This is a genomic window from Pseudomonas farsensis (genome assembly GCF_014268805.2).
GTDB lineage: Bacteria > Pseudomonadota > Gammaproteobacteria > Pseudomonadales > Pseudomonadaceae > Aquipseudomonas > Aquipseudomonas farsensis.
This window is the reverse complement of sequence record NZ_JABWRF020000005.1, coordinates 1-54226: the sequence shown is the minus strand read 5'-3', so window position 1 is coordinate 54226 and position 54226 is coordinate 1. Positions and strand designations below refer to the sequence as shown.

63 protein-coding genes and 1 pseudogene (1 of these 64 cut by a window edge) are annotated in these 54226 nt (G+C 61.0%); 45 read left to right on the top strand and 19 right to left on the bottom strand.

Annotated elements, in window-relative coordinates; genetic code table 11:
• Positions 1–400 carry the 3' end of a site-specific integrase gene (locus HU719_RS22525; protein ID WP_186535034.1) on the top strand. Its footprint begins 764 nt before the window's first position, so 400 of the gene's 1164 nt are visible here — the last part of the coding sequence; its start codon lies off the left edge, out of view; the stop codon is at positions 398–400.
• A 307-nt stretch (positions 401–707) separates the two neighbouring features.
• A complete protein-coding gene (locus HU719_RS22520) occupies positions 708–2162 on the top strand; it encodes a TrkH family potassium uptake protein (protein WP_186517184.1) in 1455 nt (484 codons plus the stop codon).
• Positions 2163–2334: 172 nt separating this feature from the next.
• On the opposite strand, the gene HU719_RS22515 is transcribed toward HU719_RS22520, so the two are convergent.
• The 10 genes from HU719_RS22515 to HU719_RS23785 form a co-directional block, all read right to left on the bottom strand.
• A complete protein-coding gene (locus tag HU719_RS22515) occupies positions 2335–2613 on the bottom strand; it encodes a pyocin activator PrtN family protein (RefSeq protein WP_186517177.1) in 279 nt (92 codons plus the stop codon).
• A complete protein-coding gene (locus tag HU719_RS22510) occupies positions 2610–3095 on the bottom strand; it encodes a hypothetical protein (RefSeq protein ID WP_186517176.1) in 486 nt (161 codons plus the stop codon). The genes HU719_RS22515 and HU719_RS22510 overlap by 4 nt, the downstream gene beginning before the upstream one ends.
• Positions 3096–3273: 178 nt before the next feature.
• Positions 3274–3474, bottom strand: a complete 201-nt coding sequence (locus tag HU719_RS22505; RefSeq protein ID WP_186517175.1) for a hypothetical protein — start codon at positions 3472–3474, stop codon at positions 3274–3276.
• Positions 3467–3763 (bottom strand): hypothetical protein, encoded by a 297-nt coding sequence (locus HU719_RS23660; protein ID WP_189659794.1) that lies wholly within the window; start codon positions 3761–3763, stop codon positions 3467–3469. Before HU719_RS23660 ends, HU719_RS22505 begins: the two co-directional genes overlap by 8 nt.
• Positions 3760–5589, bottom strand: coding sequence for a DNA cytosine methyltransferase (locus HU719_RS22495; RefSeq protein ID WP_186535033.1), 1830 nt, complete (start codon positions 5587–5589; stop codon positions 3760–3762). The genes HU719_RS23660 and HU719_RS22495 overlap by 4 nt, the downstream gene beginning before the upstream one ends.
• Complete coding sequence (locus HU719_RS22490; protein WP_186535032.1) at positions 5586–6107, bottom strand: hypothetical protein; 522 nt, start codon at positions 6105–6107, stop codon at positions 5586–5588. Before HU719_RS22490 ends, HU719_RS22495 begins: the two co-directional genes overlap by 4 nt.
• 88 nt (positions 6108–6195) lie before the next feature.
• Positions 6196–6435: a pyocin activator PrtN family protein gene (locus tag HU719_RS22485; protein ID WP_186535031.1), complete on the bottom strand. Its 240-nt coding sequence runs from the start codon at positions 6433–6435 to the stop codon at positions 6196–6198.
• Positions 6432–6941, bottom strand: a complete 510-nt coding sequence (locus tag HU719_RS22480) for a hypothetical protein (RefSeq protein WP_186535030.1) — start codon at positions 6939–6941, stop codon at positions 6432–6434. Before HU719_RS22480 ends, HU719_RS22485 begins: the two co-directional genes overlap by 4 nt.
• The gene (locus HU719_RS22475; RefSeq protein ID WP_186535029.1) at positions 6938–7099 is read right to left on the bottom strand and encodes a hypothetical protein; all 162 of its coding nucleotides are present in this window, start codon (positions 7097–7099) and stop codon (positions 6938–6940) included. Before HU719_RS22475 ends, HU719_RS22480 begins: the two co-directional genes overlap by 4 nt.
• A gap of 99 nt (positions 7100–7198) precedes the next feature.
• On the bottom strand, positions 7199–7858 hold the full coding sequence (locus HU719_RS23785) for a LexA family protein (protein WP_186535028.1): 660 nt from the start codon (positions 7856–7858) through the stop codon (positions 7199–7201).
• 97 nt (positions 7859–7955) lie between these two features.
• On the opposite strand from HU719_RS23785, the gene HU719_RS22465 reads away from it, so the two are divergent.
• The 33 genes from HU719_RS22465 (at position 7956) to HU719_RS22300 (ending at position 35735) form a co-directional block, all read left to right on the top strand.
• Positions 7956–8150 carry a helix-turn-helix domain-containing protein gene (locus HU719_RS22465; protein WP_186535027.1) on the top strand — a complete coding sequence of 65 codons (195 nt, stop codon included), beginning with the start codon at positions 7956–7958 and terminating at the stop codon, positions 8148–8150.
• Between the two features lie 210 nt (positions 8151–8360).
• On the top strand, positions 8361–8849 hold the full coding sequence (locus tag HU719_RS22460; protein ID WP_186535026.1) for a phage regulatory CII family protein: 489 nt from the start codon (positions 8361–8363) through the stop codon (positions 8847–8849).
• Positions 8842–9045, top strand: a complete 204-nt coding sequence (locus tag HU719_RS22455; protein ID WP_186535025.1) for a TraR/DksA C4-type zinc finger protein — start codon at positions 8842–8844, stop codon at positions 9043–9045. The genes HU719_RS22460 and HU719_RS22455 overlap by 8 nt, the downstream gene beginning before the upstream one ends.
• Positions 9042–11777 carry a bifunctional DNA primase/polymerase gene (locus tag HU719_RS22450; protein WP_186535024.1) on the top strand — a complete coding sequence of 912 codons (2736 nt, stop codon included), beginning with the start codon at positions 9042–9044 and terminating at the stop codon, positions 11775–11777. Before HU719_RS22455 ends, HU719_RS22450 begins: the two co-directional genes overlap by 4 nt.
• Before the next feature lie 993 nt (positions 11778–12770).
• Positions 12771–13118 (top strand): phage holin family protein, encoded by a 348-nt coding sequence (locus HU719_RS22445; RefSeq protein ID WP_186535023.1) that lies wholly within the window; start codon positions 12771–12773, stop codon positions 13116–13118.
• Positions 13119–13265: 147 nt separating this feature from the next.
• The gene (locus HU719_RS22440; RefSeq protein WP_186535022.1) at positions 13266–13817 is read left to right on the top strand and encodes a hypothetical protein; all 552 of its coding nucleotides are present in this window, start codon (positions 13266–13268) and stop codon (positions 13815–13817) included.
• Between the two features lie 4 nt (positions 13818–13821).
• Complete coding sequence (locus tag HU719_RS22435; RefSeq protein WP_186535021.1) at positions 13822–15855, top strand: phage terminase large subunit family protein; 2034 nt, start codon at positions 13822–13824, stop codon at positions 15853–15855.
• A gap of 1 nt (position 15856) precedes the next feature.
• Positions 15857–16063 (top strand): phage head-tail joining protein, encoded by a 207-nt coding sequence (locus tag HU719_RS22430; RefSeq protein WP_186517154.1) that lies wholly within the window; start codon positions 15857–15859, stop codon positions 16061–16063.
• Positions 16060–17538 (top strand): phage portal protein, encoded by a 1479-nt coding sequence (locus tag HU719_RS22425; protein WP_186517153.1) that lies wholly within the window; start codon positions 16060–16062, stop codon positions 17536–17538. The genes HU719_RS22430 and HU719_RS22425 overlap by 4 nt, the downstream gene beginning before the upstream one ends.
• Complete coding sequence (locus HU719_RS22420; RefSeq protein WP_186535020.1) at positions 17535–18686, top strand: head maturation protease, ClpP-related; 1152 nt, start codon at positions 17535–17537, stop codon at positions 18684–18686. The genes HU719_RS22425 and HU719_RS22420 overlap by 4 nt, the downstream gene beginning before the upstream one ends.
• On the top strand, positions 18683–19030 hold the full coding sequence (locus HU719_RS22415) for a head decoration protein (RefSeq protein WP_186535019.1): 348 nt from the start codon (positions 18683–18685) through the stop codon (positions 19028–19030). Before HU719_RS22420 ends, HU719_RS22415 begins: the two co-directional genes overlap by 4 nt.
• 61 nt (positions 19031–19091) lie before the next feature.
• The gene (locus HU719_RS22410; protein ID WP_186535018.1) at positions 19092–20087 is read left to right on the top strand and encodes a major capsid protein; all 996 of its coding nucleotides are present in this window, start codon (positions 19092–19094) and stop codon (positions 20085–20087) included.
• A gap of 2 nt (positions 20088–20089) precedes the next feature.
• Positions 20090–20404, top strand: coding sequence for a head-tail joining protein (locus tag HU719_RS22405; protein WP_186517145.1), 315 nt, complete (start codon positions 20090–20092; stop codon positions 20402–20404).
• A complete protein-coding gene (locus HU719_RS22400; RefSeq protein ID WP_186535017.1) occupies positions 20401–21069 on the top strand; it encodes a hypothetical protein in 669 nt (222 codons plus the stop codon). Before HU719_RS22405 ends, HU719_RS22400 begins: the two co-directional genes overlap by 4 nt.
• Positions 21056–21523 carry a hypothetical protein gene (locus HU719_RS22395; RefSeq protein ID WP_186535016.1) on the top strand — a complete coding sequence of 156 codons (468 nt, stop codon included), beginning with the start codon at positions 21056–21058 and terminating at the stop codon, positions 21521–21523. Before HU719_RS22400 ends, HU719_RS22395 begins: the two co-directional genes overlap by 14 nt.
• Entirely contained in the window at positions 21520–22143 is a 624-nt protein-coding gene (locus tag HU719_RS22390; protein WP_186535015.1) for a phage baseplate assembly protein V, read from the top strand. Before HU719_RS22395 ends, HU719_RS22390 begins: the two co-directional genes overlap by 4 nt.
• 41 nt (positions 22144–22184) lie before the next feature.
• Entirely contained in the window at positions 22185–22406 is a 222-nt protein-coding gene (locus HU719_RS22385; RefSeq protein WP_186535014.1) for a hypothetical protein, read from the top strand.
• 2 nt (positions 22407–22408) lie between these two features.
• Positions 22409–22735 carry a GPW/gp25 family protein gene (locus HU719_RS22380; protein WP_186517135.1) on the top strand — a complete coding sequence of 109 codons (327 nt, stop codon included), beginning with the start codon at positions 22409–22411 and terminating at the stop codon, positions 22733–22735.
• Entirely contained in the window at positions 22732–23613 is an 882-nt protein-coding gene (locus HU719_RS22375) for a baseplate assembly protein (protein ID WP_186535013.1), read from the top strand. Before HU719_RS22380 ends, HU719_RS22375 begins: the two co-directional genes overlap by 4 nt.
• A gap of 1 nt (position 23614) precedes the next feature.
• On the top strand, positions 23615–24226 hold the full coding sequence (locus tag HU719_RS22370) for a phage tail protein I (RefSeq protein ID WP_186535012.1): 612 nt from the start codon (positions 23615–23617) through the stop codon (positions 24224–24226).
• Positions 24219–25316, top strand: coding sequence for a phage tail protein (locus HU719_RS23655; RefSeq protein WP_225917401.1), 1098 nt, complete (start codon positions 24219–24221; stop codon positions 25314–25316). The genes HU719_RS22370 and HU719_RS23655 overlap by 8 nt, the downstream gene beginning before the upstream one ends.
• Positions 25316–26086: a hypothetical protein gene (locus tag HU719_RS22355; RefSeq protein WP_186535011.1), complete on the top strand. Its 771-nt coding sequence runs from the start codon at positions 25316–25318 to the stop codon at positions 26084–26086. The genes HU719_RS23655 and HU719_RS22355 overlap by 1 nt, the downstream gene beginning before the upstream one ends.
• Positions 26087–26124: 38 nt before the next feature.
• A complete protein-coding gene (locus HU719_RS22350; protein WP_186535010.1) occupies positions 26125–26532 on the top strand; it encodes a tail fiber assembly protein in 408 nt (135 codons plus the stop codon).
• Between the two features lie 81 nt (positions 26533–26613).
• On the top strand, positions 26614–27780 hold the full coding sequence (locus tag HU719_RS22345) for a phage tail sheath subtilisin-like domain-containing protein (protein WP_186535009.1): 1167 nt from the start codon (positions 26614–26616) through the stop codon (positions 27778–27780).
• Between the two features lie 12 nt (positions 27781–27792).
• The gene (locus HU719_RS22340) at positions 27793–28302 is read left to right on the top strand and encodes a phage major tail tube protein (RefSeq protein ID WP_186517129.1); all 510 of its coding nucleotides are present in this window, start codon (positions 27793–27795) and stop codon (positions 28300–28302) included.
• A gap of 30 nt (positions 28303–28332) precedes the next feature.
• On the top strand, positions 28333–28629 hold the full coding sequence (locus tag HU719_RS22335) for a phage tail assembly protein (protein WP_186517128.1): 297 nt from the start codon (positions 28333–28335) through the stop codon (positions 28627–28629).
• 131 nt (positions 28630–28760) lie between these two features.
• Entirely contained in the window at positions 28761–31535 is a 2775-nt protein-coding gene (locus HU719_RS22330; protein WP_186535008.1) for a phage tail tape measure protein, read from the top strand.
• Positions 31536–31544: 9 nt separating this feature from the next.
• On the top strand, positions 31545–32384 hold the full coding sequence (locus HU719_RS22325; protein WP_186535007.1) for a phage tail protein: 840 nt from the start codon (positions 31545–31547) through the stop codon (positions 32382–32384).
• Entirely contained in the window at positions 32359–32565 is a 207-nt protein-coding gene (locus tag HU719_RS22320; protein WP_186517122.1) for a tail protein X, read from the top strand. The genes HU719_RS22325 and HU719_RS22320 overlap by 26 nt, the downstream gene beginning before the upstream one ends.
• A gap of 54 nt (positions 32566–32619) precedes the next feature.
• Positions 32620–33672 (top strand): phage late control D family protein, encoded by a 1053-nt coding sequence (locus HU719_RS22315; RefSeq protein ID WP_186535006.1) that lies wholly within the window; start codon positions 32620–32622, stop codon positions 33670–33672.
• Positions 33673–33695: 23 nt separating this feature from the next.
• Positions 33696–34247 (top strand): glycoside hydrolase family 19 protein, encoded by a 552-nt coding sequence (locus HU719_RS22310; RefSeq protein ID WP_186535005.1) that lies wholly within the window; start codon positions 33696–33698, stop codon positions 34245–34247.
• Complete coding sequence (locus HU719_RS22305; protein ID WP_186535055.1) at positions 34247–34792, top strand: lysis system i-spanin subunit Rz; 546 nt, start codon at positions 34247–34249, stop codon at positions 34790–34792. Before HU719_RS22310 ends, HU719_RS22305 begins: the two co-directional genes overlap by 1 nt.
• 148 nt (positions 34793–34940) lie before the next feature.
• Entirely contained in the window at positions 34941–35735 is a 795-nt protein-coding gene (locus HU719_RS22300; RefSeq protein WP_186535004.1) for a DNA adenine methylase, read from the top strand.
• A gap of 767 nt (positions 35736–36502) precedes the next feature.
• Here the strand turns inward: HU719_RS22300 and HU719_RS22295 are convergent.
• Positions 36503–37189 (bottom strand): SOS response-associated peptidase family protein, encoded by a 687-nt coding sequence (locus HU719_RS22295; RefSeq protein ID WP_186535003.1) that lies wholly within the window; start codon positions 37187–37189, stop codon positions 36503–36505.
• Positions 37190–37294: 105 nt separating this feature from the next.
• On the opposite strand from HU719_RS22295, the gene HU719_RS22290 reads away from it, so the two are divergent.
• Together HU719_RS22290 and umuC are read left to right on the top strand one after the other, a co-directional pair.
• Positions 37295–37723 carry a LexA family protein gene (locus tag HU719_RS22290; RefSeq protein WP_186535002.1) on the top strand — a complete coding sequence of 143 codons (429 nt, stop codon included), beginning with the start codon at positions 37295–37297 and terminating at the stop codon, positions 37721–37723.
• On the top strand, positions 37713–38990 hold the full coding sequence (gene umuC / locus HU719_RS22285; RefSeq protein ID WP_186535001.1) for a translesion error-prone DNA polymerase V subunit UmuC: 1278 nt from the start codon (positions 37713–37715) through the stop codon (positions 38988–38990). The genes HU719_RS22290 and umuC overlap by 11 nt, the downstream gene beginning before the upstream one ends.
• A 182-nt stretch (positions 38991–39172) precedes the next feature.
• Here the strand turns inward: umuC and HU719_RS22280 are convergent, their stop codons facing one another.
• The 5 genes from HU719_RS22280 to HU719_RS22260 form a co-directional block, all read right to left on the bottom strand.
• Entirely contained in the window at positions 39173–39526 is a 354-nt protein-coding gene (locus tag HU719_RS22280; protein ID WP_186535000.1) for a hypothetical protein, read from the bottom strand.
• A gap of 32 nt (positions 39527–39558) precedes the next feature.
• Positions 39559–40185: a hypothetical protein gene (locus tag HU719_RS22275; RefSeq protein WP_186534999.1), complete on the bottom strand. Its 627-nt coding sequence runs from the start codon at positions 40183–40185 to the stop codon at positions 39559–39561.
• Positions 40172–41113 carry a DNA-processing protein DprA gene (locus HU719_RS22270; RefSeq protein WP_202883359.1) on the bottom strand — a complete coding sequence of 314 codons (942 nt, stop codon included), beginning with the start codon at positions 41111–41113 and terminating at the stop codon, positions 40172–40174. Before HU719_RS22270 ends, HU719_RS22275 begins: the two co-directional genes overlap by 14 nt.
• 869 nt (positions 41114–41982) lie before the next feature.
• Entirely contained in the window at positions 41983–42474 is a 492-nt protein-coding gene (locus tag HU719_RS22265; RefSeq protein WP_186534998.1) for a DinB family protein, read from the bottom strand.
• 83 nt (positions 42475–42557) lie between these two features.
• Positions 42558–43007: a GNAT family N-acetyltransferase gene (locus HU719_RS22260; protein WP_186534997.1), complete on the bottom strand. Its 450-nt coding sequence runs from the start codon at positions 43005–43007 to the stop codon at positions 42558–42560.
• Positions 43008–43219: 212 nt separating this feature from the next.
• On the opposite strand from HU719_RS22260, the gene HU719_RS22255 reads away from it, so the two are divergent.
• The gene (locus HU719_RS22255) at positions 43220–43564 is read left to right on the top strand and encodes a DUF2314 domain-containing protein (protein WP_186534996.1); all 345 of its coding nucleotides are present in this window, start codon (positions 43220–43222) and stop codon (positions 43562–43564) included.
• A gap of 325 nt (positions 43565–43889) precedes the next feature.
• On the opposite strand, the gene HU719_RS22250 is transcribed toward HU719_RS22255, so the two are convergent.
• Both HU719_RS22250 and HU719_RS22245 read right to left on the bottom strand, forming a co-directional pair.
• Positions 43890–44597: a hypothetical protein gene (locus HU719_RS22250; RefSeq protein ID WP_186521022.1), complete on the bottom strand. Its 708-nt coding sequence runs from the start codon at positions 44595–44597 to the stop codon at positions 43890–43892.
• Between the two features lie 64 nt (positions 44598–44661).
• A pseudogene (locus tag HU719_RS22245) lies at positions 44662–44888 on the bottom strand (DUF3077 domain-containing protein); the annotation flags it as partial.
• Between the two features lie 214 nt (positions 44889–45102).
• Here HU719_RS22245 and HU719_RS22240 point away from each other — a divergent pair.
• Entirely contained in the window at positions 45103–45381 is a 279-nt protein-coding gene (locus tag HU719_RS22240) for a type II toxin-antitoxin system Phd/YefM family antitoxin (RefSeq protein WP_186521021.1), read from the top strand.
• Positions 45353–45655, top strand: a complete 303-nt coding sequence (locus tag HU719_RS22235) for a Txe/YoeB family addiction module toxin (protein WP_186521020.1) — start codon at positions 45353–45355, stop codon at positions 45653–45655. The genes HU719_RS22240 and HU719_RS22235 overlap by 29 nt, the downstream gene beginning before the upstream one ends.
• Before the next feature lie 302 nt (positions 45656–45957).
• On the opposite strand, the gene HU719_RS22230 is transcribed toward HU719_RS22235, so the two are convergent.
• Entirely contained in the window at positions 45958–46566 is a 609-nt protein-coding gene (locus HU719_RS22230; RefSeq protein WP_186521019.1) for a hypothetical protein, read from the bottom strand.
• A gap of 304 nt (positions 46567–46870) precedes the next feature.
• On the opposite strand from HU719_RS22230, the gene HU719_RS22225 reads away from it, so the two are divergent.
• From HU719_RS22225 to HU719_RS22205, 5 genes are all read left to right on the top strand, one after another.
• Complete coding sequence (locus tag HU719_RS22225; RefSeq protein WP_186521018.1) at positions 46871–47356, top strand: formate dehydrogenase subunit gamma; 486 nt, start codon at positions 46871–46873, stop codon at positions 47354–47356.
• Positions 47350–48903 (top strand): formate dehydrogenase beta subunit, encoded by a 1554-nt coding sequence (locus HU719_RS22220; protein ID WP_186534995.1) that lies wholly within the window; start codon positions 47350–47352, stop codon positions 48901–48903. The genes HU719_RS22225 and HU719_RS22220 overlap by 7 nt, the downstream gene beginning before the upstream one ends.
• Positions 48900–51785 carry a formate dehydrogenase subunit alpha gene (gene fdhF / locus HU719_RS22215; RefSeq protein WP_186534994.1) on the top strand — a complete coding sequence of 962 codons (2886 nt, stop codon included), beginning with the start codon at positions 48900–48902 and terminating at the stop codon, positions 51783–51785. Before HU719_RS22220 ends, fdhF begins: the two co-directional genes overlap by 4 nt.
• Complete coding sequence (locus HU719_RS22210; protein ID WP_186521015.1) at positions 51782–51985, top strand: formate dehydrogenase subunit delta; 204 nt, start codon at positions 51782–51784, stop codon at positions 51983–51985. Before fdhF ends, HU719_RS22210 begins: the two co-directional genes overlap by 4 nt.
• Before the next feature lie 337 nt (positions 51986–52322).
• Positions 52323–54116, top strand: coding sequence for an ABC transporter ATP-binding protein/permease (locus tag HU719_RS22205; RefSeq protein WP_186534993.1), 1794 nt, complete (start codon positions 52323–52325; stop codon positions 54114–54116).
• The last annotated feature ends 110 nt before the right edge of the window (positions 54117–54226 follow it).

The following is a 54226-nucleotide window of genomic DNA, read 5'->3' as shown; positions in this document are numbered from 1 at the left end:
CAATGACGTTTGGTGCCATTTGCCAGATGAGGCCTGGCAGATCGTGCACAGCATGCCGCGCGAGTGCCCGGAGATCTTCCCCTACAACACCGACTCAGTTGGTACCGCCTGGGCGAAGGCGTGCAGGTTGAAGGGTATTGAGGATCTGCACTTCCACGATCTACGCCACGAGGGCGTGAGCCGGTTGTTCGAAATGGACTGGGATATCCCGAGGGTATCAAGTGTTTCAGGTCATCGTGACTGGAATTCGTTGCGGCGATACACACATTTGAGAGGGCGTGGAGATCGATATGCGGAGTGGAGTTGGTTGGAGCGGATCATCCAAGCTCCCGTCACGCTGGGCGCTCGGGCTGGGCAACCGGCTGGGAAAGCGCAAAGTCACTTTCGACAATCGCCATGATCTGCTCTGCCCTAAACGTCTAATTGGATCTAAGCATGTTGGGCAGCAGAGGCCGCTTTCGACCCCATAGCTGCCCTACTTTCAAGGCAGCAATCGGCCAGAAGCGGACATTTGATGCGCCCAATAATGAGAGCGCGAGTTAGATAACAGTCTTTGGCGGGCCGTAGGCGGCCATTCAACTCCCGGGCTGAAGATCTGACCCATGCTCCTGCGAAGCGGGCATTTATGCCTGCTTTTACGCAAAATTTACGGAAGACCGAGGTTGAGCATAGGATACTGCACGGCTCTCATTTCGTAGGCTAACCGTATGTCTCTCGCAGCAATGCGGCTTGTCGGCTTCATCTTGGGCGTTTTCCTGATCACTCTGGCAGTAACCATGGTTATTCCCATGGTTACGTTGGTAGTGTATGAGCGAGTCGATGAGCTCGGCGCCTTTCTGTGGTCGAGCCTGATTACGTTGGTCTGTGGGCTGGCGCTTATTGGGCGCAGGCATCCAGAAACATCCCAGCTGCGCCCAAGGGATATGTATTTCTTGACAACGGCGAGCTGGGTTGTGGTTTGCGCCTTTGCAGCTCTACCGATGGTGTTCATCCACCACATCAGTTACACCGACGCGTTTTTTGAAACGATGTCAGGGATCACAACGACAGGCTCGACCGTCCTCACTGGCTTGGATACCGCATCTCCCGGCCTTCTGATATGGCGCTCCATGCTTCACTGGTTGGGAGGCATAGGCTTCATCGGCATGGCTGTCGCTATCCTTCCGATGTTGCGAGTCGGTGGCATGCGCCTGTTCCAGACAGAGTCTTCTGACTGGTCGGAGAAAGTTACGCCGCGATCCCATGTGGCAGCCAAATACATCCTTGCACTCTACCTGGGACTCACGGGTGCTGGAGCACTAGCACTCTGGTTCGCTGGAATGACACCGTTCGAAGCGATCAACCACGCAATGTCGTTGATTTCTACGGGTGGATTCTCAACGTCGGATACCTCACTCGGGCATTGGACGCAGCCTGCGATTCATTGGGTTGCAGTGGTCGTCATGATCTTGGGTAGCCTGCCCTTCACCTTATACGTCGCGACATTGCGCGGTAATCGGCGTGCGTTACTGATGGATCACCAAGTACGCGGGTTTCTCGGGTTCTTGACTGTCACTTCGCTGGCTGTGGGTACGTGGTTATGCTTTCACAGCGAATACGACTGGTGGGACGCCGTTCGGATCGTGGCGGTCAACGTGACTTCCGTCGTGACGACCACCGGAATTGCGGTCGGTGACTACACACTGTGGGGGAGTTTTGCCGTTCTGTTGTTCTTCTACCTAACCTTTGTCGGAGGGTGTTCAGGCTCGACGGCTGGCGGTCTTAAAATCTTCCGCTTCCAAGTGGCTGCCGTCCTGCTCGTCAGTAACTTGAAGCAACTGATTCATCCACGCGCGGTCATTCAGAAAAAATACAATGGACACCCCATTGACGAGGAGATCGTGCGTTCGCTTTTGACTTTCTCGTTTTTCTTCACCATCACCATTGCCCTGATTGCGCTAGGACTGGCGCTGATCGGGCTGGACTGGACGACTGCTCTGAGTGGTGCCGCCACTGCTGTGTGCAACGTTGGGCCAGGCGTGGGCACAATTATCGGACCTGCCGGCAACTTCTCATCATTACCTGATGCAGCAAAGTGGCTGCTGACCGTTGGTATGCTCCTGGGACGGCTGGAAATCCTGACGGTGCTAGTGATGGTAACCCCGGTGTTCTGGAGGTATTAGCTGCCCACTGCAAAGGGCAGCTATGGGTCGATAGCGGTCATTCGCAAGCGACCGCTATCGACCCATAGCTGCCTTTCGCGAAGGTCAGATATCGGCCATAAGGCCACGCGCAAGTGGCTAGGTCGTTTGTCGGCATCAGCCCAAATACTTATGCCGCTGTAGCGTAGATGCTTCAAGGGGCTGCCCGAAGCGTCTTGTTCAACTGTGCGCACTCTTTACGCGCAGCATCCCGTTGCTGATCCAAGTAAAGAGCAAGATCGGCAATGTGGATGCCTCGCGCGCTTTTCTGGCTTGATTCCAGTCGGGTGATGGGGAGGTTGATCTGGCCGGCCAGGACCTTCCGCTGAAACATATCCGGCGTTAGGTGGGTGAAGTAGTCAGTGCATACACGATCAATCGAGATGATTGCCACGCCGTTGTACTGTGCCATCAGCATAAATGCCGTGTTCATGCCAGGCCCTCCTGCCGTTGCAGCTGCGGTTCACCACTCACAAATTCTTGATGAAGGGCTGCGGTGGCCTGGTGTTGTTCCCCTAGCCACTCGTTTTGGACTCGGTTTCGGCCCAAGGCATAGGCTTGGTCCTGCAGCAAGGATGTGTCATCTGGCCCGCCAGAGTCGGTTAGTTGCAATAAGTCGCAATGCCATTTCGTGATCGCCGCCATGTCATCGGGGTGGATCTTGGAATTGAGGTCGGGCTTGTCGAGGCTGCGGCGAGGCGCTGCACCGCCGCAGGGGACGCCGGAGAGCAGGATGTTGCTGTCGGGCTTACAGCCCTCGGCGTTGACCTGGCGGTGGCGCTCGGTCTCGGTTATCAAGCCCAGCACCGTCGCGGGCGGTACTGCCATGCCGTAGTCATTCAGGGCCACGGCATCGTATTGGTTGGCGGCAGCCGCGGTGGCGAGGGCTTTCAGTTTGATGAGGTCCATGTTCATGCCGTAGTCCTCCGGCTGAAGATGAAGCCAGCTGCCTGGCGGATCTTCGAGCACTGGTCGTGGTTGCCCTTCACGCGGGCCTTGTTGCAGACATCGCAAATGGATGACATCGCAGGGCGTGTCATGGGTTGCACGCCTTGGCGCGTCCGTGTGGTCGGGGTGTAGGTCTGTGCACTAGTCACAGCGAATACCTCTCGTGGGCGCGGCGTGCATTTGGGCTCAGGGCCAGGTGCTGGTAGCCGGTGTAGTTGTTAACACTCGGTAACGTGCCTCTCGCGGCGTTAACGGGTGTTGGCAGGTGCAGCTGGATCAGGGCGGCGACGAGCGCGCAGGCCAAGATAAGGCAGACCATCTGCCAGGTGCGGGTGGGGTTATGCACGTTTGCGCTCCCTCTTGATCTGCATGGCGACCTGCTTACTCGCCAGCTCGAACAGTTCGGCGAAGGACACTGGCGCGATCGACTGCTCGCCGTTGCGCACGGCGTCCAGGCGATTGCGATACAGCCCGGCCGGGCCGAGCCAGGCGACGGCGTTGTGCTCGGCGTTCGACACAGGGCAGTCGTGAGCTTCTGGGACGGGGCCTTCGTGGTGTCGCCTGCACTTCCTGCAGTGATATTGACCGCCGTCGTCGGCCTCGCTCATGCACCAATCATGGCGATGCGTGCTCATGCGGCCTCCTGCAGGTACAGATCGATCAGGTCCTTGGCGTTGGCGGCGATCAGGTCCTCTGCCTCGTCGGGGCAGACGCTGTTGCCGATCAGCCGGATCTGGTCGGTGTTCGAGATGGGGTGCCACTCCAGTTGGCCGGTTTCCTTGTTCTCGAACAGGCCGCGATCAAGGATGTAGTCGGGACTGAAGCCTTGAGCGAGTTTCAGCTCCGGGGCCTTAAGCATGCGCAGGGTAAAGTCGATCAGTGCGTGCTCGCCGAGGAGCACCAGGTCGACCGGTTCGGGAAAGTGTTCCGGCAGGTACTTGTGCAGGAAGTGAGCGCACCTGCGGGCCTTCACCAGCAGCTCGGGCGGCAGGATCGCGGCGGGCACTTGGACGATGGTGACCAAAGCCATGCGTTCCTTGGTTGGCAGGGTGTGCATTGGTTCGCCCATGCCTTGCCACTGCCCGCCGGTGCCGTAGTACTTCACCAGGTACGCGCTGGCCAGGCGCTGGTTGGTGCCGCGCCCGAGAATCGTGCTCAGTGGCACCTTGGCTGCTCGCCCGTCGCCCTTGTAGAAACCACCGTTCGCCTGCTCAAAGTGGCATGCAGCGACCGCATGGTGACCGCTGCCGGTGGTCAGTGCGTTGACGGGCTGGCCCATACCGCTGCCGGTAGAACCCTTGCGCAGGGTGATCATCGAAGCGGTGACCAGCGCTTGTTCACCTCGGCAAGCTCCGGTGATCGTCCGGGTTGACTCGGAAACGGGGTAGCCCGATCGGTCTCCATGATGCGTTAGGTGGGTCAGATGGGCTGCCGCCAGGGCGAAATGACCGCCTTTGATCTGGGCCACCTGGGGGCGTAGCGGCTCGCCCGCGCTGAAAGTGCGCTGCGTGCTCGCGTTGGCGAACTCGGTCAGGCTTGCGGCGGCCAGCTGCTGCTCGTCCAGTTGCAGCACGAAGGGCTGCTCGGCCATGACGGTATGACGCCAGAACCCCTTCGCGACGCGCCGGCAGGTGTTGTCCACCAGTGGACGCTTGCGGTCGAAAAGGCTCTTGCCCAGGTCAGAGAAGTCGATGCACTCGGCGGCGGTGCGCCACGGCAGTTGCCCCGACTTGGGCTTTTCATGCCGTTTCGGCTTCGTCCAGACGATTGGGCGGCCGTCCGTGCGGCCGATGAGGAACAGGCGCTTGCGGATGGTAGGGGCGCCGGCGTTCGAGGCGCGGCGTTCTCGCCACTCGACATCGCAGCCCAAGCCGCGCACCAAGGCCTCCATCGGCACCCACTGGCCGATGCTGTCCATGATCTCGCCTATGTCCGGGTGATCTGCAGCCAGGCCGGTAGTGAGGCAGGCGATGAATGCCTTGAAGGTGCGACCCATTTCCGACTTGATCGGCTTGCCGTCGTCGTCCAGTGGCCCCCAGGCCTGGAACTCTTCGACGTTCTCCATGAGCAGCAGGCGTGGGCGGGTCACGAAGACCCAGCGCACTACCACCCAAGGCAGCGACCGAACAGCCTTGCTGCGCGGGGCGCCGCCTTTGGCTTTGGAGAAATGACGGCAGTCTGGCGAGGCCCACAGGATGCCCACGGGCTGGCCGCCGGTGGCCTGCAGCGGGTCGACCTCGTAGATGTCGCTGATGTAGTGACGGGTGTTGCGGTGGTTCGCGCGGTGTACGGCGATTGCGATGGGGTTGTGGTTGATGGCGATGTCAGGATCGCGGTACACGCGGGCACCGCCGCTGCTGGCCCCGCCCGCACCGGCGAACAAGTCGACGTACAGTTCGCGCTGGAAGGGCAGGGCGTGCTGTTGCGCGGCATGGATGTTGATCTGCTGGGCGGCGGTCATGCTGCCTCCCCGGCGGTTGCCGTTGTAGCGGGTGTGGAGCGCAGCTGATGGTGCACGCGTACGGCAAGGGCGTGGATGTCTTGGCGTTGCTGCAGCGCGCGGTTGCGCCATGGCTCAGTGCCCTTCGCGACCTTCCACGTTTTCTCGGCCAAGGCCAGTGTCTCGGCAGCGTTGATCATCAAGTCGTAGTCAGCTCTGGTCACCGGCATCGCGGTGTACGACATGATTCTGGCTTCCAGATCGGCGATGTGGGCCTTCAACGCGGTGATGCTAGCTGTGCGGGCGTCTAACTGCTGGGCGCAATTTCTCTGGGCGTCTTCGAGCTCTGCGCGCAGTGATTCCCGTACTCGTTTCGCTTCCTGCAGCTGCAGTTTCAGCGTTTCTTGGTGGGCCAGCTTGCCGTCAGCGAAGCCCTCCTTGTAGGCGCGAATGCGTGCCTTCGCGAACAGGTACGGCAGGACAATGAGCGTAACCAGCCAGAGGGTGCCGGCGGCGAGTGCGTACTGGTGCGGGTGCATGTGCTGTGCTCCTGGTTCTCGGCACCAAGCCTGAAAGTGGTGGTGGCTTGACGGCGAAGTGGTGCCCCTGATGGCCGGGGCCGCCTGGTTAAGCGGTCTGTTGGTGTTGCTGGTCGAGGTAGTCGGCCAGGTCGTGCAGGTAGATCACGTACTGAGCTCGGGTCGAGCTGTGCAGCTTCTTGAGCGTCAGGTTGATCTCGCCTTTCTGGATCAGCTCCCTGAACCGGCGGTCCGTCTTGATGTGCGGGAAGTAGTGCGCACGCACAGCTGACAGAGTTGGGCAGGGCGTTGTCCATTGGTTGCGTAGCTGGTCCAGCGTTTTGCTCATGGGTGCTCCCCGTGCCCCTCGTTATGAGGCCTGAGCTGGGCGCGTACGGCTTCTGCGAGGTGGTGCTTGCAAGTGCCGGTGACTGCCGCGTGGACTGTTCCAAGGCCGTCAGTGACGACGGCACCGAATGGGCGGGCGGGGGTGACTGTTTGTATGACGTAGGCGATCTGGTGGGCTTCGATCACGCTGTTCACGCAGTCTTGGGCTTCCATCAGGGCGATAGCCTGTTGCGACAGTCGCCCGGAGTCAGCCCGGCCGTTGGCCAGTTCTTCAAGGAAGTCGCGTAAAGCCATGTACTTCGAGGAATCGCCGCGCTGCAGGGTGAGCGATCCGGTCAGGGGGCCGAAAATCACCCTGATGTGGTGCGTGCTGGTGTCGTTCTCCACCTCGATCAGTGCGTCACTGGTGGTCTCGGGGCGGCGCAGGGGGCACGTGGTGGTGCCTCCGTTCTCCAGCGCTTTCTGGAGCAACATGACCCGTTTCAGGGGGACGGTGTATTCGCTCACGCCGTACCCCCTGCAGGTACGGCGCGGACCAGGCCGGCGGGGGAAACGATCAGGCGCAGGCCGGTACGACGCTGGAATGCGTCGACGACTGCGGGGCGGGTGCAGGTGGTGGGGTGCAAGTAGACCTTGCCCCCTTGGGGGTGCTGTTGGGTTGGCATATCTGGACCTCAGTGGTGAGAGGGGTAGCGGTCCAGACAATACTTAAACGAATTTTTCCGGTCAATACCTAAACGAGATGATCTCTATCCGTTTACGGTTCAGAAGATCTCAACCTTGGATACGACCACCCCACAGATGGCTGCATCGTTGGGCAGCTCGATTATTGGGTCCGGCCACGAGGGGTTGAGCGGCTTCAAGAATTGGCGTTCGCCTTCTAGAACAAGCTGTTTAAAGGTTGCCTCTTTGCTGCTTGCCAGCTTGACGATGACCAAGGAGCCATTTTCATAGTCTTTTGCAGGGTCGACGAAAATGATGTCGCCATCCCTGAATGATCTGCGTTCATGAGGGTTAAACATCGAGAGCCCGCGAACACGAAGGGCAAACGTTGCACTGCTGTGCGAGACCGCGCAGGGCAACCATGCCTCGGCGTCTTCCAGTTCCAGCGGTTCTTGCATCTCGCACCAGGCTCCAGCCTGTACCCATGAAATCAGCGGTACGAAACCACGGACTTTTGGTCCTGGCTCCACATTGGCCAGCGGGCCAGCTGCTGGCGGAATGCTCCCTTCGCCCTTCCATAACCAGTCAGTAGTCACTCCGAGGACTTTTGCGATTCTCTCGACGTTCTCCTGCCGGGGGCTAACCGATGTGCCTGACAGAATTCTGTGAATGGTTGGCTGGGGTACGCCGGAACGTCTGGCAAGCTCGCCGCCTGACATCCCAAGCTCATGCATGCGTTTTGCTACGCGATTTCCTATCACTGCTGATGGCTCTGATTAGTTTGCGTATCGCTAGTGTATTGCTCTGCCCGATTCGTTTGGGTAAGATCTGCTTATTCGCTAACGAATAGGTTGCATCATGTCCATACAAGAGATGCTTGGAGCGCTAATCGAAAGAGGTTTTTCACAGCGTGCGATTGCAGAACGGGTCGGCGTAACGCAGCCGACAATCTATCGCGCGACGAAGGGGGCGGCAGTCCGCTACGAGGTGGGCAAGGCTATCGAGGTTTTCTACGAGGAAGAGATCAGGAGCGTAAGGCAGCTCCAAAAGTAAGGATCACCTGGCCGGGTGCTCTCACCACAAGAGCGACCCAGCCTGGTGTTGGACCCCCGCCATCCGGCGGCCTCTCACCACAAGAATGGCCGGATGACTAGAACCGCATGTAATGCCCGCACAGCACGCAAGGCACCACACAACGGTCGTGGTCGTAGGATAGGGCTTGCCTGATCCCATGGCTACACCGTTAACCGAGGATTAACGGTTATGAGTCGCATCGATACTCTGCCGGACTATGGTCCGGCTCTCTCCCTCCGCCACGCGCTCTACCGCGCAGGGCGCGAATACAAAGGCGGTCTCACAACGCTGGCCTTTGACATGGGCATGGACTTTGATGCCCTGCAGAAGAAATTGAAGCACGACGAAGAGCGCCGCTGGCTCAACCCTGACGAGCTTGAAGAGGTATTGCAGTTCACCTCCGACAAGCGCGTGCTTGATGCCCTGGGGCGTGCCGCAGGTGTTGTCTGGTACCGACCACAGCCCGTTCCGGCGACCAATGAGCAGTTGAAGGCTGTCGGTCTGTTGCTGGAAGAGGCCGCCCAGTTCGTCAGCAGCATGCATGAAGGTGCTGCTGACAACGTATGGGAGCTGCACGAAGTCCAGAAGCTTGAGGCCTGTGGAATCGACGTTATCCGCCAGGTGCTCGCGATTATCGCGGGTGCTCGTCAAGCAGTGGAGGACCGTGCCGATGGCTGATGATGTCGATTTCGCCAACGATAGCGCCGAGTACTTTCTGAAATTGTCGCTGCTGCGTGTTGCGCGCCTCCCTGTTGGGCCGAGCGCGCTCATCTGCGTGGATTGCGACGAACCAATCCCTGAGGCCCGCCAGCAATCGGTGGCGGGGTGCGAAACCTGCGTGGATTGCCAGAGCCTTCGGGAGCGGCGCAGATGAGCGGGCGCTCAACTCCTACCACAGCGGATTGGGCGCGGCGTTACATTGAAACCTTCGGTCTTGCCCTGGTGCCCATCGAGCCTGGCGAAAAGGGCCCGAAGGGGCACGGCTGGAACAAGCCCGGCGGCTACTTCACTGCCGCATCTGATGCTGAAACCTTCTGGACGAAGTGCCCGAGCCATAACCTCGGTGTGGTGCTCGGGCCTAGCCGTGTCTGCTCGCTGGACGTTGATGACGTCGAGCTGACCCGCCAGGTCTTGCAGCAAACGCGTGGGCTCGACGTCGACGCGCTTGCCGACGCATATCCGACTTCGGTGGGTAACCCCGAGCGCTTCCGGGTGATGTTTCGTGTCCCCGAGGGCGTGGAACTGAGCCGCCATGCCTTGGTTTGGCCCAATAAGAACGACCCCGATGGCACCATCTATAAAGGGCTCATGACGCAGGTGAAAGCAGCCGTTGACGCGGAGGATGCTGGCCGCGAGGCGGCTTTCCGCATGGCAGCTGAGCCCTTCAAGAAAGTGACCGTCTTCGAACTGCGCGGCGGCCTCGTCCAGGACGTGCTGCCGCCTTCGATTCACCCTGGTACGGGTAAACCCTACACATGGCGCACCCCGCCAGATGCCGGCGGATTGCCGGAGTTGCCGACCGAGCTGCTGGCAATCTGGCAGGGTTGGGACGAGTTCAAGCCCAAGGGGGAGGCTGTTTGCCCGTGGAGGCCGAAGCCGTCTGCACCTACCGCTCGCCCTTTGCCCAAGCCATCACCGGGTCCTGCCCGATCCGGTGATCGGCTTCCCGAGGTCATCCCCGAATTTAACCGCATCCATGATATCGCCACGATGATAGAGGCGCATGGATACAAGCGTGCGGACGGTAAGTGGCTGAGCCCGCACAGCAGCTCAGGGATTCCGGGGGTAACGATCACCGACGGCAAGCTCTACTCCCATCACACTTCGGACCCACTGGCGAACGGGCACAAGAATGATGCGTTCGACGTGTTTTGCATTCTGATGCACGACGGCGATCAGAGGGCAGCTACCAGAGCAGCTGCGCAGATCCTAGGTCTCGACGCCAAGTCTCGCCCGCCAATGCCGCCGCCACTCGGTGAGCTTCCCCGCACCCCATCGGTCACCGAGCACGCCGGCCGGGACGAGGTTGGTGCTGACGGCAGCCAGAGCGAGCCAAGCCCGGCCGCCTCCTCGGCCACCGGGGGGGAGGGGGAAGACGGTCTTGTCTTGAGAAGCGCAAAGCGCCGCTTCGCCCTGGTCGAAGGCACCACGAACGTGTGGGACATGGACAAAGGGCAGTCGATGAAACGGTCGGGGTTCGAGGCCCTAGTCGGTAAACCTCTGGCCAAGCAATGGCTGGAGAGCACCGACAAAAAGTTGGTCTCGTCCGAGCAAGTCAAGGAACTCGAGCAGGCCCGTAAGATGTCGAGCAAGAAGGGCGGTGCGTTGAACCTCGCCCCGCTTGATCGCTATATCTACATCGATGGCACCAAAGAAGCTTGGGACCGAGAGAAGAAACGGCGCCTGCCAGAGGGCAGCGTCAAGATGGCCCTGGGTGATGCCTACCAGTTGTGGCTGAACAGCCCAAACCGGCGGGTGGTAGACGTCGACCATATCGTGTTCGATCCGACGATGACCAAGGACCCGGCGATCTACATCAACACCTTCGAGGGCCTGCCGCTGGAGCCGGTGCGGGATGACACTGCTTGCGAGAATCTGCGGTGGCTGATCTCGTTCCTGTGTAACCACGACGCGGTGGCGCTCGATTGGCTGGTCAAATGGATGGCCTACCCGCTGCAGCACATGGGCGCGAAGATGGACACAGCAGTGCTGTTCCATTCCACGATGGAGGGTTCCGGCAAGAGCCTGCTGTTCGCGGACATCATGGGCGAACTTTATGGACGATATGGCGCAACGGTTGGTCAGACCCAGCTCGAAGGCAACTTTAATGCCTGGCAGAGCGGCAAGCTGTGGGCGGTGTTCGAAGAGGTCGTCAGCCGTGACCAGCGCTACAACCAAGTCGGCAAGATCAAGCACATGATCACCGGCAAGACGGTGCGCATGGAGTCGAAGTTCATCAACGGCTGGGAAGAGGCCAACCACATGAATTCGGTCTTCCTGAGCAACGAAATCATGCCCTGGCCGATCAGCGAGAGCGACCGCCGCATGTTGGTGATGTGGCCGCTGGAGACCTTGCCGGCAGAGCGGCAGAAAGCTATCGCGCACGAGCTGGCCAGCGGTGGGGTCGCTGCCTTGTACGGCTGGCTGCTCGATGTCGAACTGGGCGATTTCAACCAGCGTACCCGCCCGCCAGAGACTGACGCCCGTCAGCGCTTGGTGGAACTGAGTCGTACTGCTTGGCAGACATTCTTCTATCTGTGGCGAGCCGGCGAGCTGGGGCACGGCCTGTGGGGATGCTGCCTCACTTCTGACGTTTACGCGATGTTCCTGGAGTGGTGCTCGCACAACAAGGAAAACTCCATGAGTCACACTAAGTTCTCGTTGATGTTGAGCGCGAAGGTGGAGAAGACGAGAGCCATCCCCTGGACGGATGGCAACAACCGTCGCTTTGCGGCGTTCTTCTTCCCCTGTGATGGTGATCCTTCCCTGCCCCCATCCGTTGTAGCGGCCGAGCTGGGCAAGAACGTCGTCGAGTGGCGTGCTCGGGCGAAGCTGGCGGGCTGGAGCGTGGACAGCTGGGACCACATCAAGAGGCTCGCAGCATGAATACGTCTGAAAGTGTGTTGGGTGTGTTGGGTTGGTGTTGGGTTGGTTGGTGCAAGTCAACACAGGTTCAGGCCCCGAATTCCGTGACATGGCGGGAACGTGTGTTGGGTGTGTTGGGTTTGCGTACGCGCGCGCGCAGGCGCGCTTTTTTTAGCAGGGAAACTGACGGGGTAAAAATTCTCCATGCGAGAGCTTTTAAACCCAACACACCCAACACACTCGACACATTTATGCCTAATCCATTGAATCTACTGAGTTTTAAGTGTGTTGGGTTTGTGTTGGGTTGCCTCATTTATGTGTCGGGTAGTTCTTCGGGGAGGTTCTGGCGATGAAAAAGGATGTTGATGTCCTCATGCGCCACTGGGCCGAGCAGCGCGCCCGATACGGTTTGGAATCTGGCCTGGGAAGTCAGATGGGTTCCATCATGGAGTGGAAGGGCGCAGCCCCTCGTGGTGGTGCCGCAGGCTCACGCATACCGGTCAAAGGCGTTGGCATGGATCGCGCGGCCGCTGAGGTGGACGCTGCTCTGGCCGAGCTGGAGCGGCGAGACGAGCGGGGCAGACTCCTGGCTCGCCTCGCTACGTTCAGGTATCTCCACGAAGCCACCATCCGCGAGCAAATGAGGGCCGTAGGGCTCGCTGAGGACGCAGAGCGCACTTACTGGTACTGGCTTGAGGCCCTGCATCTGCAGGTGGTGAGGATCATAATTGCGCGCGCGGGGCCATGCAGGACCAATACCGTTCGTCGGGTGGGAATGCGCCGTGCGTGCGCCGTCGATGCGCCGAAGTAGCGCCAAAGCGGAGTACCGAAAACAGCCTCTTTTCGGTTTTGCAGTTAGCCGGTAAAAAGGCCCCACGATATCAAAAGTGCGCTTAGGCGCTTCCCCCACAAGCACTGTGCTGTGCACCCGCTCCGACCTGTCGGTGCACCGAGAACCCTGCCTTTTGGCGGGGTTTTCTATTTCCGGCGCCGTGCTTTGCCAATGAGGCTTACATGAATAGCGAGCAACAAGCATTAGCCGAGCTGCCGATCTGGATGGTCATCGTCCTGTCCCTGGTCGGCGGTGTGTCGGGAGAGATGTGGCGGGCGGACAAAGCGGGCATGAGCGGCTGGGGATTGATTCGCCGGTTGGCCTTGCGGTCGGGTGCCTGCGTCACCTGTGGGCTGTCGACCAACATGCTGCTGTACGCCCTCGGGGTTTCGGTATGGGCGGCAGCGGCGGTGGGTTGCCTGACCGCGATGGCCGGCGCCGATGTGGCGATCAACCTGTATGAGCGCTGGGCAGCAAAGCGCCTGGGCCTCGGGCAGGTGGCACCGCAGGCAGGCGAGCCGGGTCAGTGACCCGCCCGGAATCCTGGGAGGGGGGGGACCCTGGCGATATGGCCGGGGTACGGGACCGGGAACCCGCGGCTTTTTGTTAGCGGCAGGTTTTCCCACGTTGGTTGACATTGGTTGACAGGTTTACACCCCGAGGTGACAGAGGTTTACATGACATTCCTCACTCGAACCGAGTACGCGAAAAGCAAGGGCTGGTCGCGGCAGTACGTCGGCAAGTTGGTCCTGCAGGGCCGCCTGATTCTCTCAGCCGACGGTTTGGTTGATGTCGATGCCAGCGAAGAATACCTAGCGATGACAAGCGAGCCGGGTAGACGCAACTCCAACGTGCAAGCTGCTCCCAGTGCCACAGTGTCACCCTCCCAGCGGCCGCCGGAAATTCAACATCCTGTTGTTCATCCAGGCTATCAGCAATCCAAAGCCCGGCTTGCTCTGGCACAGGCTGAGCTGACCGAAACCAACTTGCGCAAGGCCAATGGCGCGCTGGTTGAAGTGGACGTCGTGGATCAAGCAGCGTTTGCTGCTGGCAGGATGATTCGCGATCAAGTTCTGGCACTTCCGGCGCAGCTTGCGCCTGAAATTTCGTCCATCTCTGACCCCTGGCAAATCGAACGGATCCTTGCCAGCGCATTGCGTCGAGTTTTGGATGACGCTGCCTCCATGTCCGCTGCCGAATTCGAGCAGGCCATCCACTCACAGAGCTGAACCTATGCAGTTTCCATACGCAGACGGGGCGGCGGTCCACCATGCTGCGTATATGCGAGGCCTGAAGCCTGATCCTGAACTCTGGGTCGATGAGTGGGCCGACGGTTACATGCGAATCCCGCGTGATACCGGTGCCGCAGAACCTGGAAAATACCGCACGGCGCGCACGCCGTATGCCCGCGAACCCATGCGATGCCTATCCCCAGCCCACCCGTCTAAGCGGGTGGTCACGATGGTTGCGTCGCAGTTGATGAAAACGCAGATCGCCCTTAATTGGATCGGCGCGCTGATTCACATGGCACCGTCCAACATCTTGACGCTGCTGCCTAGCCTGGGGCTGGCGAAACGGGTGTCTTCCCGGATCGGCAAGACGCTCACCGCGATTCCAGAGCTGAAGTCGCGTGTTGCCGCCTCTCGTTCCAGAGATGCCCGCAATACGATGGATACCAAGGAATTCGAGGGTGGTACGTTGTACGCCACCACGGCAGGCTCGGCCGCCAACCTTGCCGAGCTCTCGGCAAGGTATGTCTATGGCGACGAAATTGATCGTTGGGATGTGGATGTCGACCAAGAGGGCGACCCCATCAAGCTGGCAGAGGCTCGGGGCAGTACCTTCGGCCGCAATGCCAAGTTCTATTTCTCCAGTTCACCCACGATCAAAGGCGCGTCGCGGATTGCCGACCTCTTCGAGATGAGTGATCAGCGGTACTACTACGTTCCGTGTCCGAACTGTGGGCATATGCAACGCTTGGAATGGGAGCGCCTGATGTACTCGACCGACTTCAGTACCGTGCACTACCAGTGTTCGGGGCCTGAATGCGACGTGCTGATCGAGGAGCACCAGAAGGGCGAGATGTTGGCCAATGGGGAGTGGCGTTCCCATTCTACTGGCGATGGCGAAACGGTGGGCTTTCACCTCAACGCGCTTTACGCGCCGCTGGGCTGGCATTCCTGGGCCATGCTGGCCCGTGAGTTTGAAGAAGCCAAGCGTGCCGCGGATCGCGGTGAGTTGGAGCCGATGCAGGTGTTCTACAACACCCGCCTGGCCGAGGTTTGGGATAGCGCGATCGAGCAGACCAAGGCTGAGGTGCTGCAGGCTCGCGCGCTGCAGGAAGACTACGTGCTCGGTACCTTGCCCGTTGGAGCGCTGGCGCTCACGGCTTCCGTCGACGTGCAGGCCAACCGCCTGGAGCTGATGGTCATGGCCTGGGGCGCTGGCATGGAGCGCTGGGTGATCGATCACCAGGTCATCCCCGGCGACCCGGCCGACGAGCGCACCTGGGCGCTGCTCGATGGCCGCCTCAAGATCCGCTACCCGCACCCTTGCGGCGTCAGCCTGGCGATCCTGGCCACCGGCATCGACTCCGGTGGCCACCACACCCACGAGGTTTACCAGTTCACCCGTGTGCGCCGTTGGCGCAACGTGTTTGCGCTTAAGGGCGCGAGCAAGCCGGGCAGGCCTGTGATCGCCCAGCGCCCCTCGCAGGTGGATGTCACATGGAAGGGGCAGACCGAACGCAACGGCGCCGAGCTGTGGATCGTCGGTACCGACACGGCGAAAGACTGGATCTACAACCGCTACAGCTTCGAGCAAGGTCCTGGTGCGCTGCACTTCGCCAAGGACCTGCCGGACGAGTTCTTCCAGCAGTGCGTGGCCGAACGCAAGGTCGCCCGCTACGTGAAGGGCTACAAGCGGATCGAGTGGGTCAAGAGCAAGGCTGAGCGCAACGAGGCGCTGGACCTCATGGTGTACAACCTGGCCATGGCCAACTTCCTTGGCCTGCACCGCTACGGCGAGCACGACTGGGACAAGCTGCGGCAAGCGCTCGCGCAGGCCAGCCTGTTCGACCAGAGCGAACCGCAGCCAGCCCGGCCCCAGGCCAGAGAGCGGGATGACGACCAGGCCGAAGAAGCGACGTCGCCAGCACCTTCGCTGGCGCCGGTCAGGCGCAGTGATCCGCCACCGCCGGCCCCAAGGGCCGCACCCCAACCCCCGCAACGCCGCAGCTCCACCAGCGGTTACCTGAAGAGACGCTGACATGGCTTACACAAAAGCAGACCTCGCCACCGTCGAGCGTGCGATCGCGCGTGGTGAAAAGATCGTTCGCTACTCGGACCGTACCGTCGAGTATCGAACGGTCGACGAACTGATCCAGGCGCGCAACTTGATCCAGTCCGAGCTGGTGAAGGCCGCCGGGCCGCGCTCGCGCGTGACTCGCCTCTATCACGGGGGCAAGGGACTGTGAGCGCACGTTATATGTCCCTTGGCCGTTCGGGCATCCTGGTGCCCGAGCGGATCAAGGCCAGCTACGAAGGCGCCGCCGAGGGGCGGCGCTCATCGGGGTGGGATGCGCCGGACACCGGCGTAAACAGCCTGATCATGCCGGCCTTGCGCAATCTACGTTCTCGCTCCCGCAGCGCGGTGCGCAATGACCCATACGCGGCCAACGTCATCGACAAGCGTGTGAGCAACCTGATCGGCACCGGCATCACGCCGCATCCGCAACTGGTCGACAAAGAGGTGCGCAAGGCCATGCAGGTGCTGTGGGAGGACTGGGTCGATGAAGCCGATGCCGATCAGCTCACCGACTTCTACGGTCTGCAGGCGCTAGTGGCGCGCACGGTGGAGCAGTCCGGCGAATGCTTCATCCGCCTGCGTCCACGCCGGCTGGAGGATGGCTATGCCGTTCCGCTGCAACTGCAGTGCCTGGCGCCGGAGTTCGTTCCCCATGACAAGTTCGAGGTGACCCGCTTCGGTAACGTCATTCGCGCCGGGATCGAGTTCAATGCCATGGGCCGGCGTGTGGCGTACTGGTGCTATCGGGTCCACCCCAGCGACAAGTCCTCGCTGAATGTCGGCTACAACCAGCTGGTACGGGTCCCCGCCGAGCAGATGCTGCACGTCTTCGAGCCGCTGGAGCCGGGGCAGCTGCGCGGTGTGCCACGCCTGGCACCTGTTTTGAAGCGCCTGCGCAGCCTGGACAACTTCGACGATGCTGTGCTGTTCCGGCAGGAAGTGGCCAACCTGTTCGCAGGCTTCGTTCGCAAGCCCGCGCCGGATGGCCCGCCGCAGTTGGATATCACCGGGTCACCCGTCAACCTCGACCGGGACGGTTTCACCCCCATGGTGGGGCTGGAGCCCGGCACGGTGCAGGAGCTCGGCGCAGGGGAGGAGATCGAATTCTCCGACCCGCCAGACGCCGGCAACAACTACCGCGATTTCATGCGGCAGCAGCTCATGGCCGCAGCAGCTGGCACCGGCTTGCCCTACGAGCTGATGACCGGTGACATGCAAGGCGTCAACGACCGCGCCATCCGCGTGGTGCTTACCGAGTTCCGGCGCAGGCTGGAGCAGCTCCAGTTCCAGGTCTACGTCCACCAGCTGTGCCGCCCGGTGCGGCAAGCCTGGTTGGACATGGCGGTGTTGGCCGGCGCGGTCGACCTGCCTGACTACTCGCTACGTCGCCGCGAATACCAGCGTACCCGTTGGGTGCCACAAGGCTGGGCTTATATCCACCCCGTTCAGGACGTCCAGTCCAGGCAGATGGAAATCGCTGCCGGCTTTACCACGCGCAGCGAGACCTGTTTGCGCAACGGCACTGACGCCGAGGTGGTGGACGAAGAAAACGCCGCAGATCTCGCCAGGGCGACGCACCTGGGAATCAAGTACAGCACGTTGTCGGCGGTCGACGACGACCCCGACGAGAAGGAGAAACCATGACCCCCTTGAAGCCAGTCCGCGTCTTCAACAAGGCGCCGACGCCACCGCAGGAAAATGAACAGCACTGGTACCGCATCAGTGCAGCGACCAAGGCTGAAGGCGCAACTGAAGCCGAGCCAAGCCCGATCGAGATCTACATCTATGGCGAGATCGGTGGCTGGGGCATTACTGCCAACCAGTTCCTCCGTGATTTGAAAGCGGTCGACGACGGTGTGTCGCCGGTGCAGGTGGCCTTCAACACCAACGGTGGCGACCTGTTCGAGGGCGTTGCCATCCATAACGCACTGAACCGGCTGGGCGAGCGCTGCACTGCCCGCATCGACGCCTTGGCGGCCAGCGCGGGCAGCGTTGCGGTGTGCGGCGCTCACCGGGTGGTGATGGCATCGAACGCAATCCTGATGATTCACAACCCCTATACCTGGATCGAGGGCGACGCCGATGAGCTGCGCCGGGTGGCCGATGTGCTCGATCAGGCGTTCGAGGTGATCATCGCGGCCTACAAGGCCAAGTCGCCTGATATTGACGAAGCCGAGCTGCGGCGGCTGGTCAACGATGAAAGCTGGCTCACCGCCGAGGAGGCGCTCGCGCTCGGGCTGGTGGATGAGATTGGCAGCGGCGTGCAGGTGCGGGCGTGTCTGGGTAATGGCGCGGCTATGGCCCGGTACCAGAAAACCCCGCAGCCGTTGCTCGACCAACTGGCCAGCAAGCCTCCGGCCGATGACCCGGTGAAGCCGCCGGCGCCGAACAAACCTGACGTCAGCGACTCCACGGCGTTGGCTCTGATGATCACTCAGGACTGCACCAAGGCCGGCATCGGCAACCTGGCCGAGACGCTGATTGCGTCGACCAAGTTGGTCGACAAAGCCACGGTGCAGGCTGCGCTGGCGACTGCCAAAGGCATTCACGATCTGTGTGTCGCGGCGCGGTTACCCGAGCTGACCAAAGAGTACGTGACGGCTGGCCTGGGCGCTGATGCCGTGCGGGCGCGTTTGTTCGAGAAGCTGGTCGGCTCCGGGAAAGGCTTCGAAATCAACAACAGCCTGCCCCCGGCCGATGACGACCAGGAGAAGGTCAAGGCGCAGTTGCCGAACCCATCCAGCATTTGGGCTGCCCGCCGGCAGGCCGCCAACAAAGGAGCACGACCATGAGCAGCATCCAACACGAACCGGTCCACGCCGGTGAGTTCTTGCTTTCCGAGGGGGCAGGGAAGATCTCCCGCGAAGCCATCAACATCGCTGCTGGCCCGGCCCTGGTTGCTGGGCAGGTGTTGGGGCGACTCACCGCGAGTGGCGAATTCACTGCCTACAGCCCCGTGGCGGAGGACGGTAGCGAAAACGCTGTATGCATCCTCTTCGCCCCCCTCGGCGAGTCGGATACCACCCGTCGCGGTCGCGCCGTGGTGCGTCTGGCAGAGGTCAGCGAAGCCCTGCTGACCGGCATCGATGCCGACGCGGAAAAAGCCTTGGCCGCGCACTTCATCATCCTGCGCTGACCTGACCTTCTGTTCCCCCCAACCCCGCCCTGTGCGGGGTTCTTACTTTCTGGAGTATCCCATGGCTGAGATTGCCATTTTTCAAGACGATGCCTTCAGCGTTGCAGCCCTCACTGCGGCCATCAACGAGCAGGAATATGTGCCGGGCCGCCTGGCGGCGCTCGGGCTGTTCCGTGAAGAGGGCGTTCCAACCCTGACCGTCCAGATCGAAAAGGATGGCGACATTCTCGCGCTGGTACCGTCGGGCGAGCGCGGCACCTCTGGCCTGGTGGTCGGTGGCAGCAAGCGTCAGCTGATTCCGTTCAACACCATTCACCTGCCGCAGCGCTTCGCGATCAAGGCCGATGAGATCCAGGGCATTCGAGCGTTCGGCGCTTTGACCGAGCTGCAGGCCGTTCAGGCCGTGGTGAACAAGCGACTGAGCAAGGCTCGCAGCCAGTTGGATGCCACCCACGAATTCCACCGTATGGGTGCGCTCAACGGCAAGGTGCTCGATGCCGATGGCGCCACGGTGCTGCTGGACATCTACAAGGTGTTCGGCGTGTCCCAACAGAAATTGGCGATGGGCCTCAACGACCAAGAGTCGAATGTTCAGGCGCAGTGCGTGGACGCCCTGGACATGCAAGAGGACGCCCTCGGCAACGTCACCACCACCGGCGCCCGTGCGTTCTGCGGCAAGACGTTCTGGAAGAAACTGATCGCCCACAAGTCGATTGTCGATACCTACAAGGGCAGCCAGCAGGCCGCATCCCTGCGGGGCGACGGTCGCGAGTCGTTCGACTTCGGCGGCATCAGCTGGGAGCGCTACCGCGGCAAGGTCGGCGGCAACGCCTATGTTGCCGACGATGAAGCACGTCTGGTGCCCGAGGGCGTTTCGGACCTGTTCCTCTCGATCTACGCACCGGCGGATTACATCGAGACGGTCAATACCGAGGGTCTGCCGTACTACAGCAAGATCGAAGAGATGCCATTCGGCAAAGGCATCGACGGTGAGGCACAGTCCAACCCGCTGCACATCTGCACCCGTCCCCGTGCCGTCATCCGCCTGACGCTCTGATCATGGCTTTCCGGGACCTGATCGACGAAGTGGACGACACGGTGTTCGATGTCCTGGGCGATCGCGCTCTGATCGAGGGGCGTGAGGTGCTGGGGATGTTCTCTGCGCCGTGGCTGCAGCCGAAGCTCGGCCGCATCACCACGGCCCTGCGCGAGCCGCACCTGGTTATCCGTGTGAAGGACAACGCCGGCGTTGAAACCCGCCAGCGGGTAGAAATCGACTTGGCGAAAGAAGACGGCGGAGGCACCTACACGATCGCCAGTGTTGAACCAGGCGGGGACGGTCTGGTGGCCTTGGTGCTGAGGAAAGCGGCATGAGCGTCGGGAGTTACAGCAAAGTCTCTGCCACCACCGGGATGATCACACTGCAGGCCATTCCGCAGCAGGTGGCTGGGTTCGAGGAGTTTGCTGCGCTCGCGCCCAAGGCAATCGCCAAGGCCCAGCGTCGTGCCATCAACAAGACGTTGCGCTGGCTGCGCACCCACGTCGGTCGCGCGGTCGCCCTGCAGGAGCGCATCGCTGTGGCTTCGGTGCGGCAGCGCCTGCGGGCCTACCCGGTAGGCAGCAATGGCCAGGGCAAGCTTTGGTTTGGTCTGGACCCGATCTCCGCCAGCCGTGCTGGTCGGGCACGGCAAACCCGCACCGGTGTCTCTGTTGCTGGCCGGCGTTACCAGGGGGCGTTTTTCAAGAATGTTTATGGCGGGCGGCCCGATATCTGGATCCGCACGGCCAGCAAGCATTTCAAGGAAAGCGACTACCCAGGCAGCGACGTGTCGGGTGGCGGTGGGCCTAGCTCGGGATGGATCGCCGAGAACGGCAGTCGCTTCCCGCTGGCTAAGGCCATGATTTCCCTGGACGACGTAAAGCCCCATTTCGAGTCGTGGACTGCAAAGGCCCACCAGCGCCTGCTGGTGGTCATGAAGCAAGAACTCAACTACGAGCTGCAGAAACTGCTGGGGAGGGTGGGTAGTGGACGAGGATGACGATCCAATACCGCTTGATGGTTTGTATGCGGCGATCGAGCGGCACATCGCCGAAACGATTCCCGCGCTGCGTTACGTCGGCACGATGCCTGATCGCTTAAATCGTGTCGACCCACCGGCCGTGGTGATTGAGCTGGCCGAATGGGAGCCTGGTCCCGATCAGGGCACAGGTGAAGTTGGCATCGATGTTCGCTTTGAGGCACGGGTGATTGTGGCGGGTGAGGAGCCGCATAGCCTGCGGATGGCGGCCTTCACTGCAGCGCAACTGACCGTTCTGCTGCGCATGCAAACCTGGGGAGTGCCCGCTGAACCGGCCAAATTCGTGCGGGCGGCACAGGACTGGACCCGCCCTGAACTGGATGGTTATGCCGTCTGGGTGGTGGAGTGGACACAGGTCATCTACATCGGGGTCGAGGAGTGGCCCTGGCCTGAACCACGGGAGGGCTCAGCATGAGCTATGTCTCTGCGCAACATGACCGCATGCTGGCCGACACGGTGCTGCCGTGTGTGGTTGTTGCAGTCGACCTGGGCGCTGCGCGTGTCCGGGTTTCGGACGGCGGCGACTGGACCAGCGCTTGGGTGCGCTGGCATGCGCAGGCCGCCGGCAAGGCTCGTCACTGGCGGATCCCCAGCATCGGCGAGCAGGGTGTGCTGATCAGCCCGAGCGGTAACCCCGCCCAGGGCACCTTTGTGCCGGGCTTGTACGGGGATGCAGGCGCACCGCCCGACAATCGCGACCACGTCGAGGTGTGGCGCTTCGATGATGGTGGGGAGCTGGTGTACGACTGGCAGGCCAAGAGCTACACCATCAAGCTCCCCACTGGCACCGTGACGATTGAGGTCGGCAGTAGCAAGGTGGTGATGACCGACGACGCGATCACCGCCGAGTCCAGCAGCATCACGGCCAAGGCGCAGAGCGTCACGGTGCAGGCCTCAACCCTGGTGGGCCAGGCCGACACTATTACCCTGACGGGGCAAGTCACCATCAACGGCCACCTAACGGTGACCGGCGATATCAATGGCGGTGGCCGAATCATCGACACCGCTGGTAACACGGCAAACCACAAACACTGACCAGCCCGCCTAGTGCGGGCTTTTTTACGGCTGGAGGGTTTATGGCCAAGGCAGAGAAAGACCCCGGCGAGGCCCTGGTGCCTGTGGAGCCGGTGGGGGAGACGATTACCTTCGTCGACCAAACCTATGATCGTCGCAAGCTGTTCCTGCCCAACTGGGCAGAACTTGAGGTCGTGCGCGGCGTCGTCGAGGTGCGCCGCGACAACACGCTAGCCGTCGACTACATGCGCAACCGTCCCGACTTCGTCGAACAAGGGGCCTGAACATGATCGGTATGGACCGCCGGACGGGTCAGCCAGTCAGCGGCGTGGCGCACTTGCGGCAGTCCATCGAGGACATCCTGGGTACTGCCGTTGGCAGTCGCCGGATGCGCCCGGAGTACGGCAGCAACTTGCGCCGCTACGTCGACTTGCCGGTCAACGAGGGGTGGAAGAGCGCCGTTCAGGCTGAAGTTGCCCGCGCCCTTGGACGCTGGGAACCACGGTTGAAGCTTGAGCGGGTGCGGGTGGTGGCAGTCCTCGGTGGCCAAGTCAGCCTGCAGTTGTCCGGTCAGTACCTGGGCGACGACGCCGTCGTGGAGGTGAGCGTATGAGCACAGTGGATCTTGCCCAGCTGCCGGTACCGCAGGTGCTGGAAAGCCTGGACTTTGAAGGGGTGTACGACGACGAACTGCAGCGCTTTCGCGAGTACATGGGTGACAACTGGGACGCGCTGCTTGAAAGCGACCCGATCACCAAGCTGCTGGAGCTGGGTGCATTTCGCAAGCTGCAGAACCGTGGCCGGGTGAATGATGCAGCCAAGTCGTTGCTGCTGGCATTCGCCCGCGGCGCCGATCTGGACCACCTCGCGGCCAACGTCAACCTGGAACGTCTGGTCGTGCAAGCCGAGGACCTGGATGCAGTGCCGACGGTGGCGGAAGTGCTGGAGGCCGACGATGCGCTGCGCGAGCGGGTGCAATTGGTGTACGAGGGCCTGACCACGGCGGGGCCGCGTAACAGCTACATCCTGCACGCGCGAAACGCATCAGGTCTGGTTGCCGACGCGACGGCCGAGAGCCCGGCCCCGGCCGAGGTGGTCGTGACGGTGCTGGCCTTGGACGGAAACGGGGAGGCCTCGCCCGAGCTGCTCGCCACTGTTGACAGGCGTCTGAGCGATGACGATGTGAGGCCGCTGGGTGATCGGCTGACGGTGCAGTCGGCCGAGATCCTGCCGTACCGCATCGAAGCTTTGGTCTACATGGTCGGTACCGGGCCTGAAAACGAGGCCATTCAGGCCGAGTGTCGGCGTCGCTTGAACGCTTGGGTCAACCCTCGCCGCCGGCTCGGCGTCGCTGTAGTGCGATCGGGCATTGATGCCCAACTGCACATCACAGGCGTCGAGCGTGTCGAGCTGGTGGACTGGGAGAACATCACGCCCACGAAGGCGCAGGCGGCCTGGTGCGAGGGTGTGACAGTGACGCGGGGTAGCTGACATGACGAGCCTGCTACCGCTGAACAGCACCCAGCTTGAGCGGGCCGTCGAGTACGCCACGGACGAAGTGACCGACGTGCCCTTGCGCACCTTGTACAGCCCGGACACTTGCCCGGCGCACCTGCTGTACCAACTGGCCTGGGCTTGGTCGGTAGACCGCTGGGACGACACCTGGTCGGAAACCGTCAAGCGCTCCGTCATTCGCTCAGCGTTCTTCGTCCATGCCTATAAGGGGACGATCGGCGCGCTACGCCGGGTGGTCGAGCCTTTCGGCTATCTGATCGAAATCAACGAGTGGTGGGAGCTGCAGCCTCCCGGTCCACGGGGCACCTTCGCACTGAAGGTCGGTGTCTCGAACGGCGGGATCAGCGAGGACACCTACCAAGAGCTGTCCCGGTTGATCGATGACGCCCGGCCCGTCAGCCGGCACATGCTCGGCTTGGACATCAGCCTTGAGACCCGCGTGCCGGCTTACCAAGTCGCGCCCAGCTTCGACGGCGAAGTGATCGAGGTGTACCCGTGGGAGGCGTCGGACATCGATGTCAGCGTGGGCGCCTACGAACTGATGACCGACCACACAATTGACCTACTGGAAATTTATCTGAATGGCTAACTCAACCACGCAATTCGGTGGGTTCCTGACCAATGTCGGCGTGGCCCAGCAGGCTAACAGCGCCGCGCTGGGCTTGCCTTGGAATATCACACACATGCTTATCGGGGATGCCGGTGGCGAGCCGGGAGTGTCCCCTGATCCCACGCCAAAGCCTACCCAGGCCGGGCTTGTGCGGCAGGTGCACCGGGCACCGCTCAACGCGCTGTTTCAGTCGCCAGCCGACCCCTCAGTGCTGGTCGCCGAGCTGGTGCTACCGCCGGAGATTGGAGGGTGGTGGGTCCGCGAGCTGGGCCTGGAGGATGCCGCCGGCAACCTGGTGGCCGTGGCAAAGCCGCCACCCAGCTACAAGCCGTTGCTGGTGCAGGGGTCAGGGCGGACCCAGACCATTCGCATGCATGTGGTGTTCGGCAACGTGGCCAACATCACCCTCAAGATCGACCCGAGCATCGTCCTGGCCACCCGTGACTACGTCGACAAGGCCCGCGAAGCAGCTGAGCTGTACGCACGTAACCAGCTCAAAGCCCACGTCGAAGCTGCCGACTCGCATACGCAGTACCTCCGTCGAGCAGACGTGGCCAAGTCTGCCGGGCCCCTGGCATGGCTTGGCGTTGCACCGGGCAGCGCTGACGCCCTGGTACTCAAGCTGCAGAGCACAGAGGCGGTGCTAACCGCCCTCTCTGCTGGCCAGCGTTTCCAGTTCCAGGCGGGGGAAACGAACACGGGTGCTGTTACCGCCAAGATCGGAGCCCTTGCGCCGGTAGCAGTGAAGAAGGTGGGCGTTGGCGGCTTGGTCGACTTGGCCCCTGGCGACCTGCGTGCCGGCGTCTTGTATGACCTGAACTACGACGGTGCCGCCTTCCAGTTGGGAGGTGGCGCCGCCAGCGGTCCCACTGGCGTGGAGAGTGGGACCTATCGTTCGGTGAAGGTCGATGCCTATGGCCGGGTCGTATCGGGAAGCAATCCGACCACGCTCGCGGGGTACGGCATTACTGATGCCTTTCCTGCAAGCAAGATTGTTTACTCGCCGAACCCGCCTACAGCTGATGATGGCGTAGTGGGCACCTTGTGGCTGCAGTACGAGGTGCCTTGATGAATTTTCATGTGAAGGTTGAAAGTGGATATGCCGCGGGCGTGATGCCGAGCGTGAAGCTTGCAGACGGATGGCGCGAGGGCGAGGAGCTTTTCGTCCTGACAGCTGACGGCTGGAGAACGGTTTGGCGTCGGCAAGTGGTGTTCATCAATACGTTGGATCGGGCAGGCGCAAGCATATTCGAGCTGATGGGGAGCCCCACCAGAAAAAGCCACTATGTGTTCATCAACCGCGCCACGCTGTATGGCGGTACCTCGGGTTTTGCGTTGCGCACGGGGGTGTTTCCCGCCGGATCAACGTTGACCATCATCAATGAGGGTGCAATCCGTGGCGCTGGTGGTGCCGGCGCATATCCTGCGGCAGCAGGGCCGGGCAAGGGGGCTCTGCTGCTTGAGTGCGACACTGCCCTGGATAACCGAGCTGGCCTCGTTTATGGAGGCGGCGGCGGCGGTGGGTGGCGCTACCTGTCGCAGACGCTCTATGCGGGTGGTGGTGGAGGTGCAGGTCGGCCGGGTGGTGCAGCAGGCGGGATGTATCAGAACAGCACCTACACCTTTACTCGGCCGGGCGCTGGTACCGACGACGTCGGTGGTGCAGGCGGCCGCTACAGCTCTGGATACCAGGGTGGTGCTGGTGGAGCTCCCGGGGAAGCCGGCGTAACCGTTACGTCGGTCGCAGGTGCAGGCGGGTATGCAATTGATAGGGCCGGGCATGTGCTCTCGATCATCGCCGGTGGCGAGGCAGAAAGACTGAAAGGGGTCATCGTATGAGTTTTAAGGTTCTATCCGTAGACGCCGGCTCGCAAACCATGGTCATCGACTGGGGCGCGACCATCCTCAATCACTACATACCTCAGCAAGTCCTCGGCGATTCGACCCTGGATGCCGCTGGCGTGTCGGCAATTATCGAAACGCTACGCCCCGCGGTTGTTGAGCCGGTTGAAATCCCCGAGGTTCTTGCTGGGTTAGTGCAGGGAGTTGCGGCAGAGGAGCCAGAGCGTCAGTGGCGCGATGCTGAGCTGCTGGCAGTGACCTGGCTGCGAGACCGGCACCGCGACCAACTGGATATCGGCGCCGAAACCACGCTGACAGCCGAGCAGTTCACTGAGTTGCTGCTGTACATGCAGCAACTGCGGGACTGGCCGCAGAGCGAGGCCTTTCCGGCGATCGAGCAGCGGCCGGTGCCGCCACCCTGGATCGCTGAGCAAGCCCTATGACGCCCCGCATTGCCGGGGCGTTTTCATTCCTGCTGCATCACTGGCCTCGCTCTGCGGGGCCTTTTCATATCTGGAGATTGTATGAGCGGATTTTTTCACGGCGTCACCGTGACCAACGTTGACACCGGCGCGCGTAGTATCGCGCTGCCTTCGTCCTCGATCATAGGTCTGGTCGATACCTTCACCGAAGGCCCTGAGACCACGGCCAAGGCCAACGACCTGGTGCTGATCACCAGCGAGCGCGAGGCGGTTGCAGCGTTCGGGCAGAACTCGGCGATCACCAAAGCCTGCCGCGCCATCTACACCCGCGCCAAGGCAGTCATTGTTGCCTGTGGTGTGGCCAAGGTCGACAACGCGCCCGAGCAGACGTCGGCGATCATCGGCGGCCAGTTGGCCAGCGGCAAGCGCACCGGCCTGCAGGCGCTGCTCGACGGCAAGAGCCGGTTCAACGCCCAGCCGCGGTTGCTCATTGCCCCGAAGCACAGCTCGACCCAGGCGGTCGGCACAGCCATGGTGGCTTTGGCTGACAAGCTGCGCGGCATCGCCATCATCGATGGCCCGAACACCACCGACGAGGCGGCCATCGCCTATGCAGGCGAGTTCGGTGCCAAGCGTGCCTACATGGTCGATCCGGGCGTGCAGATGTGGGATACGGATGCCAGCGCAACGATCAACGCCCCCAGCTCGGCCTGGGTTGCTGGCCTGTTCGCCTGGACCGACAAGGAGTACGGGTTCTGGGCGTCGCCGTCAAACAAGGAGTTCGTGGGCATCACTGGTACTACTCGCCCGATAGAGTTCCTTGATGGCGACGAGACCTGCCGGGCCAACCTGCTGAACAACGCCAACGTAACCACCATTATCCGCGACGACGGCTACCGCCTGTGGGGCAACCGCACTCTGTCCAGCGATCCGAAGTGGGCGTTCGTTACCCGTGTGCGGACCATGGACATCGTCATGGACGCGATCCTCTACGGCCACAAATGGGCGGTTGACCGCTCGATCACTGCCACCTACGTCAACGACGTGACCGAAGGGCTGCAGGCCTTCATGCGCGACCTGAAGAATCAGGGCGCAATTATCAACTTCGAGGTGTTCGCCGACGAGACGTTGAATACCGCCAGCCAGCTGGAGCAGGGCAAGGTATATTGGAACATCCGCTTCACCGACGTGCCCCCAGCTGAGAACCCCAACTTCCGCGTTGAAGTCACCAACCAGTGGCTGACCGAAGTCCTCGACTCTGCCGCTTAAGGAGCGCATCGCATGGCAATGATTCCCCAGACCCTGGCCAACCTGAACCTCTTCGTAGACGGCGTGAGCTTCCAGGGTGATGTGCCCAGCCTGACCCTGCCCAAGCTCACCCTCAAGATGGAAGAGCACCGCGGTGGTGGCATGGACCTGCCGGTCGAACTGGACCAAGGCATGGAAAAGCAGGAAGCCGCCTTCACCACCACCGGCGTGCGCCGCGAAGCGATGAAGTTCTTCGGCCTGGCTGACGGTACCGCCTTCAACGGCACCTTCCGGGGGGCGTTCAAGGGCTTGAAGGGCGCCATCACTCCTGTGGTGGTCACCCTGCGCGGCACCCTCAAGGAAGTCGACATGGGCGACTGGAAGCCCGGCGACAAGGCCGAGATCAAGTACAGCGTCGGCGTGACCTACTACAAGCTCGAAGTCGATGGCCGGCTGATCTACGAGATCGACGCCCTGGGCATGAAGCGGGTGATCGATGGCGTCGATCAACTGGCTGCTCAGCGCGCCGCCCTGGGCTTGTAACTCTTCCTCTCATCAAACGGACCCAGCACCATGACCAAGAAAACTCCCGCCTTCCTGACCGTCGAAGCCGATCGTGTCACTGTGCGCTTGAGCAAACCGACCGAGCTTAACGGCGTGCAGATGGATCACCTGAGCCTTCGTGCGCCCACCGTGCGCGATATCCGTGCGGCACAGACCACCACCGTGGGTGACGATGAGCAGCGCGAGCTGAACCTGTTCGCGTCGCTCGCCGAGGTCGGTGTGAAAGACCTCGAAGGCCTGACGCTGAAGGACTACACCCGCGTTCAGGCCGGCTACTTTCGTCTGGTCCAAGACGACGAGCTTTGACCCCCAGAACCAGAAGCGGCTAGCCAAGCGGCTGGCCGTGGAGCTGGGTTTCTCGGCGGCAGAGATCTCAACCATGTCCTGGACGGACACCGTCTGGTGGCTCACGGACTGAGCCTGCAGGAGGGTAGCGCATGGCACGTCTGGCGATAGCGCTGGAAATCGGCGGCGCCGTAGCAGCATCACTGGGTGCTGCTTTTGGTACCGCCAAAGGGCATATCAAAAAGCTTGAGGATGCAGGCAAGAACGCCAAGGTGTTGAAGAACACCATCGGCGAGACGATCAAACTCAGGGACGAGTGGAAGAAAGCCCATGACAGTGGCTCGGCTGCAGCTTCGGGGCTGCTTCGCCGGCTTGAGGGTAACCTTGATGCCCTCAAGAAACAGGGCGTCGAGGTCGGGCGTCTGGCTCGGGAGTACCAGCGGCTCGGCCGGGAAGCCAAAGCGGCGGACCTGAAGCAGAAAGGCCGGCAGCAGATCGAAGCGGGCAAGGCATCGCTCAAGTCGAACATCGGCGCTGCTGCGGTGGGCGCTGGCATGGTGGCTATTCCGACGAAGATCAGCGCGGATTACCAGGCGATCATCCGTGATATCGCGATCAAGGCTGGCATCGCGAACAAGCCCGAAGAAGCCCAGTTGACCCGGACGGTCATCGACACGGCCCAAGACACGGGGATGTCGCGCAATGATGTGGCCGACCTGGTCAACCAGCTCGTCGGCGCCGGCATGGAGCTGGACAAGGCGCTTTCGTATGCGCCGGTGGCGGCCAAGTTTGCCGTGGGGCAGGGCGCCAGTGGCGTCGATACCGCGTCGATGATTCAGGCGCTGCAGCAGAACGCTAAGATCACCGACCCGCGCGTGATGCAGCAGGCGCTGGAAGCGATCGCGTTCCAGGGGCAGGCCGGTAGCTTCGAAGCGAGCGACATGGCTCGCTGGTTCCCGCAGCTTCTGGCTGGGATGGAAAAGAGCGGTAGCACGGGGTTGGATGCCGTGACGTCGCTGGGGTCCATGTTGCAGGTGCAGATGAAGACCGCCGGCAGCTCGGACGAAGCGGCGAACAACTTCAAGAACTGGATTGAGAAGATCGGGTCGGGCGAGGTGGTCGATGCCTACAAGAAGGCTGGCATCGATTACCAAGCTTCGATGAACACGGGCATCCAGAATGGGATGTCTACGATTGAGTCATCAATGGCGCTGGCGTTGAAGTACGTTGAGGCTACGGACCCGGCCAAGGCCAAGAAGATCAAAGACGGCCAGGCGTCCATCAGCAAGGAAGCTGACCCGGAGAAAGCCAAGGCCGCCCTTGATGCGTTGGAGAAGTCGCTGCGCACCGGCGACCTCTTCGCGGACATGCAGGTTAAAGCGGCCCTCACGGCCTATTCGCAGAACCGTGAGCTGTATGCCCAGCTCAAGAATGACTCGACCAAAGCCACCGGGATACTCGACCAGAACCTGACTGAGCGTCGTGAGACGTCGGCGCAGATCTGGCGTGAAACGTTGCAGGCGGTCGACGACTCGATGCGCAGCATTGGCGATGCCATCCGCCCCTTCACTGATCGACTCGCCCAAGGCATCACCAGCGTCGCGAACGCATTCACCAAGCTTTCTGACGGCTCGCAGACGCTGGTCGCCGGTGCAGTGGCTGTCGCTGCTGCGTTTGTCGCGATCAAGACGGCGTTCAGCGCCTTCAAGATTGGCAAGGGCATGCTCAATGTGGCGCGCGGTGGTTTGCTTGGCGCTGCGAAAGACAAGGATGAAGTGCAGAAGGTCTTCGTGACGAACTCCGAAGACGGGGAGGGCGGTGGCGACGAGGACGATAGCGGACGCAACAAAGTCATCAGCATGTTCCAGAAAAGCGTGCGGGCGGTCACTGGCAAAGGCGATGGTGATGAGGCTGAGGGTGAAGAGAAGGCCGGCGGGCTGGACCCCGTGGACATTGGCCTCGATCTGCTGGACCTGTTCCGCACCGAGAAAGAGAAGGATGGTGAGGATGGCGGCTCGGCTGAGCCGCAAAAGGTTTTTGTCGTGAATGCCAGCGACTTTGGAGGCATGGGTGGTGGCGAGTCGCGCGGACGTCGCCGCCGTCGCGGTGGGCGCCGATCGCGGGGGGCGGGTGGCTCTGGCAGTTCGACGTCGAGGCCCAGGGCCCGCCCGCCGGTCCCTGCACCTGCGCCGGTACCGGTACCCGCACCCGCCTCTCGACTCTCTCGTATCGGAACGACCGCGACGTCTCTACTCGGCAGGGCAGAAACGCTTGCGCCGGCGCTGGCCGAGACCGGCCTGATGGGCAAGGCGTCTGGCCTGGTTACAAAACTTGCGAAGAAGATGCCTGGCGGCAACGTCCTGGACTTTGGGATGAAAGTGTACGACACGGCGACGACTGCGGAGACGCAGAACGAGAAGGCTGAAGGCTACGGTCGAGCAGCGGGCGGTTTGGCAGGATCAATGGCCGGTGCATCGGCGGGGGCAGCAATTGGTTCGGTTGTGCCGGTTGTCGGTAGTGCTATCGGCAGTTTGATCGGCGCGGTGCTGGGAGGTATGGGGGGTGAAGAATTGGGCGGCTTCCTCGGGCTCAAGCTGTTCGGTGAGGATGAGGCCCCGGCCAAAACCGAGAAAGCGCCTGAGCCTGGGGATGTGGCTCGCTCAATCGCGGCTGCAGCTCCGGCGCCGACCGCCCCGGTGGTCGCCCAGGCGCTTGAGCAGGCCAAACCTAAAGGTGATCCGCCCAAGGTCGACCAGCAGTTCTCTTACATGCCCAACATGCCGATCACGGTCCAAGGCGACGTCAAGGATCCGCAGCAGGTCTTCAGCACACTTGAGGCACTGATCCGCCGAAGCTGGGAGAGCTGGTCGCAGGAGGGGCTGTCTCGGCAGGCGGCAGGGCAGTTGTTCGACGAACCCCATCTTTAAGGAGGTGCCATGGCCTACATGGAGTCAATGCAGTCGACGCTAGCGGGGTTGATTGCGGCGGGGGAGGCTGGCCGCTCCAGCCTCGACGGCATGCTCGGGCCGCTCAACGGTGCCGTCAGCGACATGAGTGGCGCGGCCGCTGAGCTGGAAGGGCTACCCGTTATTGGTCCGGCTATCGGCGGCAAGCTGCAGCGGACGATGCGGGCGATCAGTGCCGCGCAGTCTGTTGTCGGGCGGGTCGCCTCGACCTACAGCCAGGTGGTGACCGGGGCGTCGGCGGTGCAGGAGCGGTTGGGAGCATTGCGGGAGCAGGCCAGCAAGGCTGCTGCGGCGATCAACCGTATCGCAGGCGGTATCAGTCCGGCCTTGGGTGACATTTTTCCGACCAGTGCTGCAGGTGCAACCCCTGCGGCCGAGGCGGTACAGCCGTTCCCGCACCTGCTGATCATGCAGCCGCTCGATGCCAAGGCCCAGCCGTACTACTTCAACCTGAACACTGCGGCGTTCGATGAGCTGAGGCGGCAGACGTCGGCACGTTGGGCGGCGCAGGAGCGACTGACCCGCGACATCGCGCAACAGGGTGTGGGCCACGGCGAGGACAAACTGTCGCTCAAGGGCGCGATCTATCCAGGCTTCAAGGGTGGGTTGAAGCAGTTGGACACGCTTCGGACGATCATCCGCCAGCTGCAGCCGATGACGCTGATCACCGGTTACGGCGATGTGCTCGGCACCTGGTGCTTGACCAGCATCGACGAAGAGCAGAGTGCCCTGCTGGCTGGGGGCATCCCGCGTAAACAAGGGTTCTCACTGGAGTTCGTGAAGTATGGCGAAGACATGCAGAACGTCTGACGGGGACCTGCTCGACACCGTGTGTTACCAGCACTACGGGCACCTCAATGGCACCGTCGAGTTGGTGATGGATGCGAATCAGGGCCTGTCGGACGAGCCGCAACCCTACCGGGCTGGGGTCATCATCCACTTGCCGGATCTACCGGCACCGTCGATTGAGACGGTGCTGTTGTGGGGCTGACCCCATCACTCACAAGCCCCGCCCAGTGCGGGGCTTCTTCATTCTGGAGACCGTATGCGGCCTACGTTTCGCATCGTCGCGGATGGCAGGGATATCACGACGTTGATCAATGACCGGTTGCTGTTGCTGCGGACAACCGACAAGCCGGGGATGGACTCCGACGAGTTCGAGCTGCGCATCGATGACCGGGACGCCGCAGTGGCTTTGCCCGCGCGTGGCCACGGTATCGAGGTTTACATGGGCTATTCCGGCAGCGCCTTGGCGCGCCTGGGCCGCTACACGGTCGACGAGATCGAGGTTTCAGGTCCGCCCAGGACGATTGTCATCCGGGGCAAGGCCAGCGACATGCGCGGCACCGGCAAGACGACGCGTAGCGGCAGCTGGGAAAACGTGCCGCTCGCGCAGATCGTGCGCGACGTCGCTGCCCGCAACGGATGGCAGCCGGTTTGCCCGGTACAGACGAAGGTTGACCGGGTCGACCAGCGCAACGAATCGGACTTCAACTTCATCACGCGGCTGGCCAAGCAGTACGACTGCACAGCGAAGGTGGCCGACGGCAAGCTGCTGGTGATGCCACGCGAGGCCAGCGTGAGTGCCAGCGGCAAGGCCTTTGGCGCGATCAAGATCACCCCCGCCGATGTGAGCCGCTGGCAATTCCGCCTCGGCGATCGTAGCGCGCAGAAGGCGGTGAAGACTCAGCACCAGGACAAGAAGACCGGCAAGTTGAAGGTGGTCGAGCTCGACAACGAAGACGCCCCCAGTAACCTTCCGGCGGTGCACACCGACCGACACATTTATCCCGACAAGACTGCGGCAGAGCAGGCCGCCAAAGCCAAGCTTGCCGCGTTCAACCGAACCACTGCCGGTGTTCGCTTGCGGATGGCGGGGCGCTCAGACCTGTTCGCTGAGCGGGTGATTAACGCTCAAGGCTTCAAGATCGGCCTGGACGGCGAGTACCTGGTCGATAGCGTCGAGCAGACGTTCGACGCCTCGGGCTGGACGACGGCGGTGGAGTGCAACGGCGGCAAAAAGGGCAAGGCGAAAGCCAAGGGCAAGAAAAAGAAAACAGACAAACCACTGAAGGTGGTCGACGTGAAACCGGCCTGAGCGGCCAATACAGGAGATTCAAGATGACTGTCACTCTCAAACAGCTACAGCAGATCCTCCCCAACGCCGGCACACAAGCCGGCGTTTTTCTTCCTGCCCTCAACGTGGCCATGGTCAAGTGGGGCATTGTCACCCCGCTGCGTAAGCGAGCCTTCCTCGCCCAGGTGGGGCATGAGTCCGGCCAATTGCGTTACGTCCGTGAGCTGGGCAACGACCAGTACTTGGCCAAGTATGACTCCGGCAAACTGGCAGCGCGGCTGGGCAACACGCCCGAGGCCGACGGCGACGGTCAGAAATACCGCGGCCGGGGGCTGATTCAGGTCACCGGTTACGCCAACTACCAGCGCTGCGGCGAGGCCCTGGGCCTCGACCTGCTGGCCCACCCTGAGCTGCTGGAGCAGCCCGAGCATGCTGCTGATTCGGCCGGGTGGTTTTGGCACCAGGCGAGCCTCAACTCTCTCGCGGACAAGGGCCCTTCGGCGTTCGAGACCATTACCCGTCGCATCAATGGTGGGCTCAACGGGCTCGACGACCGGCTGGCGATCTACAAGCGTGCCGAGCAGGTGCTGCTTTGATTTCGCTCGGGGCGCGGTGGGCGTTGCTTGCCCTGGTGCTTGGCTTGGCAGTGGGCGCCCGCCTGGCTTGGGTGTGGCAGGCCAACGAGCTGGCCACACAAGCGGCCGGATACGAGCAGCAGCTTGCGCAAAAAGACTCGGCGTCCAGCAGTGAGCGTGAAGCTGCGGCTGGTGCCGCCCTCGATCAGTTGGCGTTGCAACAGGATGCCCGGCGCGACCTGGAAGACCGCCTGCAGCAGCAAAATCAAAATCACTGGAAGGAGATGAACGATGCTCAACAAGCTCAGGCTCGCCTGCGCGACCGGCTTGCTACTGCTGATGTGCGGTTGTCAGTCCTGGTCAACGCCGGAACCGTTGCCGCCCAGGGTTGTGACGGTCGGGTGCGAGAAGCCGCCGGCGCCGGAAGCGTGGTGGCTGGAGCCCTACGCACCCAACTTGACCCAGCGCATGCTCGAAGAATTATCGCCATCACCGACGAAGGCGATCGAGGAATGATTGCGCTCAAGGCCTGTCAGGCCTACGTACGCGAAGTCACGAAGCAGTAAAGAGGCGAGCCGGGAGGATGCGTCAACATCCAGCCCGGCCCGCCGAACCCGCAGACCCTTCCTGCAAGTCCAGCCGCGGCCTCTGCCTTGTGCACAAAGCGCGTCGAGCCTAACACCTGTCTATCCATACAGTAAAGACTTGCAAACTATGACCTCTCCTATCGTTCCCTGGATGGGTGGCAAACGCCGCCTGGCCGACCGCTTGATCCCTCTCTTTCCCCCTCACGAATGCTATGTCGAATTATTCGCCGGCGGTGCCGCGTTGTACTTCATGCGCCCCCAGCCTGCGCCCGTGGAGGTGCTCAACGACCTCAACGGCGACCTGGTGACGCTCTACCGGGTGGTGCAGAACCACCTGGAGGAGTTCGTCCGCCAGTTCAAGTGGGCGCTTAGCTCCCGCCAGATTTTCGAATGGCAGAAGATGACCCGTCCTGAGACGCTGACGGACATCCAGCGCGCTGCGCGCTTCTTCTACCTGCAGCAGCACGCCTTCGGTGGCAAGGTCACCGGGCAGACCTTCGGTACCGCCACCACCGGGCCGGCCATCAACCTGCTGCGTATAGAAGAAAACCTGTCATCGGCATGGCAGCGTCTAGCCGGCACCTATGTCGAAAACCTTCCCTGGCTCACCTGTGCTGAGCGCTACGATCGAGCCCACACGTTTTTCTACATGGATCCGCCGTACTGGCAGACCGCCGGCTACGGCGTCGACTTCCCGTTCGAGGAGTACGAGCGTATGGCCGACTTCATGCGGCGCTGTAAGGGGAGGGTGATGGTCAGCATCAACGACCACCCGGACATTCGGCGGGCATTCGACGGCTTCCACTTCGAATGCTTGGATATCCGCTACACAACGGCTAACCAGCGGCACGGCAAAGCTGATGTAACGGGCGAGCTGGTGATCACGAACTGGTCTCTTTTCGAGCGAGGTGGATTGTTTTGACTCATCAACGGCGCAGGGCATTTCTCTCCGATCTTCGGCTCCCCCAGGTCTTGAGCTTAGGGTGTAAAGATAATAATGTTTGGCGTCTCAGGGGTAGGTGGCTACTACCCTTCCAGTAAAAATCTAGAGAGGATGATTAAATATGTCATACGTGCAAATTACCCCGGCTCAGGACTGGTTTTTTAGGCACGGCGGTGTAAGGCCCAATGATCCTCCAATTCTTTATCACGTTGTTGCCTGGGCAGTTAAGGCTCCGAATGGTGAAGGGCGCTCGGATGTCGTGGGACTGATCGCTCCAAACTTCCCAGGTGAGGCCGGCCGAAAGCTTCATGAGCCCCCTCCAGTTGATGGGGCCTACCTTCACCGTGACCAACTTAATGAGCTCGAACTACTGCAGTTGAAAAAAAGATGACGTTAACCGCCAAGTTGGTGGCGGAAAAGTTGGCGGCCAAGGGTCGCCGATTTCAATACATTATTGAGCCACGGCATAACCTGCCAGGTCGGGTGCAGATAAATGATGAAATCTATGTGGAGGTCCCCGCGTACAGCGATGTAGTTTTTGTCGTGTTGCGACATCCAGATGGTGGTCTTGATTATGGGCGACCGCGAAAGCGGATGGCATATATCGACGAAGACATATCCTGCGCAATTCATCAGGGATGCCCAAGGCCTTGAGTGTTTGAAGCGGCTGAATTAGGCAAGAGTATAAAGCCGTGAACGACTGCCAGAGGTGCTATGAGCCGTTCTGAAACCCGGGATACTCTGCATTAGATCGGAGTGATCAGTTCGGCCCCTTGGTTGCGGGCATTGCCAATCAGCTTGCTGACGGGGTGCCACTTGAAGTCAGTAGCGGGGCGGCACCCTTTCTGGGCGATCACCTCTGCGCGCTCAACCGTCGTGGCGGGATTGATCCACTCCTTTGCAAGGTCTGGTGTCAGTACCAGTGGTTTTCGGTCGTGAATGTCGACCAGCCCTTCGTCCGCTGCGGCCGTGATGATCACGAAGCCGTCGCGGTCGTCGAGCTCCAGCCCGCCGTTAACCTCCGCGAGCGCGCCAAAGAATAGCGGTTCACCGTTCGTGGCGCTTATGTAGAAGGGCTGTTTCCGCTTTGGAACATTTGGGTCAGGCAACCACTCGAACCAGCCATTAGCTGGAGCCAAAGCTCGGCCTGCTGGCCAAAGCGATTTGAAAAATTTACCCGTCATCACCGTCTCGGCCCGCGCGTTGATTGGGTCGGGACGCTTCCCCTTCGCCCAGAAAGGCGACCAACCCCACTTCACTCGATCAATGCTCACTCCTCCTGGCGCCGGCCGGATCAACTCCACGCGGGTGCTGGGAGCGACGTTGTACCTGTTAATCCGCTCATGGTCGTAGCCGTTGATCACGACCAGATCCAGAGCCAACTGCTGCAGGTAGCGGTCCATGCTGTCGTAGATCGAGTACCGCCCGCACATAAATCACCTCACTCGTTTGTCGGCTATGTCAGGTCTGACGTTGACGTAGGAACGGTCTCACAGTTTACTGTATGAATATACAGTTTAGAGTCGGGTTGATCCGTCATGACCATTACAATTTTGGGTAGGCCGACGGGCGGCCCTGCATCGCTGCCCATCTATTCCTTCCGGGTACCGGCGGGATTTCCTTCGCCGGCCGCAGACCATCTGGAGCGCCACATCTCGCTCGACGAGCTATTCGGGTTGCGTGCCCCTCACGTGTACCTGGTGCAGGTGGACGGCGACAGCATGCAGGGCGCCGGTATTTTTTCCGGCGACCTTCTCATCGTAGACCGCAGTAACGAGGCTGAGCATGGCGACATTGTAATCGCTGCAATCAACGCTGAGCCCGTGTGCAAGCGGCTTCACCGTCGGAACGGGGTGGTTATCCTGCAGTCGGAAAACCCCGCTTACCCGCCGCGGCACATCATGGAAGGTGATGACCTGGTCATCTGGGGTGTGGTCCGCTACAGCGTGCGCGATCATGCCCAGTGATCAGGTGTTCGCGCTGATCGATTGCAACTCGTTCTACGCAAGCTGCGAGCGAGTGTTTCGACCGGATCTGGCCAAGACGCCCATCGTGGTGCTGAGTAACAACGATGGCTGTGTGATCGCCAGATCATACGATGCGAAGCCATACGTGAAGATGGGTGAGCCCTATTTCCAGGCCAAGGAGAAGCTGCGGCGGCATGGCATCGTGGCGTTCTCGTCCAACTACGCGCTGTATGGCGACATGAGCGAGCGGGTTATGTCCCTGATTGAGGCGATGGTGCCCGCCAGCGAGGTCTATTCGATCGACGAATGCTTCGCCGATCTCACGGGTGTGACAGGCGATCTAACCCAGCTCGGCCGTGACATTCGAGCCAAGGTGCTGCGCTGCACTGGCATACCTGTGGGGGTTGGTATCGCCCGTACCAAGACATTGTCGAAGCTGGCTAACCACACGGCCAAGCGCTTGCAGCAGGTCACTGGCGGGGTCGTAGATATCACCAGGCCGTTTGAGCGCGATTGGGTGCTGCGAAACACCGAAGTCAAAGAGGTGTGGGGGATCGGCCGGAAGATGACCGTCCACCTCGAAAGCATGGGGATCAAGACAGCGATGGATCTGGCGAGGGCTGACCCGCGCATGCTGCGCGACAAGTTCAGCGTTGTGGTCGAGAAGACTGCTCGAGAGCTCGCCGGCACACCCTGCTTGGAACTGGACGAGCCTGATCCGCCCAAGCAGGAGATCTGCTGCAGTCGCATGTTTGGCAAGCGCCTCTCGGAGGTGACGCCGATCAAGCAGGCAGTAGCCACCTACGCCGGGCGTGCCGCGGAGAAGCTGCGCGCTCAAGGGTCTGTCTGCAAGCGAATACGGGTGAGTATTCGCACTGGGATGTTCAACCCCAACGAGTTGCATCACGCCAAGGGCGCGTTGGTGGAGTTGCCGTACCCAACCAACGACACGCTATTGCTTACCCGAGCGGCGACTGAGGCGGTCGCGCGGATCTTCGAGGCCGGCTACCGCTACAGCAAGGCCGAGGTGTTGTTGCTGGATCTTCGCCAGCCTGGTGAGTTCACCGATGACCTGTTCGCCGCTTCGCAGCCCGCGGCGTCGGACCGGCTGATGTCGACGCTGGATCAGATCAATGGCAGGTATGGCAGGGGAACGGTGACGGCGGGCAGCGTCCCCCGCACCCCCGATTGGGGGATGCGGCGCGAAATGATGAGTCAGTCGTATACGACGCGGATTGATCAGCTGTGGAAGGTAAGCTCGCGGTAGTGATGGGGCAAAAATGGGGCAATCTGTACGCCATTCCATGCCAAGCAATGCCAATTTGAGTGAGCAATGCAGGAATGCAAAAAGGCCCTCAAGCCCTAATTTCAGGGGCTTGAGGGCCTTTAGTCGTTAATACTCCAGCACAATCGGTGTGTGGCAAGGGGGCATGCGACGGGTGCAATGTATTAGACCCAAGAGTCCTCAAGCTTTCTCAATTTGAATCCGAGAGCCTGTAACTTGGAAATGACGGTAAGCATCGCGTTGCGCAAATCGGCTTGTGGCGGGTTTCCGCCGATATTGAAATAGAGTAAGTCCGGTTCTTGATCTTCAAACGAGAATGGGCTTATTGGTAATACTTCGTTGATGGCGCTGATTGTAGCTTGGACGGCTTCGTCAGGATTGCCTTTGATAGAAAGGTGGATGTCCCGGTCGTCATCATAGAGATAGACGGTGACGGCGTCTGTAAGGTTGTAGTCGCTGTCTCTTTTTAAGACGGTAAATTCAAAAAATTCCCAGCTGCTTTCGAGAGAGAGTTCCATATCAGCTCCGTGTTAATGCCGTGTTTGAAATATTATTCTATGAATGTGTCAAACTCTGAAGGAGGCCAAACAGTTTTCGCCAAAAAAATGCCGGCGACACTGGTTACGCCGGCAACATTTTGAAGTAGGCTTTTTGCTGCGTTGAAGGAGGCACCCATAGTTATCACGTCGTCAACAACTATCACAGTGCCCCGGGCAGGGTATACGACTTGGGTGGGGTCGACTGCCAGGGTCTGGAGGAGTTGGTTGGGAGTTTGTCGCCCCCCGCCCTCGTGCTGACTTGCTCTGAGGGCCGTTTGCATAAGGATCGGGCGGATATCCAATGGTGGTTTGCTTCTGGCCATGAATTGCAGAACCTTCAACATCCTATCGTCATACTCGGGGTGCCCTGAAGGCTTGGAGCATGGCATGGGGACGAATGTGACTTGCGTGTCGGCCTCAATTTTCAGGCCGGCAGCCATGATTTGGCCCCAGTACTCGATGGCCAATTGTTTGTAATGAAGTTCGATGGCCGAACACGTAGGTTTTTTCTTGAGGTTGTGGATTTGCTGATTGGTTGTGCTTTTCTTGAAACCACCGCCTGAGGTGTACTCGCCAAAGTGATAGCACCTGTCGTCATCAGAGAGGTATCGATAGTAATCATTATCAAGCTTGATCAACTTTGTCATCCGTGAGCATCTCAACAAGGTCGCTTACATTTTTTACTCGTATAGCGCCCATCTTTTCATATTTGGCGGGCCAGGTTAGCTCTGGTTTTCTGAAACAGCTGTCCAGAATAAAGAGCTTTCTTTTTTGCGCAAGAGCTGCGCGTGCTTGTACGAGCGTTCCCGAGGTGTTTCCTGCTTCAACAATTATCGTGGCGCTTGTGAGCGCTGACATTGTCACGTTTCGGGCAGGGAAGAATAAACGGTTGGTTTTGTAGTTTTGTGCGTCATACCTCAGGAAAGGGACTTGAGAGATTAGTAGGTGCTGTTTGGCGATGTGCTCTTGAAGATCTCTGTTTTCTTTAGGGTAGTATGAGTTTAGTGGGGTGCCAATTACTGCGATCGTGTTGCCGCCGGCATTAAGCGCGGCGTTGTGCGCGCACGAGTCGATTCCTTTAGCGAGCCCGGACACGATGGTATAGCCCTGCTTTACAAGCTTGTGTGCTATGAGGCCCGCATTGAATGCACCTTCTTCACTCGGCGAGCGTGTCCCCACTATTGCGATGCATGGTGTGTCTACGAGCTCCCAGTTCCCCATGTAGTAGAGGAGTTCAATGGGATGGTCGGCATCTCTAAGCTTCTGAGGGTACTCTCCGGCACCGTGCAGCCTGACTCCCACCTGAGCTAAAAAGTCTGCTCCCAAGGAGGACACCAGTTTTGCATGTGTCTCCTGGACAAGCTGCTCGTCCACCAGGTCAGATGGCGCGGCGCCTGGGTTTTCGCTGAACAGCTTTGCGAGATTCGCGAACCATGCTCCCTGGTTCAGCCAAAGCGACTCATAAGCGCTGATCTCCTCCATCGGCACGATTGGCCTGGAGCGAAAAATGTCTGCTATGGAAGTAGTTGAATTCATACTAGGTAGTCTGATCGCTGTCTGCGTCATGGGCGTTCCTTGCTAGACCTTGCAGGTCATGGAATGTTACATCCCAGCGTTCGCCTCTCAGTAGCGTCCATCGGTCCGTCATGCAGTGAATGTAGCCTGAATTGCTGCCTTGAGTCACCAGGAAGGGAGTGTTGCGTTTTGGGGCTCTTGGTGATCTGTGCGCCTACCCCTGGAGTCCTTGCGCTCTTTGGGTAGGTGTTAGTGGCACATCTGATCTGTCTCGGTTCCTTGCGCGAAGGCAGCGTTCGGTGAAGGCCATTTGTCAGAGGAGCACGTTAACATAGGTGGGGTTGAACAGGTGGGATGGTACAAAATTGGTACGTGGCATGGTTGGTTGGAGTTTTCCCCTTTAAGTTAGGGGGTCTCAGCAAAAGCATGCCCAATCCATCATCGGCGCAACAGAAAACCGCCTGACTACCGAATTTACTGGGGTGTCGGGGTTCGCTGTCTGGTTGTGCTGCATGCTCGGTTCTCTCATTTGATGCTGTTTGCTGCCATGTAAGCCTGGGTCATGATGCTTGTTGCTATCAAGGAGCAACCTGCAGATCGATGGGCGTTAGCACGCAGTGCAGGGGCGGAGTTTAACAGGAAAGCTGGGAGGGCGAGGGCGAGCTGGGATCTGTGGCGGGGCTCGTCGAACCCGCAGGACAGGCCAGGTTCCTAAAGACAAAGTCTACTGGGGGGTACGAGATATTACAGTGGCTAGGTCGCCGAGCTTTGCTCGGTGCTTCCTTCTTCGCTGGATGGCTGAGGCTAGCAGTTGATCAGCTCAAACTCGGCGTCGGTGCCGCGAAGTCATGCTCCCCTGTGGCTCTCGCTGACACCAGCAGAAGACCTGGAGACACTAGATGTCGCGTCTATCCAGTCGCCTACTGGCGACGCTGCGGTTCGGCGCCATGAATGAACACGGTGTAGGTGTCGGCGGGACGTTTGCCGCCGCCCAGATCAAGGGCATGGCCAATTGCGCCCCGGTGGTAGGTGGCGTGGTTGATAAGGTGGAAGAGGATTTCCTCGCGCGTCAACGTCCCATGCTGCCCGTCCGAAAACACAAAACTTACAGTGCTGTAAAACTCCGTCGGGGGAATGTGTGCGAGGTAATCGGTGGCCCACGCGTTGCATGCGGTCAGGCGCTTTGTGAGGACGTACAGATCAGGAACGACCTCGGTATTAGTTGCCGGATGCGGCGCTTGCTCGCCCAGCAGGCGGGCTCTGAATAACTCCTCGACGATGACCATATGGTTGAGCTGTTGGCGCATGAATGCGAACGCTGGCGAGGCCGGGGCCTTCCCTTCAAAGTCCGCCAAAGCAGCCAAGGTGCGCTCATCGGCCCAAACTTTATAGCGGTATGCATCTTTCAACATTTTCGCTCCCTACGCGTCGATCCAAGTTCACCAAAAGGGTAGCAGTACTGTGTAGGCGGCAGCTATTCGCCGAAAGGCACCACTCAACCGTCCAGCCGCTTATCCATCGGCTGATAGACCAGCCCAGCAATTTCCCCCACTGCCCCTGCCAGCGCAAAACCGTAACTTTCATAGGCGGCTACTGAAAGTAATGACGCTCTTACGGTTACCACCTTGGCCCTGGTCTGCTCCAGCGCCGAATTCATCAGGCTCTTGCCAACACCGCGGCGCTGCCAGGCCGGTGCAACGAACAGCATCGTGACATGGCGCCCTTCCTTGAATTCGATCAGCCCGACCAACGCTCCGTCTGCGATGCAAACCAGCATCAGGTTGTCACTTGCCATTCGTTCGGCTAAGGCGTCCTCTGCAGCAATCTTGGTGAAAGTTTCCACCCCTTGGGGTGGCAGAGAAGGGGCAACCGCCAGCATGAATGACTCCAGACACAGGGCACTGGCGCTGGGCAGGTCTTCGTGAGTCATCTTGCGTATTTGCACGGTTCATCCATGAGTCGTGTTGATGACACTGATGCTGACCTCCCAGGAACGGGCAGCGGTCGTTGCAGGTCGATTTGCTATCGGACAAGCAGTGCAGGCAAAGGCGTCAACGCCCTGAGAGTACAGGCTGAGCGCGTGCGCTGGCACCACGCTGCGAAATATGGCATTACTCCAGCAGAGACCAAATCAAGATATAAGTTTTTTGAGGAATTATGGAAGCAGTATTAGCCGAAATCGATAGGGATGGCTGGGAGTTGGACGACGCCGAAGCCATCCACGCTGAGCATCCCACAAGTTTCTGGCTGCCTCCGAGAAAGGCCAGAAATACCCTTCAGGCACAACAGCTGGTCAAGCTGATTTTTCGAATCCTTACCACTGATGAACATGGCTCAGAAGAGGCCAACGTCGAGCGCATGTGGGTTATCGTCAAGGGGCGAGTTGGAGATTTGTATATAGGGCAGCTCGATAACGACCCCTATTGCACCGACGCGATCAAGGCGGGCATGGAGGTCTGTTTTCTTCCGAATCACGTTATCGATATTTATGAACAGTCATGACGAAACCAGACCTATAGCCTAATGCCAGTCAGGTAGGGCCATCGGGGCCGCTTTGCGGCCCATCGCGGGGCAAGCCCGCTCCCACAAAAGCAGCGTTTATGCATTTTGTGGGAGCGGGCTTGCCCCGCGATGGGCCTAACTGACTGCATTAACCTATACCCCCCTTTAAAGCCGCGTAGCAAGCCCGGTCCGGCTATTCACTGACCCCATCATCCCAAGGCTCATACCGCCAACCCGTCGCCTCCCAAACCATCTGAGGCAGTGCCCGGTTCATTGCGTAGCACCTGCTTGATGCTCTGCTCGCGGTCGAAGGTTTGCGCCGGCTCTATCCGCCGTCCACGATGTAATGCGCCTGCGTATCGACGAGTCCCCGAGCCTTGTCCAGCACCCGCTGTATCGCCTCCTGCTCACCGGCCACGAAGCGCTGCTTGCCGATCGAACACTCAACCCCACCGGGGTCCATGTACAAGCAGAACAGCCCTACAAGTTCATCGCCCTGTTTTTCCAAGAGCATCTCGATAAACGACTCATTCCGGGTGCTCGCCGTCAAATAGGTCAACCCCTCAACACAAGCCTTGCCGCACCAATGCACTTCGTCCCAAAGCAAGCTGACGCCTTTGCCATCGGCAATTGCCGGCACATGCCAAGGGGTAGCGTCTGAAGCGGTAGTGCCCAGCGCTGACAACAGCCGCTGCCGAGCCAGTACCTTTAGCGCGTACCTGTACTTACCCTGGAGAATCGCACTTGAGCGGCTCTCGGAGGGTGCCACCAGGGTCGGCTCGCTGGCGATGCACGCAGTCAGCAGGTAGCTCATGGCTATTTCCGATGGCTGCTCACTCCAGCCGTTGATATCCGACACCGGCGGCAGCCAGAGTAATTGCACGGTTTCGCCGGCATTGGGTTGGTCGTATTTTTCGAAGCAGGCAAAGGTGGTAGTGCCGACGGCGGGTAGCAACTGACTGAGGCTAACTGTCGGCGCGCTGTGGTCAATGTCAGGGCCGTTTGGCCAGAAAGTCGGGCAATGGATGTTCATGAAGCGGGCGTCCTTCGAAGTGTCGGGCAGCCCTCTGCGGAACCTGCCTGCAGCTGCTTGATGGCTAGTGATTCATGCCCAACTCTGCATCATCCATCAGCGCCTTGGCCAGCGCGCTCAGGTAATGCGATGCCCAGATCAACTGCGGGTTGCTGTCCAGTACCCCGGCCAGGGTCATGTCGCGAACACACCCCATCAGCTCGGATGCCTGCTCGCAGAGGATGCCTGGTTCGATGCACAACAGCGGGTTGGGGTGGCCGTTGCCTCATAGAAGCTTGTTTTGCCGGCAGTTACACTACGGTGACCGGCTAGCTATAGGGCCTTGATGATTGTACGGGATGTTGTACTATGATTGGCATGACAGGGATTTCCCGTGAGGGCTTGGCACAACCTGTCTGGATGCTTTGAAATCTGACCATTTTCAAAGCCAATCAGCATCCGCAGCTCCCAGCCCGCAGGGGTGAGGGCGCTGCCATCCACTGAATAAGTGGGAGGAATCAAGATCATGCAGGTACTTACTTTTAGCGAAGCCAGGGCCGGCCTAAAGCAAGCAATGGACGACGTGTGCAGGGATCATGAGCCCACCGTCATTACCCGCCAGCGCGGTGAGCACGTAGTGCTGATGTCGCTGGAGGATTTCAACTCGATGAACGAGACCATTTACCTGTTGGGTAGTGCCTCAAATGCTTCGAGACTTCGGGAATCCATTGCTCAGCACAAAGCCGGAGTGGCCATTTCGAAGGATATCCCCGTCAATGTCCCAGAAGACGAAGCAGCAGAATAAGAAAGCCGCAGCCGAAAATGCTCAGGTCTCGTTTACGCCAATAGGTTGGGATGACTTCGAGCACTGGCGCACCAACGACCAAAAGATCCACGCTGAAATTTGCCGTTTGATAGGTGAATGCATGCGTACACCTTTTGATGGCCTGGGTAAGCCTGAGCCACTTAAAGGGGATCTCTCTGGTTACTGGTCGCGAAGGATTACCAAAGAACACCGGCTCGTTTACTACTTCGGCGCAGGTACGCTCACAGTGATCGCCTGTCGTTATCACTACTGATGGATTGTTGCACAGTGTGGCGGCTAGCGAAGGATGTACTTGAGGCGTGGTCAACCGACCGATGTCCTGGCGCATATCGCGACCAGGAGGCCTATTCATCTCTGCTTGAGGTCGCAAAAGGGCTGCGTTGCATCTGGGAAACGCCCCAATAGTGCGACTGTGCGCGGTCTCTGTGGGAGCTGGCGACAGCCTGCGATGAGGCCAGCACAGACTTGCGCAAAACCATGCAATCTCTCACAGAGACCGCAGGCTTGCCCTACGATAGCGATGCCTGGTTCGGAACCCTAGGAGAGCACTGGCCCTCACAGCGCGATTGCGTTGCTGGCTGTGAGGCGATTGAGCGCATCGGACAGCTGGCGGTCCAGTGTGTCGGTCTTGGCGTCGAGCACGGTGGTCGATGCCCAAGGCGTTACGAACCATCCCATCCACTGGGTAACGTAGTCTTCGTTTCTGGAAATATCTCTCAGCTTGCCGTCGCTGCTTTTAACCTTCAGTTCGACCACATAGTCAAAGCGTGCCGAGCTTGGTATCAGGCCAAGGGAGAACACGGTAAGGCCGCCTGCAAAGCCAGCTGTCGAGAGTTTTTCGGTGATTGTAAGTTGCATCTTAAGGTCACCCGGCTCTTGGTCCAGGCCTCGAAATCGGATCGCTTTGAACAGCCCGCTTTTGCGAAGGGAGTCTTCGATGATTTTCTGGTTTTCTTCCGGCATCCATTTGTTTTCAATTGGAGTGGAACCATCCGTCGAGCGCAACGAGACGATTTCTACATAGACGTCTCGTTTAGGCGCTTGCAGCGCGGTGTAGTCAACGGTAGTGGCTGGCACCCGGTTACCGGTAAAGCCTGCCATGCATCCCGAAAGTACCGCCGTTGCCGCGCAGATGCAGATGAATGCGTTGAATGAGCGTTGCATGTACTCGTGCGTCCTTGCCATGTCTGATGATGTTGCGAAACTCGGGCGAGCCCGATTGATGTCTAGATGATATCACTGCTCATGGTCGGTTTCAGCACATGCCGGGTCGTGCGTGTGCTACCAACCTGCCGCAGACCTGCCATGCTTCAACGATGCCTTCGGACCGCGCGCACCTAGACGCCCGGCCGCTGGCAAGGAGGGTGCCCGCCGCCACGCCACCGTGACGGGGGCGGTGCACCGCAGCTGAATACCCGCCGGAGCCTGCCCGCCACACGGGCTGGCCCGGGCTGCCGAGGTCTGCTGTATGCCTGATGAGTTGAACCACCTGCCGTTGATCCAGCGCGTCCTGGCCCGCGAAAAGGCCAACCCCGGCGCGCTGTTGCCGATCCTCCATGCCATCCAGGCGGGCGCCGGGTACATTCCCGATAGCGCCATTGCCGAGATCGCCCACGCCCTGAACCTGAGCCTGGCCGAGGTACATGGGGTGATCAGCTTCTATCACGATTTCCGTACCACGCCGCCTGCACGGCATACCCTGCGCCTGTGCCGCGCCGAGTCCTGCCAGAGCCGGGGCGCCGAGGCCTTGGCCGCGCAGCTGCGCGAGCAATTGGGGCTCGATGATCATGGGACCTGCGCCGATGGCTCGGTGAGCCTGCGGCCGGTTTATTGCCTGGGGGCCTGTGCGTGCTCGCCGGCGCTCGAACTCGACGGCCAGGTGCACGCACGCCTCACCCCCGAACGCCTGCAAGCACTGGTGCAAAGCTGCCGTGAAGAGGTGAAAGCATGCTGAACCTGTGTATCCCCTGCGATTCGCTGGCCCGTGCGGTCGGTGCTGACCTTGTTGCCGAGGCGCTGGTGCAGGAAGCTGCGCGCCGGCAGGTGCCGCTGACGATCAAGCGCACCAGTGCGCGCGGCATGTATTGGCTGGAACCGCTGGTCGAGCTTGAAAGCAGCGAAGGGCGCCTGGGTTTCGGCCCGGTGATGCCCGAGGACGTGCCCGGGCTGCTCGATGCGCTCGCTACCAACCCGGATGCCCACCCGCTGGCACTAGGCCCGGTCGAGGCAATCCCTTATTTGCATACCCAGCAGCGCCTGTTGTTTGCCCGCGCCGGCATTACCCGGCCGTTGTCGCTGGACGACTACCACGCCAATGGCGGCTTCGAGGGGCTGCGCAAGGCGGCGCTGCTCAGCGCTGACGAAGTGGTCAGCGCGGTGCTTGATTCGGGCCTGCGTGGGCGCGGTGGCGCTGCGTTCCCGGCGGGTATCAAGTGGCGCACCGTGCGCCAGGCCCAGGCTACGCAGAAGTATGTGGTGTGCAATGCCGACGAAGGCGACTCCGGGACCTTTGCCGACCGCATGCTGATGGAGGGCGACCCGTTTCTGCTGATCGAAGGCATGATCATCGCGGGCCTGGCGGTGGGCGCAAGCCACGGCTACATCTATGTGCGCTCCGAATACCCGGACGCAGTGCGGGTGCTGAACGAAGCGATTCTGCTGGCCCGTGAGGCCGGGTATCTGGATGTTGCCGGTAATGGCCTGGCGTTTCACCTTGAGGTGCGGGTGGGCGCTGGGGCGTATATCTGCGGTGAAGAAACCGCGTTGCTGGAGTCGCTGGAGGGCAAGCGCGGCATCGTGCGCGCCAAGCCACCGCTGCCGGCGCTCGAAGGCCTGTTCGGGCTGCCGACCCTGGTGCACAACGTGCTCACCCTGGCCTCGGTGCCGGTCATCATGGCCAGGGGCGCTGCGTTTTACCGCGACTTCGGCATGGGCCGCTCGCTGGGCACCTTGCCGTTCCAGTTGGCCGGCAATGTGCGCCACGCGGGGCTGGTGGAGCGCGCCTTTGGCCTGACCCTGCGCGAGCTGGTCGAGGGCTACGGCGGCGGTACCGCCAGTGGTCGGCCAGTCAAGGCGGCGCAAGTGGGCGGCCCGCTGGGCGCCTGGGTGCCGCCTGCGCAGTTCGATACACCGCTGGATTACGAAGCGTTCGCCGCCCTGGGCGCGATGCTTGGCCATGGCGGGGTAGTGGTGGCGGATGACAGCCTGAACATGGCCAGCATGGCCCGTTTTGCCTTGCAGTTCTGCGCCGAAGAATCGTGCGGCAAGTGCACGCCGTGCCGCATTGGCTCCACCCGTGGGGTGGAGGTGGTCGACAAGCTGATCGCCAGCACCGACCCGGCCTATCGCCAAAGCCAGGCAGGGCTGCTGCGCGACCTCTGCGACACCATGCAGTACGGCTCGCTGTGCGCCATGGGCGGGATGACCGCGTACCCGGTGAGCAGCGCCCTCAAGCATTTCCCCGCCGATTTCGGCCTGGCCACTACGGAGGCTGCGCAATGATCAATTACTTCGACCCCAGCAGCGACATCGACCTGGGCACGCCTGCGCGCGACAGCGACGTGCAGGTCAGCCTGAATATCGACGGCCGCGCGATCAGTGTGCCGGCAGGTACCTCGGTGATGCGCGCCGCAGCCATGCTGGGCACCAGCATCCCCAAACTGTGCGCCACCGACAGCCTGGAAGCCTTCGGCTCGTGCCGCATGTGCATGGTCGAGATCGACGGCATGCGCGGCTACCCGGCCTCGTGCACCACGCCGGTGACCGACGGGATGGTGGTGCGCACGCAAACGCCACGCCTGGCTGACTTGCGGCGCAACGTGATGGAGCTGTACATCTCCGATCACCCGCTCGATTGCCTGACCTGTTCGGCCAACGGCAACTGCGAGTTGCAGACCGTCGCCGGCCAGGTTGGCCTGCGTGAGGTGCGCTACGGCTATGACGGCGCCAACCACCTGAGCGAGCAGAAAGACACCTCCAACCCGTACTTCGACTATGAGCCGAGCAAGTGCATCGTCTGTAGCCGCTGTGTGCGTGCCTGTGAAGACATCCAGGGCACCTTCGCCCTGACTATCAGCGGGCGCGGCTTCGATTCGCGGGTGGCTGCGGCCGGTGGGGCCGACTTCCTGGCTTCGGAGTGCGTATCGTGCGGCGCCTGCGTGCAGGCTTGCCCGACCGCCACCCTCAGTGAAAAGAGCCTGATCCAGTTGGGCCAGCCGGAGCGGGCGGTGATTACCACCTGCGCCTATTGCGGCGTGGGCTGCTCGTTCCGGGCCGAGATGAAAGGCGACCAACTGGTGCGCATGGTCCCTGACAAACAGGGTGGCGCCAACCACGGTCATGCCTGTGTGAAGGGGCGGTTTGCCTGGGGCTACGCGACCCACCCCGACCGCATCACCAAGCCGATGATCCGCAAGAGCCTGCAAGACCCTTGGCAAGAGGTCAGCTGGGACGAGGCCGTCAGCTACGCCGCCAGCGAGCTGCGGCGTATCCAGCTGAAATACGGCCGCGATTCGATTGGCGGCATCACCTCCAGCCGTTGCACCAACGAAGAGGCGTATCTGGTTCAGAAGCTGGTGCGTACCGCATTCGGTAACAACAACGTCGACACCTGCGCGCGGGTATGCCATTCGCCCACCGGCTACGGCCTCAAGCAGACACTGGGTGAATCTGCCGGTACGCAAAGCTTTGATTCGGTGATGCAAGCCGACGTGGTGCTGGTGATCGGCGCCAACCCGACCGATGCGCACCCGGTGTTCGGCTCGCAGCTCAAGCGCCGCCTGCGCCAGGGGGCACGGCTGATCGTTATCGACCCGCGCCGCATCGACCTGGTGGACGCGCCCCATGCCCGCGCCGAGCTGCACCTGCAACTGCGGCCCGGCACCAACGTGGCGATGCTCAACGCCTTGGCCCATGTGATCGTCACCGAGGGGCTACTTGACCAGGCGTTCATCGATGCGCGCTGTGAAGCCGAAGAGTTCGCTCGCTGGCGCGATTTTGTCTCACTGCCCGAAAACGCCCCCGAGGTGCTGGGCCCGGTGTGCGGCGTGCCTGCCGAACAGGTCCGCGAGGCTGCCAGGCTGTACGCCACTGGCGGCAATGCGGCGATCTACTACGGCCTCGGCGTGACCGAGCACAGCCAGGGCAGCACGGCAGTAATGGGCATCGCCAACCTGGCCATGGCCACCGGCAACATTGGCCGCGAAGGCGTTGGCGTGAACCCGTTGCGCGGGCAGAACAACGTGCAGGGCTCGTGCGATATGGGCTCGTTCCCCCACGAGCTGCCGGGCTACCGGCACATTTCCAACGAAACCGTGCGCAGTGAATTCGAACAGGCTTGGGGGGTGACGCTGCAGCCCGATCCTGGCCTGCGTATTCCCAACATGTTCGAAGCCGCGCTGGATGGCAGCTTCAAGGCGCTGTACTGCCAGGGCGAGGATATCGCTCAGAGCGACCCCAACACCCAGCACGTGACCGCTGCCTTGCTGGCCATGGAGTGCGTGGTGGTGCAGGACATCTTCCTCAACGAAACCGCCAAGTTTGCCCATGTGTTCCTGCCGGGCAGCTCGTTCCTTGAAAAGGACGGCACCTTTACCAATGCCGAGCGGCGTATCTCGCGGGTGCGCAAGGTAATGGAACCGCTGGCCGGCAAGGCCGACTGGGAAGGCACCGTGGCCCTGGCCAATGCGCTGGGTTACCCGATGAGCTACCGCCACCCGTCCGAGATCATGGACGAAATCGCCCGCCTGACGCCGAGCTTCCACCGCGTCAGCTATGCCGAACTCGAACGCCACGGCAGCTTGCAGTGGCCGTGCAACGACGCGGCGCCCGATGGCACGCCGACCATGCACATCGATGAGTTCGTGCGCGGTAAAGGGCGGTTCATGCTGACCGGCTATGTGCCCACCGACGAGAAGGTCAACAGCCGCTACCCGCTGTTGCTGACCACCGGGCGTATCCTCAGCCAGTACAACGTTGGCGCCCAGACGCGGCGCACGCACAACGTTGCCTGGCATGACGAAGACCGCCTTGAAATCCACGCAAGCGATGCCGAGAGCCGTGGCATCAGTGACGGCGACTGGGTTGGTGTGGGCAGCCGGGCGGGGCAGAGCGTGCTGCGTGCCAGGGTCAGTGCGCGGGTGGCGCCCGGGGTGGTGTACACCACGTTCCATTTCCCTGAATCGGGCGCCAACGTGATCACCACCGACAACTCCGACTGGGCCACCAACTGCCCGGAATACAAGGTCACGGCGGTGGAAGTGGTGAAGGTGTTCCAGCCCTCGCAATGGCAGAAGCGTTACCAGAACTTCAGTGATGAACAGCGCCGCCTGCTGGAGCAGCGACGCAAGGCCGAAGGCAAGGAACAAGCAGAGGTGCGCCGATGAGCAATGAAAGCCTGGTCAAGATGGCCAACCAGATCGCCCATTACTTCGACAGCGAACCGGACCGTGCCAAGGCGGTGCAGGGTGTGCGCCAGCATCTGGTGAGTTTCTGGACGCCGGCGATGCGCAGGCAGTTGGGGACGTGGATCGAGGAGCATGCCGGGGAGGGCGTGGATGACAAAGTGAGGGAGGCATTGGGCTAGGCTTTTCGCGGTGCATTGCACCGGGTGATTTGATCTTTGCCAGGCGTTTTGTGGGCGGCCTGTTCCGGCCTCATCGCAGGCTGTCGCCAGCTCCCACAGGGATCTGAGCCAGACGCGGATATCGCGGCTGACGCGGTCTCCGTGGGAGATCACCCAGCCTTTCCTGGCTGCGCTGTCGCACAGAGAACTGAGCAGCGTGGGAGCGGGCTTGCCCCGCGATGAAGCCAGCATGGCAAGCCCAAGGCGCTCGTGCAAAAAATGAAATGTCCGTCATGTTCGCCAGGTTCAGCACCCGCCGGTGCTAACCTCGCGAAAACCTCGTCACGGACACGCTCCTATGGACATGAACTGGCACCAGGCTCTGCAACAGAGCCTGAGCTGGCTGGCAATCGCCACAGGCATCACCTTCATCGGCTTTGCCGTCTGCGCCATTGTGGCGGTACGCCATACCCAATGGGGCCGCCAGTTCTGGCGCCTCGCAGGCCCTTACTTCAATGTGCGGCGCAGTTGGCGGCCGTTGCTGGCCTTTGCCTTGTTGCTGGTGCTGACCCTGTTTGCCGTGCGCCTGGAGGTGTTGTTCTCGTTTTGGTACAACGGCTTCTACAGCGCGCTCCAAGGCCTGGACCAGACCGCGTTCTGGTACCTGCTCGGGGTGTTCGCGGTGCTGGCCGCCATCCATGTATTGCGCGCGCTGTTCAACTTCTACGTGACCCAGGCCTTCAACATTCACTGGCGCGTATGGCTCACCGAACGCCTCACCGCCGACTGGATGCGCGGCGACGCCTACTATCGCGGGCAGTTTCTGCCAGAGCCTGTCGACAACCCCGACCAGCGTATCGAGCTGGACATCAATGCGTTCGTCACTGGCTCGGTTTCGCTGGCCTTGGGTGCGGTCAGCGCGCTGGTTTCGCTGGTGGCCTTTACCGGGATTCTGTGGGGCCTGTCGGCGCCGCTGACGGTGGCAGGGCTGGAAGTGCCGCGGGCGATGGTGTTTGCCGTGTACCTCTATGTGCTGGTTGCCACCTGGATTGCCTTTCGCCTCGGGCAGCCGCTGATACGCCTTAATTTCCTCAACGAAAAGCTCACGGCCAACTTCCGCTACGCGCTGATGCGGCTACGTGAAAATGCCGAGAACATCGCCTTCTACCAAGGCGCGCAGGTGGAGCGGGGCACCTTGCTCGGCCGCTTCTTCGCGCTGATCGGCAACGCCTGGGCGCTGGTGTTTCGAAACCTCAAGTTCAGCGGGTTCAACCTTGCCATCAGCCAGGTGGCGGTGGTGTTCCCGTTCATCCTCCAGGCGCCGCGGTTTTTCAGCGGGGCGATCAAGCTTGGCGACGTGATGCAGACCTCACAGGCATTTGGCCAGGTGCAGGATTCGCTGTCGTTTTTCCGCGAGTCCTACGATACGTTTGCCAGCTACCGCGCCACCCTGGACCGTCTGACCGGTTTCCTTGATGCCAACGCGCAGGCCGCCGCACTGCCGAGCGTTGATTCCCGGAACCTGGCTGGGGCTATGGCCATCAGCGGCCTGCAGGTGCGCCGCCCCGACGGCCATGCACTGATCGCCAACCTCGACCTGGACCTGCATGCGGGCCAGGCGCTGCTGATCAAAGGCCCGTCAGGCAGCGGCAAGACCACTCTATTGCGCGCTCTGGCCGGGCTTTGGCCCTATGCCGAAGGTACGGTTGGCAGGCCGCAGGGCCATCAGGCGCTGTTCCTGGCGCAGCGCCCGTACTTGCCGTTGGGGGATTTGCGAACTGCCATCGCCTACCCGGCGGACGCGCCGCCAGCGCAGGATGCCCGCATGCAACAGGCCTTGCGGCAAGTGCAGTTGGCGCACCTGTGCGGGCGTCTGGATGAGCGTTGTGACTGGTCGCGGATTCTATCGGTGGGCGAGCAGCAGCGTCTGGCGTTTGCGCGGGTGCTGTTCAACCAGCCGCAGGTGGTGTTTCTCGATGAATCCACGTCGGCGATGGATGAAGGGCTTGAGCATGCACTGTATTCGCTGCTGCGCAACGAGATGCCGCAGGCGCTACTGGTGAGCGTTGGGCACCGCAATACGCTGGCGGCTTTGCATACCCATCTGCTGGAGGTGGACGGGCAGGGCGGCTGGAACACTGCGGTTCTGTAGGAAATTACCCCGCTGTGTTAAACCCTGCACCGGCCTCATCGCAGGCTAGCGCCAGCTCCCACAAAGACTGCGCCGGGCCAAGATAGACATGCCTGACTGAGATCCTGTGG

What these genes read in the sequence shown, in the direction of transcription:
- HU719_RS22255 (WP_186534996.1), top strand. Translation starts at nt 43,220, where the DNA reads ATGGAAGCAGTATTAGCCGAAATCGATAGGGATGGCTGGGAGTTGGAC.
- HU719_RS22435 (WP_186535021.1), top strand. Translation starts at nt 13,822, where the DNA reads ATGCAGTTTCCATACGCAGACGGGGCGGCGGTCCACCATGCTGCGTAT.
- HU719_RS22475 (WP_186535029.1), bottom strand. Translation starts at nt 7,099, where the DNA reads ATGCCAACCCAACAGCACCCCCAAGGGGGCAAGGTCTACTTGCACCCC.
- HU719_RS22440 (WP_186535022.1), top strand. Translation starts at nt 13,266, where the DNA reads ATGACATTCCTCACTCGAACCGAGTACGCGAAAAGCAAGGGCTGGTCG.
- HU719_RS22355 (WP_186535011.1), top strand. Translation starts at nt 25,316, where the DNA reads ATGAATTTTCATGTGAAGGTTGAAAGTGGATATGCCGCGGGCGTGATG.
- HU719_RS22345 (WP_186535009.1), top strand. Translation starts at nt 26,614, where the DNA reads ATGAGCGGATTTTTTCACGGCGTCACCGTGACCAACGTTGACACCGGC.
- umuC (WP_186535001.1), top strand. Translation starts at nt 37,713, where the DNA reads ATGCCCAGTGATCAGGTGTTCGCGCTGATCGATTGCAACTCGTTCTAC.
- HU719_RS22310 (WP_186535005.1), top strand. Translation starts at nt 33,696, where the DNA reads ATGACTGTCACTCTCAAACAGCTACAGCAGATCCTCCCCAACGCCGGC.
- HU719_RS22410 (WP_186535018.1), top strand. Translation starts at nt 19,092, where the DNA reads ATGGCTGAGATTGCCATTTTTCAAGACGATGCCTTCAGCGTTGCAGCC.
- HU719_RS22340 (WP_186517129.1), top strand. Translation starts at nt 27,793, where the DNA reads ATGGCAATGATTCCCCAGACCCTGGCCAACCTGAACCTCTTCGTAGAC.
- HU719_RS23660 (WP_189659794.1), bottom strand. Translation starts at nt 3,763, where the DNA reads ATGAGCACGCATCGCCATGATTGGTGCATGAGCGAGGCCGACGACGGC.
- HU719_RS22370 (WP_186535012.1), top strand. Translation starts at nt 23,615, where the DNA reads ATGACGAGCCTGCTACCGCTGAACAGCACCCAGCTTGAGCGGGCCGTC.
- HU719_RS22400 (WP_186535017.1), top strand. Translation starts at nt 20,401, where the DNA reads ATGAGCGTCGGGAGTTACAGCAAAGTCTCTGCCACCACCGGGATGATC.
- HU719_RS22415 (WP_186535019.1), top strand. Translation starts at nt 18,683, where the DNA reads ATGAGCAGCATCCAACACGAACCGGTCCACGCCGGTGAGTTCTTGCTT.
- HU719_RS22495 (WP_186535033.1), bottom strand. Translation starts at nt 5,589, where the DNA reads ATGACCGCCGCCCAGCAGATCAACATCCATGCCGCGCAACAGCACGCC.
- HU719_RS22390 (WP_186535015.1), top strand. Translation starts at nt 21,520, where the DNA reads ATGAGCTATGTCTCTGCGCAACATGACCGCATGCTGGCCGACACGGTG.
- HU719_RS22515 (WP_186517177.1), bottom strand. Translation starts at nt 2,613, where the DNA reads ATGAACACGGCATTTATGCTGATGGCACAGTACAACGGCGTGGCAATC.
- HU719_RS22420 (WP_186535020.1), top strand. Translation starts at nt 17,535, where the DNA reads ATGACCCCCTTGAAGCCAGTCCGCGTCTTCAACAAGGCGCCGACGCCA.
- HU719_RS22205 (WP_186534993.1), top strand. Translation starts at nt 52,323, where the DNA reads ATGGACATGAACTGGCACCAGGCTCTGCAACAGAGCCTGAGCTGGCTG.
- HU719_RS22455 (WP_186535025.1), top strand. Translation starts at nt 8,842, where the DNA reads ATGGCTGATGATGTCGATTTCGCCAACGATAGCGCCGAGTACTTTCTG.
- HU719_RS22460 (WP_186535026.1), top strand. Translation starts at nt 8,361, where the DNA reads ATGAGTCGCATCGATACTCTGCCGGACTATGGTCCGGCTCTCTCCCTC.
- HU719_RS22290 (WP_186535002.1), top strand. Translation starts at nt 37,295, where the DNA reads ATGACCATTACAATTTTGGGTAGGCCGACGGGCGGCCCTGCATCGCTG.
- HU719_RS22520 (WP_186517184.1), top strand. Translation starts at nt 708, where the DNA reads ATGTCTCTCGCAGCAATGCGGCTTGTCGGCTTCATCTTGGGCGTTTTC.
- HU719_RS22295 (WP_186535003.1), bottom strand. Translation starts at nt 37,189, where the DNA reads ATGTGCGGGCGGTACTCGATCTACGACAGCATGGACCGCTACCTGCAG.
- HU719_RS22330 (WP_186535008.1), top strand. Translation starts at nt 28,761, where the DNA reads ATGGCACGTCTGGCGATAGCGCTGGAAATCGGCGGCGCCGTAGCAGCA.
- HU719_RS22430 (WP_186517154.1), top strand. Translation starts at nt 15,857, where the DNA reads ATGGCTTACACAAAAGCAGACCTCGCCACCGTCGAGCGTGCGATCGCG.
- HU719_RS22265 (WP_186534998.1), bottom strand. Translation starts at nt 42,474, where the DNA reads ATGTTGAAAGATGCATACCGCTATAAAGTTTGGGCCGATGAGCGCACC.
- HU719_RS22315 (WP_186535006.1), top strand. Translation starts at nt 32,620, where the DNA reads ATGCGGCCTACGTTTCGCATCGTCGCGGATGGCAGGGATATCACGACG.
- HU719_RS22350 (WP_186535010.1), top strand. Translation starts at nt 26,125, where the DNA reads ATGGTCATCGACTGGGGCGCGACCATCCTCAATCACTACATACCTCAG.
- HU719_RS22335 (WP_186517128.1), top strand. Translation starts at nt 28,333, where the DNA reads ATGACCAAGAAAACTCCCGCCTTCCTGACCGTCGAAGCCGATCGTGTC.
- HU719_RS22465 (WP_186535027.1), top strand. Translation starts at nt 7,956, where the DNA reads ATGTCCATACAAGAGATGCTTGGAGCGCTAATCGAAAGAGGTTTTTCA.
- HU719_RS22230 (WP_186521019.1), bottom strand. Translation starts at nt 46,566, where the DNA reads ATGCAACGCTCATTCAACGCATTCATCTGCATCTGCGCGGCAACGGCG.
- HU719_RS22510 (WP_186517176.1), bottom strand. Translation starts at nt 3,095, where the DNA reads ATGAACATGGACCTCATCAAACTGAAAGCCCTCGCCACCGCGGCTGCC.
- HU719_RS22490 (WP_186535032.1), bottom strand. Translation starts at nt 6,107, where the DNA reads ATGCACCCGCACCAGTACGCACTCGCCGCCGGCACCCTCTGGCTGGTT.
- HU719_RS22380 (WP_186517135.1), top strand. Translation starts at nt 22,409, where the DNA reads ATGATCGGTATGGACCGCCGGACGGGTCAGCCAGTCAGCGGCGTGGCG.
- HU719_RS22270 (WP_202883359.1), bottom strand. Translation starts at nt 41,113, where the DNA reads ATGACGCAGACAGCGATCAGACTACCTAGTATGAATTCAACTACTTCC.
- HU719_RS22385 (WP_186535014.1), top strand. Translation starts at nt 22,185, where the DNA reads ATGGCCAAGGCAGAGAAAGACCCCGGCGAGGCCCTGGTGCCTGTGGAG.
- HU719_RS22210 (WP_186521015.1), top strand. Translation starts at nt 51,782, where the DNA reads ATGAGCAATGAAAGCCTGGTCAAGATGGCCAACCAGATCGCCCATTAC.
- HU719_RS22405 (WP_186517145.1), top strand. Translation starts at nt 20,090, where the DNA reads ATGGCTTTCCGGGACCTGATCGACGAAGTGGACGACACGGTGTTCGAT.
- fdhF (WP_186534994.1), top strand. Translation starts at nt 48,900, where the DNA reads ATGATCAATTACTTCGACCCCAGCAGCGACATCGACCTGGGCACGCCT.
- HU719_RS22450 (WP_186535024.1), top strand. Translation starts at nt 9,042, where the DNA reads ATGAGCGGGCGCTCAACTCCTACCACAGCGGATTGGGCGCGGCGTTAC.
- HU719_RS22220 (WP_186534995.1), top strand. Translation starts at nt 47,350, where the DNA reads ATGCTGAACCTGTGTATCCCCTGCGATTCGCTGGCCCGTGCGGTCGGT.
- HU719_RS22445 (WP_186535023.1), top strand. Translation starts at nt 12,771, where the DNA reads ATGAATAGCGAGCAACAAGCATTAGCCGAGCTGCCGATCTGGATGGTC.
- HU719_RS22240 (WP_186521021.1), top strand. Translation starts at nt 45,103, where the DNA reads ATGCAGGTACTTACTTTTAGCGAAGCCAGGGCCGGCCTAAAGCAAGCA.
- HU719_RS22235 (WP_186521020.1), top strand. Translation starts at nt 45,353, where the DNA reads ATGTCCCAGAAGACGAAGCAGCAGAATAAGAAAGCCGCAGCCGAAAAT.
- HU719_RS22375 (WP_186535013.1), top strand. Translation starts at nt 22,732, where the DNA reads ATGAGCACAGTGGATCTTGCCCAGCTGCCGGTACCGCAGGTGCTGGAA.
- HU719_RS22300 (WP_186535004.1), top strand. Translation starts at nt 34,941, where the DNA reads ATGACCTCTCCTATCGTTCCCTGGATGGGTGGCAAACGCCGCCTGGCC.
- HU719_RS23655 (WP_225917401.1), top strand. Translation starts at nt 24,219, where the DNA reads ATGGCTAACTCAACCACGCAATTCGGTGGGTTCCTGACCAATGTCGGC.
- HU719_RS22485 (WP_186535031.1), bottom strand. Translation starts at nt 6,435, where the DNA reads ATGAGCAAAACGCTGGACCAGCTACGCAACCAATGGACAACGCCCTGC.
- HU719_RS22280 (WP_186535000.1), bottom strand. Translation starts at nt 39,526, where the DNA reads ATGGAACTCTCTCTCGAAAGCAGCTGGGAATTTTTTGAATTTACCGTC.
- HU719_RS22325 (WP_186535007.1), top strand. Translation starts at nt 31,545, where the DNA reads ATGGCCTACATGGAGTCAATGCAGTCGACGCTAGCGGGGTTGATTGCG.
- HU719_RS22225 (WP_186521018.1), top strand. Translation starts at nt 46,871, where the DNA reads ATGCCTGATGAGTTGAACCACCTGCCGTTGATCCAGCGCGTCCTGGCC.
- HU719_RS22250 (WP_186521022.1), bottom strand. Translation starts at nt 44,597, where the DNA reads ATGAACATCCATTGCCCGACTTTCTGGCCAAACGGCCCTGACATTGAC.
- HU719_RS22320 (WP_186517122.1), top strand. Translation starts at nt 32,359, where the DNA reads ATGGCGAAGACATGCAGAACGTCTGACGGGGACCTGCTCGACACCGTG.